Origin of the sequence: Nocardioides sp. LS1 (assembly GCF_003865225.1) — a bacterium.
Classification (GTDB): domain Bacteria; phylum Actinomycetota; class Actinomycetes; order Propionibacteriales; family Nocardioidaceae; genus Nocardioides; species Nocardioides ginsengisegetis.
In genome coordinates this window covers 618,040-675,710 of sequence record NZ_BIFF01000001.1, presented here as the reverse complement: position 1 = coordinate 675,710, position 57,671 = coordinate 618,040, and the positions used below count along the sequence as shown (strand labels likewise).

Below are 57,671 nucleotides of genomic sequence, written 5' to 3'. Positions count from 1 at the left end.
GACCGCGAGCTCGTCGAAGTACTCGGCGCCGATGCTGCGCTCGTAGGCGCCTGGCTGCGGACCGTGCGGATGGCCGCCGGGGTGCAGGCTGATCGAGCCCTGGCCGATGCCTGATCCCTTGCGGGCCTCGTAGTCGCCGCCGCAGTAGAACATGACCTCGTCGGAGTCGACGTTCGAGTGGTAGTAGGGCACCGGGATCGCCAGCGGGTGGTAGTCGACCTTGCGCGGTACGAAGTTGCAGATGACGAAGTTGTGGCCCTCGAAGACCTGGTGGGCCGGCGGGGGCTGGTGCACCTTGCCGGTGATCGGCATGTAGTCGGCGATGTTGAACGCGTACGGATAGAGGCACCCGTCCCAGCCGACGACGTCGAAGGGGTGGTCGGGCAGCACGTGGACGGTTCCGGCTATGCCCCCGGGGCCGGGACCGCGGTGCTTGACGTAGACCTCGACGTCGCTGCCCTCGACCATGCTCGGCTCCGAGGGGCCGCGGAGGTCGCGCTCGCAGTACGGCGCGTGCTCCAGCAACTGCCCGAAGCGGGACAGGAACCGCTTGGGTGGCGTGATGTGCGAGTTGGCTTCGACCGCGTAGATCCGCACACCGCCCTTGGGCACGATCCGGTGCGTGGTCGCCCTCGGGATGATCGCGTAGTCACCCAGAGACAGCTCCAGGTCACCGAAGACGGTCTCGACGGTCGCCTCGCCGGACTCGATGTAGAGGCACTCGTCACCGATCGCGTTGCGGTAGTACGGCGACGTCGTGTCGGCAACGACGTAGGACAGGCGCACGTCGTGATTGCCCAGGAGCAGCCGCCGGCCGGTGACGGCGTCCACATCGGTGTTGTCCTCGTCGAAGAGCTGGTGGGTCGAGAAGTGGAGGGGCACCAGCGGGTGGTTTGGGATGGTGGACAGGTCGGGCAGCTCCCAGACCCGGTACTCACTGATCGCCGACGGGATGCTCCGGTGGTAGAGCAGCGAGGAGTCGGAGGAGAAGCCCTCCTCCCCCATCAGCTCCTCGAAGTAGAGCGTGCCGTCGCCGGCGCGGTGTTGGGTGTGGCGCTTCTGCGGGACGTGGCCCATCGAGCGGTAGTACGGCATGTCGGTTCCTGTTCTCTCTTGCCTTCAGGAGGCAACGCCGATGGTGCGGCGCGCGGCCGCGTCCAGCTCGGCGGTGGTGGCGGCGGTCAACACTGCGGCGATGTGTCCGTCCGGACGGAGGAGCCAGGTCTCCCCCGGCTGCGCGGCGAGGGCGTCGCCGAGGGTGCCGTCGGGGTCGATGTCGGCCAGGCGGAACACCTGGGTCGGCGCATCCGTGGCCTGCTTGAGCACGACGGCAGTCTCGGCGGCGTCGACGCCCTGGGCGGTGAGCGCGAGCAGCCCGTCGCGGACCAGCTGACGCAACCGCACCACCTCCGGCCGGTCGGCGACGTTCACCGGGGCGTCGGGCACGAGCACACCCGGTACGACGGCGGGCATCTCCCCGCGCGGCGGCCGGCCGGCGAACGGGCGGCCCGCGGCGGGCGTCGTGAGCCGCGAGTCGACGTACCAGAACGGCTCGGCGAAGCGGCCACTGTCGACACGGGTCTGCGCCTGCGGGTTACCGACGGCTTCCTCGAGCAGATCCCGGCGGGCCGTCCACTCCGACTCGTCCTGAGGGACGAGGAACCTCATCGTGTTGCTGGTGACCTCGAGGTTCTCGTGGGCCGCGGCCAGCCGCTCCGTGTCATAGCTGTCGAGCAGCGACTCGGGTGCCCAGCCGTGCAGCACGAAAGCGAGCTTCCAGGCGGCGTTCTCGGCGTCGGCGACGCCGGAGTTGAGGCCGCGGGCACCGAACGGTGCGACGAGGTGGGCGCAGTCGCCGGCGATCAGCACCCGGCCGACGCGCATGCGGTCGACGCTGCGGGCATGGAACCGGTAGACCGACTTCCACACGATCTCGTAGGGTCGCTCGCCGATGACCTGCCGGATCCGGGCGTCGAGTCGTCCGTCCTCGGTTTCTGCGTCCAGGTCGAACTCGGCGGGCACCTGCCAGTCGATCCTGAAGGTCGAGCCCGGACACGGGTGGATCAGCACCTGCCGGCCGGGGTTCCACTCGGGGTCGAAGTAGAAGCGTCGTTCGGTCTCCCAACCGGACAGCTCGGCGCGGAGGTCGCAGATCAGGAACCGATCGTCGAACGTCCGTCCCTCGAAGCTCACGCCGAGTATTCGGCGGACGTGGTCGCCGCGCGCACCGGCTGCGGCGACGGCGTATGCCGCCTTGACGTCCTTGTGGCCGTCCGCCGTGAGGCAGGTGATCGTCACTTCGGTGGCGGTCTCGTCGATCTCCAGCACCTCGTGGTCCCATCGGACGTCGATCTGCGGGTGCGCGGAGATCTGCTCGTCGAGGACCTCCTCGGTGTGGCACTGGGAGACGTTGACGAACGCCGGCAGCGGCGAGTGGCCGCGGTCGACGAAGGACCAGTTGAAGAGCTCCTGGTCCCGGTAGAAGGTGCGCGCCGTGGTCCAGGTCATGCCGTCGTCCGCGATCCGGCCGGCACCGACCGTCGACCAGATGTCGAGGACGTCTCGCTGCTGGCAGATCGCCTTCGAGCCGACGGCGTCGCGCTCGGCGCGTGCGTCGAGCAGGACGACCGGGATGCCCCAGCGGGCTAGCAGCAGCGCGGTCGTCTGACCGACCGGGCCGTTGCCGATCACCGCGACCGGCGGTCCGGCGTAGCTGGGGACGCTGATCGAGCTCATCCCTGCAGCTCGTCCCAGACCTCGCGGTCCCGCTCGGCGGTCCAGATTCGCGGCCAGTCGATGCCGTTGAGCTCGTCCCACAGCCGGGAGACATCGAATGGCAGGCAGTGCTCGAAGATCGGCCACGCGCCGAACTTCGGCTCCAGGCTCGTGTGCGTGGCTTCGAATGCATCCGTCAGGCTGCCACCGCGGGCGTGGACCTCACCGACCTTCTCGCGCATGACGAGGAGGAAGTCGCGGGTCTGCTCGATGGCGGCGTCGACCGTCTCGCGGCCGCGCGGCACTGCGCCGCGACCACCGACGAGTGTCTCGGCGCCGAACGCCTTGACCCGGTCGAGGGTGCCGGTGGACCAGTCGGTGTGGAACGCATCGCCGGTGTAGAGGGCAGCCTCGGCCTCGACCAGGTCGCCGGCGAAGAGGACCTTCTGTCGGGGCAGCCACGCCACGATGTCGCCCGCGGTGTGTCCGCGGCCGCAGTACTGCAGCACCAAGTCCCCGCGGTCACCACCGAGGCCGATGGTCATGGAGTCGTTGAACGTCATGTCGGGCCAGGTGAGGCCGGGGATCGAGTCGGGCTCGCGGAAGAGCCGCGGCATACGGCCGAACTCGCTGTCCCAGTCCTGCTTGCCGCGTTCCTCGATCAGTCTTCGGGTGTTGTCGTGGGCCACGATCACCTCGGCGTCGTACGCGGACGCGCCGAGCACCCGTACGGCGTGGTAGTGCGAGAGCACGAGGTACTTGACCGGCTTGTCGGTGTGCTTACGCAGCTGGGCGAGCCAGTCGCGCGCGGCGACCGGCGTGGCCCGGGCCTCGAAGGCCACGAGGAAGTCCTCGCCCTCGATGGCTCCGACGTTGGGGTCGCCCTCGGCAGTCAGGGCGTAGACGCCGTCGGCAAGGACCTCGAGAGTCTCGGTCTTCTCGCCGAGGTCGGCGGAGGAGGCGAAGGGCTTGGCAGCCATGGAAGCGGTCCTTTCGGGACTGGGTCGGTTCACCCCACTGTGGCAGCGGTCACGTATTGTGGAAAAGGACAAGTAATCTCTGATCTTCATAAGGTGTTGCAATGAATGCGGTCCGCTACTCCTTGCGCCAGCTGGAGTACTTCGTCGCCGTCGCCGACGCCGGCACGCTCAGCGGGGCGGCGGCTCGCCTGCACGTCTCGCAACCCGGGCTCTCTCAGTCACTGACGGACCTCGAGCGGGCGCTCGACGTGCAGTTGGCCGTCCGGCGGAAGGCGCACGGAGTCACGCTCACCCCCACGGGCGTCCAGGTCCTCCGGCATGCCAGGGAACTACTGCGGCACGCCGACGACCTGACGAGCGTTGCGTCGGGAGGGGATGCCCTGAGCGGCGTACTCTCCCTCGGCTGCTACGTGACGCTCGCTCCGACGGCACTGCCCTCATTGCTGCAGGACTTCACCGCGCTTCATCCAAGGCTCACGATCGACTTCGTCGAGGGCACCCAGGATGTCCTTCAGCGTCAACTGCTCCTCGGTGAGCTCGACCTGGCCATTCTCTACGACATGGAGATTCAGCCCGACATGGAACGGGCCGTCATCGACAGCGCGCGCCCGCACATCCTGTTGCCGGCCGACCACCGCCTCGCTCGGAGGCGGAAGGTGTCACTCGCGGAGCTGGCCGCCGAACCGATGGTGCTGTTGGACGCCCCTCCCAGCTCCCACAACACGCTCGCCATCTTCGAGCGCTTCGGGGTTCGGCCCGACGTGCGCTACCGGCCGAAGACGTTCGAGCTCACCAGGGCGCTGGTCGGCCGCGGGATGGGCTACGCGCTGCTCGTGCAGCGCCCCGCCAACGACCGGACCTACGAAGGACACCCAGTCGTCGTCAAGGAGATCGCCGAGCCCGTCGGCGACTCTCGGGTCCTCATCGCTTGGCCGAAGGCGACGCGGCTCAACCGCAGGGCACAGGCGTTCGTCGAGTTCTGCCAACAGCGCGGAAGGTCACCGGCATCACGAGAACCTGGCCAGATCCGGACGAGAACGCAGCGCGGCGCTAGGACTACTTCCGGAGCCGCACGGTGATGCGCCCAGACCCCTACAAACGACCTAGAGAGTGACCGATTTCTAGACCACTCTAGGCGGACTGCGTAGCTCCCAGGACCCGCAAGGAGAGGTAGCCTGGTACAAGCCAGGTACTCGAACACGAGCGGCATCGAACCTGAGGTGCTTCACTTCGCCGCCTGGCGGACGATCACCAACTCGGTCTTGAGCTCGCGGATACGTCGGCGAGCCGCGCGGAGTTCAGCGGACTCGGTGTTGCTGACTCCGGGCGCCTCGCCGCGGTCGATGCGGTCTTGCTTGACCCACTTGGAGAGCGTGACGGGATGGATGTCGAGTTCGTGGGCGGTTTGCTTCTGTGGTTTGCCCGCGCGGACGAGCGCGATGGCTCGAGCGCGGAACTCGGGCGGGTAGGCACGGGGCACGGTGTTCAGCCTTCCGGTTGAAGGCAGTTACTTAGCCACCGATACTGGAACCTTTCTAGTGGGGCAGGTCAAGATGTAACCTATCCGTGAAGCAGACCCTTGTGACGGCCCCCCGACACGATCGTGGGTCACAAGCACGGACGGCCAGAACTTCAGTCGCACGCATGCTGACTCATTCGTGCACAGACGTCCTTGAGGCTACGGTGGCGCACGACCCACGTCTCGCCCCAGCATCGGCCGCCCAAGACCCGCGGGGCCCGAGCACGCATCCGATCCAAGTCAGGTCAGGTTCAGGAACGTCGACTGGGTCTCGGTAAACCCGTCGATGGAGTACTCACCCAGCTCGCGACCCCAACCGCTCATGCCGAAGCCACCCCATGGGGCGCCGGGGTCAATCAGCGGCAGCTGGTTGACGAAGACGGTGCCGAACCGCAGACGCGGCGGGAGCGTGTGGGCCGTGACGAGGTCCTTGGTCCACAGCACGGCGACGAGACCGAAGTCGGTGTCGTTGGCACGCGCGACGACCTCGTCGATGTCGTCGTAGGCCATGACCGACAACACAGGGCCGAAGATCTCCTCGCGGGCGATCGTCATGTCGTCGGTGACGCCACCGAAGACCGTCGGACGGTAGAAGAATCCGTCGGCCAGGTCGCCCTCGACCCGCGACCCGCCCGTGACCAGCTCGGCCCCCTGGTCGCGCCCGGTCTGCACGTACGAGTGGACCCGGTCGAGGTGCTCCTGCGAGACCAGCGGCCCCACGATGGTGTCGGCCCGGTGCCCGGGCCCGATGGCCAGCGAGTCCGCGGCGGCGGCCAGCTTGGTCGTGTACTCGTCGACGCGCGAGGAGTGCACGAAGAACCGCGTGTAGGCGCCGCAGGCCTGGCCGGTGTTGAAGATCGCGCCCTGCACGTTGCCCATGACCGCGGCGTCGATGTCGGCGTCGGCACACAGGATGCTGGGCGCCTTGCCGCCGAGCTCGAGGGTCGTGCGCTTGAAGTCGTCGGCCGACGCGCGCGCGATGTACTGGCCGACCTCGGTCGAGCCCGTGAAGGAGATCTTGTCGACGCCGCTGTGGTTGACCAGTGCCTTGCCGACCTCGGGGCCGCCCGTCAGCAGGTTGACGACGCCCGCCGGCACACCGGCCTCGCGGCAGATCTCCACCAGGCGGACAGTCGACAGCGGGGTCTGCTCGGCAGGCTTGAGGATGACGGCGTTGCCCGTCGCCAGCGCCGGGGCCAGCTTCCACGCGGCGATCGCGAGCGGGAAGTTCCACGGCGTGATGAGCGCGCAGACGCCGAGCGGCACGCGACGCTGGTACGTCAGGTTGCCCGCGATCGAGATCGGCGACACCTTGCCCTCGATCTTGGTCGCGAACCCGGCGTAGTACCGGAAGACCTGGGCGGCGAGCGGCAGGTTGATGCCGGCGCTCACGAACGACGGCATGCCCTGGTCGAGCGTCTCGAGGGCGGCGATCTGGTCGGCGTCCCGCTCCAGCAGCTCGGCGATACGCCACAGCACCTTGCCGCGCTGGTCCGGCGTCATGCCCTGCCAGGCGTCGGACTCGAAGCCGGCGCGAGCCGATGCCACGGCCGCGTCGACATCGGCACCCGTCGCCTCGGCGAACGTCCCGATGACGGTGTTGGTGGCCGGATCGATCGTCTCGCTGGTGGCTCCGTCCGAAGCCGAGACCCACTCGTCCCCGATCAACAGCTGTGCGCTCTGCATGGTGTCTCCTCTGTGCGTCGTCCGACCCCGGCGGTCGCGGTCAATGTCCCACGCGCTACGAGCACCGATCGCCTGTCGGTTTCGGTGACCGAACTGCGGCGCAACGCACCTCGTACGTAAACGATGTGTTGCGTCATCGGGAAGACACACATGACCCTGGACGTCAGTGCGTACCTTTGACGTCGACTGCACTCGGGAGGCCGAACGAGCCCGTGACCTGCGGCGATGCTGTCTTGGACGCGCGCTGGCGTCGGCGTCCAACGGCCGGTGATTGCGAATGAAAGCGAGCCCAATCCGAGCCCTCCCACCGACGGTCGCAAAGGTTCGCAGCGAGCGCACGAGGCTGCCCACCCTCAGAACCCGACATCAGCAGGGGGCGTCAGGGGCGAAATAGTGTCGGGAGACCCGCTAAGGAAGTTAGCCAGTTGGTCAGCCACTGCCTCTGGGCAGTCGTCGACCACGAAGTGACCGCCCGGAAGCTGACTCCCCCTGACGTCCTTCGCGTGTCGACGCCATACCGCTAGCGGGTCCTCTCGTTGAGCCAGAAGCCCACGCTCTCCCCACAGCACGAGCAGTGGGCACGCCACGAGGTTACCGCGATCCGCTCGATCGTGATCCAGGTCGATCGTCGCCGCCGCTCGGTAGTCCTCGCAAGTCGCGTGCACCGTCGCAGGGTCTCGAAAAATGCTCCGATAGTGTTCAACGTCCTTCAGGACTATGGATCCAGCTCCGCCCGTGAGGCCTAGAACGTGATCTATCCACGCGTCGGGATTCGAGTCGATCAATCGCTCGGCGAGATCGTTGGCCTGCTCGAGGAAGAACCAGTGGAAGTACGCCGTAGCGAGCTCACGATCGACGGACTCGTAGACCTCGGTCGTCGGCAGGATGTCCAGAACGACCGCCATGGTGACCGTGTCCGAGTGATCGAGGCACATCCGGTGGACCACGCGTCCACCGCGGTCGTGCCCGGCGACCGCGAAGTGCTCAAATCCGAGCAGCCGCATCAGCTCTACCTGGTCCTGCGCCATCGCGCGCTTCGAGTAGGTCGAGTGATCCGGGAGCCCGGCCGGCTTCGAACTCTCCCCATAACCTCGCAGGTCGGCTGTGACCACGGTGAAACCCTCGGCGAGGCGCGCAGCGACCTTGTCCCAGACCCGCTTCGTCTGAGGGTAACCGTGCAGCAGCAGCAGCGGCGGACCGCTCCCTTGCAGTCCGTAGGAGATCTCCACGCGACGCCCAGGCAGGTGCGTCACCGCGTCCGCCTTCACACCTGGCACCAGATTCAACGGGCCTGCGCCATCGAACGGTTCAGGTCCTCCTGGGCGAAACGGGCGGCCAGATCCAGGGCGATGTCGGTGATCGCGTCTTCCTGGCCGCCGACGAGGCTGGCTGTCCAGACACGGCCGCCGCAAGGAGTCGAGCCGCGGCCAGTGTCGATGGTGTGGGCCGGGACGGCGGGGGCGATCTCACTCATGCCCCTAGCCTGCGTTGAGGGTCCGGGCCACGCCAGCCTTCCGTTCCGTTGACCGGTACGGCGATCCGAGCAAGTTGCTCGACGCGCTGATCCCGGCTGAATCGGGGACGCGCTCACGGTCCACGTCGACCACGGTGACGAACGAGGGCTCGCGAACCATGAGCGCGAGGTGCTCCACTCCCCCATCCCATGGCACATCCACCTCGAGCACGTAGCGGAAGCCGGCGTGCTGAGCTGCTCCGACGACCGCGGCGTTGTCGACTGGCGCGGCGAACACGATTTTGCGACAATGCGGGTCGTCGGTGAACACCTGGTCTGATTCAGCTCGAAGCACGTCTGTCAGGTTGGGTCTCGCGACATCTCCGACCTGGATCTCGATGTCGTTCCTGGCGACAGGATAGGCATGGCTCAGCCGACCTCCCAGGCATCGCTCACGGCGAATCATGCTTACCCACCACACCGCGCAACGCGAGCTTGTCCAGCTTACCCGACGCGTTGCGCGGGACGCTCTCGACGACCACGAGCTGTCGCGGGATCTTGTACCGGGCGATGCGTGCAGCTGCGTGTGCTCGCACGTCGTTGATCGTGACTTCTGCCCCGGCTGCCAAGGAGACCACGGCGACCACGGTCTCGCCCCATTCGTCGTCGGGCGCACCGATGATCGCGACGTCGGTGACGCCGTCCATGTCCGAGAGCGCGCGCTCAACCTCCGCTGGGTACACGTTCTCGCCGCCACTGATGATCATGTCCTTCAGGCGATCCACGACGTACAGAAAGCCGTCTTTGTCCAGGTAGCCGATATCACCGGAGTGGAACCAGCCCTCAGCGTCAAACGCCGCCGATGTCGCTTCGGGATCCTCCCAGTACCCAGGAGTGACGTTCGGGCCTCTGACGATCACCTCACCGGCCGTTCCGGCTGGAACCGACTCCAGGGTGAGCGGATCGACGACATCGATCTCGGTGTGCGGCATGGGAATTCCTGCCGAGCCCAGCTTCTGAAAGGTCAGCTCTGCCGGCAGGTGGGTAGCGAACGGCGCCGTCTCGGTAAGGCCCCATGCCTGCTGCAGGAGAACGCCGTGGTCAGCGAAGTGGCTGATCAGCGACGGGGGCACTGGAGCCCCGGCGACCACTAGTGCATTGAGGCTCGAGTAGTCGCGCTCGAACGCCCCCGCGGTCCTGGCCAGGGCGCCAAGCATGGCAGGGACGAGGAACGTGCTGTTGACCTTCAGGTTGGCGACGTCGTCGGCGAAGCCTGCCGGGTCGAAACCTCTACGGACCACGACAGTCCCGCCGCGCATCAGCGTGCGCAGCACGAAGCTGTTGAGCGCACCGATGTGGAACATCGGTGCGGAGGCATGGGTGACATCGCGACGGTGGGTATCCAAACGAGTTTCGACGTTGATCGCGTTCCACCACACGTTGCCGTACGTAAGGATGACACCCTTCGGCAGGCCGGTCGTGCCACTCGTGAACATCAAGATGGCGGGGTCGTCGTAGGATCCTGGAGCGATAGTCGGAAGGGCCTTCGCCCGCTCGAGCAAGGTCGCCCAGCGCTCCCAACCGGACGTCTCCGCAGCCGCGGGGCAAGCCAGATCGTCGTCGACGAGCAGGAGCCTCTTGATGCTGAGCTTGTCCTTGATTGCCTCGACTGCGGCCCGATGGCCCTCCTCCGCGACGAGCGTGGTCGCGCCCGACCTCTGCAGCACCTGCTGCAGTTCCGGACCGGCCAGCCGAAAGTTCACCGGAACGAAAATCGCGGCGACGCGGAATGCAGCCAGCATGGTGATGAGGAACGAGGACGAGTTGAGCCCGAGGTAGGCGACACGGTCGCCGACGCCCGTGCCGCCGTCGACGAGCACCGAGCTGAGTCGTCCTGCACGATCATCCAGCTCCTCGTAGGTCAGGTCGCCGCCGGCGTAGGTGAGCGCAACGCTTTCAGCGAAGTACCGTGCGTTTCTGGCGACAGCGCTAGCGGGGTTGATGTCCACCGTCATGAGTCTGCCTCCGTCCCCCTGTGCCCTACGAGAGCGAGCAAGTGGTCGCCGCCTGCTGGTGACGCGAAGCCCCGGACGCCGATGCCGCCGTCTGCCGAGATCGTCTCGCCTGTGATCGTGCCGCTCTGTTCACGCGATGCCAGGAGAACATAGGGACCTGTGAAGTCGACAGGATCTGTCGAGCTGTGGTGCAGCGGGATGGGCATCCCCTCGGTGTCGTTTCGCTTGGCGAACGACGTCGCGATGGACCGTCCGGCCAGGCCGATTGCCTCTGGTCCTCGGAGGTCTGTGTTCATTCCTCCGGGCGCGACGGCATTGACGCGCACATGTGGCGCGAGTTCGTATGCCATCTCCCGCATCAGACCGAGGCAGGCGTGCTTGGCGGCCGTGTAGATCGGGCCGCCGCCGTTGACGTAGAAGGACGCGTTGGACAGCGTCATCACGATGCTGCCGCGCGCCTTCACCAGTTCGCGCCAGGCTGCCTCGACCGCCAGCACGTAACCCTTGACGTTGATGGCGAACAGCTCGTCGAAAGCCCCCGCGAGCTCGTGTCCGGACAGCCTCGTCAGATGGCGGTGGAAGTCCCACACGCCTGCATTCGGAACGAGGATGTCGAGCCTGCCGAACCTGCCCACGGTCTGGCCGACCGCGTCGTGCATGGCATCGGTGTCACGGACGTCTGCTTCGACGGCAAGCCAGGCCTGGGGGTCGGCCTGGTCAGCAATCACCCCCTCGAGGACCTCCCGCTTGCGTCCGACGATCGTCACACTGGCACCCTCGGCGACGAACCGTTCGGCGACGGCGCGTCCAATTCCGGTCCCACCTCCGGTGACCAGAGCAACGTCACCCTGGAGCCAACCCGCGCTCACGAGAGGAAGTCCTGCACGAGCCGCTCGAACTCGGCTTGCCGTTCGAGCTGAACCCAGTGTCCGCAGTTGCCGAACACATGGAGCTGGACGTCACTGATGTACTTGAGCATCATGTGCGCACCCTCGAGCGTGATAGTGCGGTCGTCGCGGCCCCAGAGCAGCAACGTGGGCGACTTGATCTTGTTCAGGTCGTGCCAGAGCGGATCCATTCCGTGACGCGACGTGAAGTGGCGGTTGAGTCGGTGGTAGAACTCCACGTGGCTAGGCTCGAGGGACGCCTCGTACCGTGCCTGGGCAGTGTCCTCCCAGCGCTTGGGTTCAGCCGTCATGACACTGATGAATGTCCGCATCTTCTTCAAGGTCGGGCCTTCGCCGTTGAAGTACCGAAACATCTCCTTCTGGCCTTCGGTGGGGGTGGGGCCGAACGGGAGCCAGCCACCCCCTGGGGCCATGAGGACCAGCCGGGCAACGCGATCGGGGTACTGCTGGGCCAGCGCGATGGCTGCAGCGCCGCCCAGGCTATTACCAAGCAGGTTGAAGGTTTCGAGGCCGAGTTTGTCCAGCACCTCGATCAGGGCGTCGACAGTGATCTGGGTGATTGACTTCTCAGCGAGGTCGATCTCGGTCGGTCGGTACGAGCGGCCGAACCCGGGCTGGTCAGGGAGGAGCACTCGGAACCGCGAGCCGAGGGCATCCAGGTTCTGGTGGTAGTTGGAGACACCGCTGGCTCCCGGGCCGCCACCGTGGAGCATGACGAGGACCGGTCCACTGCCGGCATCGATGAGGCGTACGTCGCCACCACGGGTACTGATGGTGTGCTCGACGGGCTCGGTCTTGGCGGGGGTCACTGTTCTCACTTCCAGGTACGTGGTGTCGATCAGGATCAGAAGAAGGTCGAGAGGTTCTTGGCAAGCAAGACGTTCTGGTCGAGGAGGATCGCGCGACGTGCTACTTGGAGGTCGCCCGCAGGCGTGCGCCGGAGCACGTCGGTTCGTCTCCCTGCGTACACGCCCTCCTCACGCTCCAGACGATTTCGATAGAGAAGGAAGTTGCTGGTCGCGATCAGGTCGTCGACGGTGAAGAGCTCGTCCGCGTGCTCTGCAGGGTCGACGTGCCGGACACGGACGTTCGTGATGAGGTGGCGAGTTCGCGACGGCGGGTCCTCTGCCCACGCCATCCCCGAGTCGAATCGCCGAACCCGCCATGCCAGGGAGCCTTTGGTCTCGTCGTAGAAGGCCGCCTCGCCGCGGCTCGCTACTGAGAGAGCCTGCTGTCGTCGCAGTCGGTTGGTCCGCGTGGGCATCCAGTAGTCGAGGTCGTCGGCAAGCATCTCGAGCCAGTCGACGTAGCGACCGTCATCGAGCAGGTCGGCCTCGTCGTAGTAGAACTGCTCTACCTCGAAGTGGATTGTGTGGTCAGCGCGTCGGCCGGCCTCGTCACCGGGCCGGTCGCTCGTGCTGGGGGCAGGACTGATGGGCGTTCGCGGAGAGTGCATTTCATCTCCTGAGCAGTTTTCGAAGGTCCGAGCCGGTGTCGGCCAGGCAGTCGGGGTCGACCGCAATCTGGCGGTCGATGAGTCGGCGGGCAGCGCGGACCGCCTGCGAGTCGTCAGCTGCGACCGCTCCGATGATCCGACCGTTTCTCATGGTGAAGACCGAGAAGCTGTCGGCCCCAATCGCTCCCCGCACGACGATTGAGGTGCTGGCGGAGGAGTCGGACATGTTGCCGACTCCCTCGATGTGACGACCGTGCCGGTCACTCCACCACCAGGACGCGGTTGCAGAAGGCAGCTCGATCCCGAGAATCGTGGCGGCGGCGCGTTCTCCGTCGTGCTTGGCGGCCTCCCAATGCTCGGTTCGGTGCTGGTCTCGCACTCGCGCGACGTCACCGATCGCCAGCACCCGCGGGTGGCTCGCGACCTGGCGCGCGTCCACGAGGACGCCGCGATCGACCTCGAGACCGGCATCCTCCGCGAGATCCGAGCGCGGCGTGATGCCGATGCCGATCAAGATGGCGTCGAACTCCCTGGAGGCGTCCGTGCTGTCCAACTGAGCGGCGATCCCAGCTGATGTCGGCTGGAGCGAAAGGAGCGAACCGACGACAGATTCGACGCCGTGCGCACGATGCTCGTCGTGCAGCCATTTCGCGACGTCTCTGCCGGTCGCTCCGGCCAGCGGCGGGTCCAGCGGGTCGACCAGCACCACCTTGCATCCCAGAAGGGCCGCGGTTGACGCGACTTCGGCGCCGATGAGTCCCGCTCCCACGATCAGGAGTCGCGTCCCGGGCTTCAAGACCTGGCGGAGTCGCTCGGCATCCTGGTGGTCACGCAGGGTATGCACCCGTCCGGCCCTCATCGCGCCGACGAGGCCGGGCAACGCCGGCACGGTGGCTCGGCCTCCGGTTGCGAGGACGAGGTATTCCCCGGCCAGCTCGGCGCCGGATGACACCCGGACCTCGACCCGGTCCTCGGATGCCGCGAATGCCTGAACGCTGGACTTCGCAACCAGTTCGACGTGATTCTCCGCGTACCACTCAAGAGGCCGTAGGGCGATCTCCTCCAGATCGCGCGGCCCCGACAAGAAGTCCTTGGACAGCGGTGGCCGGTCGTATGGGAGTTCCGCCTCATCGATCAGCACGATCTCGCCGAGATAGCCGCCGGAGCGCAGGGCGGTGACGACGGAGACTCCGGCGATGCCTCCGCCCGCGACGATCACCCGGTTAGACGGCCACATAATCAAGGCCGCTCGTTCGGATAGAGGTAGATCTCGCCGTCACGTACCTCGAGACGGTGAGCCACCGTGTCTCTCGTGGCGGGAAGTCCGTCGACGGTCCCGCTCCTTAAGCAGAACTTAGACGAGTGCAGTGGACACTCGACGTGGCCGTTCTCGACCCAGCCCTCGGCGAGCGACGCTGTTTGGTGGGTGCACGTGTCGTTCAGCGCCCAGACGCTTCCATCCTCGTCGCGGAGAATTGCGATGTCATCGTCCGTCCCAGTCAGTTCTCGCGATACGGCGATACCTTCCCCTTCGGGGATCTCCTCGACGGTCGCGACCCGGATGCCGTTGATCATGCGGGATCCTCGTTCCCTGTGTCAGGGGGCGGGCTCTCGTGCCAGGCGGGGGTGCTCATCATGGTCTGCCACCGTCGGTAGAAGGACCGCCCAGCGGCATCGGAGTACAGCTCCGAGGTGGTCCCGGGATGCGAGCCGTCATCGCGCTCCGAGCCGAGCCCCATTTGGTAGTTCAGGGGAACGCCGTTGGTGATGAACCCGCGGGAGATCGCCTGTACCTCGCTCCAGTTCTCTCCGTCATCCTGCTCGAAGATGCCGCTGGGGCCGAAGGTACGGAGGTTGTACAGCCGTTGCGCTTCCTTGACCTCGTCCGGCCACGACTTGTCGACGATCGTCCAGGCCCAGACCTCCATCTTGTCTGGGCCTTTCGGATGCCAGACGCGGATCGAGCCGTTGACCGGGAGATACGAGAAGTTCGGGAAAACAGTGGCATGGCCGTTGGTGAGCGGGCCCTGCACTCGGGCCTCACCGAGGCGCTCCCGCAATGCTTTGTAATCGACGTGGTCGTGAACGGTTCGCGCATCGAAACGGTTGTTCGGATGCACCGGGAAGCCAGCCCCATGGCCCATCGGGTCCACATACTGTCGACCAGTTCTGTGGACGATCTCGTCCTTCGGCTTCTTGCCCGACGGGGTCATCACCATCAGGGCCGAAGCGTGGCTCACGTTGACGTGGTACCAGTCGGTAGCGAACTGCTCAGCGGCGAGCTTCCAGTTGCCCTCGAGCACCCACTTATGGACGCCGCCGACGACCTCCGTGCCTTGGTCGTCGTGGTCCAGCATGGCGTCCATGTACCAAGCCATTCCGCCGAGAGCTTCCCGCAGACGCACGGGCTCGGGGTTCCAGGTGGCGAAAATGAGGCCCCTGTAGGTCTCGATGTGAGGCACCTCGACCAGTCCCCAGTCCGCGACGGTGAAGGAGCCGGGGTACCCGGCCCGGTTGGGAACGCTGACCAGCTTCCCTTCAAGGTCGTAGGACCATCCGTGATACGTGCAGGTGAAGTTCCTCGTCTGCCCCATGTCCGCTCGACAGACGCGGGCCCCGCGGTGGCGGCAGGAGTTCAGGTATGCCCGAAGCTCGCGGTTCTTGTCGAGGGTCACGATGACAGGGTCTTCGCCCATGTAGGTCGTGAAGAAGTCGCCGGGCTTGTGAAACTGGTCAGCATGCGCGAGGAAGAGCCAGCTCGGCGCGAGGACGCGCTGCAACTCCTGCTGGTAGAGCTGCTGATCGGTGAAGATCGCGCGGTCGATGTAACCGCCGGTCGAGTCCACGAGCCCGGACACGTCGATGCTCTGCGTCAGTGTCGCCGGGCGTCGCAGCTGACCGCTGGGCGCTCCCGTCGCGAGGGTGCGAGGAGTGCACTCCTGATCCTGGGCAGCGACTTCTGCGGCAGCATCGCCGGACGAGGCCTCCAGTGTCCGCCCAGACGGTCGGCGAGTCATCGACATACCTGCAGTCTCAGCAGCGGCCGCTAGCGCCACAACCACACGTGCCACCGAACGGAACACCGGGTCTCGCCGCCGACCTAGCGACCCGAGTCTCTCCGAAACGTCGGGCGTCCGAAGTGTGACACGCGGCGTTGCTCTCACCACCGACGTTCCGCTCGGCGGCACGTGGGATGGCGTGTGGCCGGCCAGCGGGCAAACGTCGCAACATGCTCGCTGCCCGCGCCGTCGCCCAGAGCGCGACCGATCCTCTGTCCTGTCTCGAGCTTGCTGACGTCCCGCTACCCGAGGTCGCTCCCGGCTGGTCAATGGTCCGTGTGGCGGCCTCCTCGTTGAACATGCACGATCTGTGGACGCTGCGCGGAGTTGGCCACCCCGCCGAACAACTCCCCCGGATTCTTGGCTGTGACGCGGCCGGTTACGACAAGGATGGTCGACGCGTCGTCGTGTATCCCATCATCGCCTCACCCGACCGTGGGCATGGCGACGAGACGCTCGATCCGCAACGGGCGCTGCTGTCGGAACGCCACGACGGCGCCTTCGCGGAGTACCTCACCGTCCCCACCAGGAACCTGCTGCCCATTCCTGAGAATCTGAGCTTCGACGAAGCGGCGTGTCTTCCGGTCGCGTGGGGAACCGCCTACCGGATGCTGTTCACTCAGGCTGCTCTGCGTGCTGGCGACCGGGTCCTGGTCCAGGGAGCCGGTGGCGGTGTGGCTTCGGCTGCGATCAAGCTTGCGCTGGCCGCCGGGGCAATCGTCTACGCGACATCACGTTCTGTAGGGAAGCTGGAGCTCGCGGAGTCCTGGGGTGCCCGTGGCCTGGAGACAGGTGGCCGGGTGCCGGAGAAGGTCGACGTTGTCGTGGAGACCGTCGGCGAAGCAACCTGGGCACACTCGCTCAGGTGCTTGCGTCCGGGTGGGACGGTTGTGGTCGCCGGCGCCACATCGGGGATGAACCCGCCCGCGGACCTGGGCCGAGTGTTCTACCTCCAGCAGCGCATCCTGGGCTCGACAGGGTGCACGCTCGTCGAGATGACTCGTCTGCTCAGGATGCTCCTCGTTACTGGCGTACGCCCTCTAGTCGATCGCACCATGCCGCTGCAGGAGATCCACAAGGCTTTCCAGCTGATGATCGACGGGGACATATCCGGAAAGGTCGTCATCAACCCGGCTCTTGAAGGAGCGACCGCATGAGCACTGTCGCCGTCGGCCTGTCGCACTCTCCCCTGATCGGGAAGAACGACCCCCCGGGCGACGTCCTGAGTCGCGTGGCGGAGGCAGTCGGCGATGCGCGAGGGTTCGTGCGGGAATTTGATCCGGAGCTCGTGGTGCTCTATGCCCCGGATCACTACAACGGCTTCTTCTACAAGGAGATGCCCCCCTTCTGCCTCGGCACCGAGGCACTTTCTGTCGGCGACTTCGGCTCCCAGGTCGGTCCCCTCTCGGTCGACACACAAGCCGCGACGTACCTTGCCCAGGGTGTGCTCGACCGGGGCATCGACCTGACGGTGTCGGCCAGGATGGTCGTCGACCACGGATTCGTACAGCCCCTCGAGGTGCTGTTCGGTGGTATCGACCAGGTCCCGGTGGTTCCCATCTTCGTCAACGGGGTGGCAACGCCACTCGGGCCTGTGTCACGGATCCGAGCTCTCGGCACCGCGATCGGCGAAGTCGCGGCCACTCTCGACAGGAGAGTGCTGTTCCTCGGCTCGGGCGGTCTGTCGCACGACCCGCCTGTTCCCGTCCTTGAGGGCGCTTCCCCACGGGTGGCAAACGCCCTCATTGAGGGACACTCACCGACGCCTGAGCAGCGCGCTCGGGGTGAGGAGAGAGTCGTGCAGGCGGGACGTGACTATGCCGCTGGTTCCACCGCGATGATCCCGATCAACCCCGCATGGGACAACGCACTGCTCGACATTCTTGAGGCCGGTGCTCTCAGGGAGCTCGACGAGTGGACAGTCGAGGCGATGGGCCGTGAAGGTGGCGGCTCGGGGCACGAGGTCCGGACCTGGATAGCCGCGTTCGCCTCGCTGGCATCGAGTGGGGACTATCGGATGCGGTCGCGCTTCTACGAGGCAATCCCGGAATGGATCGCGGGGTTCGCCGTCGCGACCGCGACACACGGGTGACTCGACGGCGCACTGGGTTGCTCAAGACCGCACCCGAGGCCCGAACTGCCTCACCTGGGGCAACGTCGTGACCATGTGTGCGACGACCCGCTCACTCAAGCATGTGTGCACGTGCGACACGTCTCCAGGGAAGCGGACGAAGTCACCGGCCGCAACCTCGACCTGGTCGACAACCGGCCCCGTACGCATCCGGCCGGTGATCACATAAAGGTGATGAAGCGTTCCCGGCTGGTGGGCCTCCATGACCTCAGCCCGGCCTCCTTTCTCTAGTCGAAGCAGCAGCGTCCGGACGTATCCACTCCCGTAGATCTCGTCGAGCATGCGTTCCGACCACCCCTTGCCGGCTGTCCACGTGCCTTCGTCGCTGCGTTGGACGAAGACTGGTGTCCCCCACTCAGTCAGGAGTCGTCGAGTCGACTGGTCCAGCGCTGAAGCCAGTGCTGCAAGCGTCTCCACGGTGGGGTTGCCCACACCTTGCTCGATCTTCGACAACGTCTGCTTCGAGAGTCCAGACCTCCTAGCGAGCTCCCCCATGGACATGGCCCGCTCGAGTCGGAATCGCCGAACGTTCCGTGCCACAAGCAGGTTCTCGTCCATGCAGGCATCGTCATCTATAAGTGACGGACTGTCAACGTTGACTGACGCAGGCTCTTGGCGCACACTCGGAGAAGAAGTGACAATCGCTCCTTGAAAGTGACACACCGTGACGGCAGCCATCGAAGAGGACGACACCGACTCGCGCGGAGTCCGCGACGACCGTGCCGCAGTCGACAAGGCCGTCAGCTTGCTGCTCGCGTTCGGCGAGCATGCCAGTTCGGGAGTCGGCGTGAGCGAGCTCGCACGGCGGTCGGGGCTGAGCAAGTCGACCGCGTTCCGGGTCCTGGGCCTTCTGGAACGCAATGGTGTGGTCGAACGAGTGGGTCGTCAGTACCGCCTCGGGGAGCGCCTCCACGAGCTGGGTCGCCACGTGTATTCTCCCGAGCACGACCGCGTCCGGGACTCCCTCACTCCGTTCGTGACGGAGCTTTACGGACGTACCCACGACACCGTGCACCTGGCGACTCTGCACGGCACCGACGTGGTTTACCTCGCCAAGCTCTACGGGCACCGCCAGGTTCCTTCGCCGTCCCGCATCGGAGGACGGGTCGCGGCGCACGGGACTGCTGTCGGCAAGGCATTGCTGGCCCACGATGCTTCAGCGCTCAAGGTGCTCTTGGGGGCACCACTTCCCTCGCTGACGCCCGCTACTCTCACTGACCCGGATGCCTTATGCGAACAGCTCGCGACAGTACGACAACTGGGAGTGGCTTACGATCTCGAAGAGGTCCAGCCCGGGCTGTTCTGCGTGGCCACGCCGATCCTGAGTTCGGCAGGGCGCCCGATCGCGGCGCTCTCGGTCTCTGTGGCGTCATTCGCCGCTCTTGGTCCCGCCGAGGCAATGCTTCGGCAGGTGGCGGGCGACGCAAGCCGGTTCGTGCGCCACGGACCGTTGGCTCGGCGGCGGCTCCGCTACATCTGACCCCCGACCCCGCCTCGCACGCCCACGGTCGACGACCGAGCTCCTGGTGGACGCGAGCGAAGCGCATCGCATGATCGCGGGCAGCCGGCGCTTGCGTTGGGACCGAGGATGTATGCAGTCGTCCCGGCGAGGCAGTGCCTTGCCGGGACGACGTGTTCAGCCTCGTTCCACCGGGTTACGGCGGAGGAGGTGGGTGTCACTGGGACGCGATGGCTGCCACGTCCTGGGCCCAGGTGGTGTAGGAGTCGATGTTGAAGGCGGTGTAGGCCTGCCCCGCGAGCGCGATCGTCTCGGGGAGCGGTACTCCGGTCAGCGCCCCGTAGGCACCGATCATGGCCTGCTGGCCGACCTGGGCGACCTGGAGCTTCACGGTCATGGTCAGGCGGCCCTTCCTGATGGCCTCGATCGCGTCGGTCGCGCCGTTCGAGCCGACTAGGGTCAGGTCGGTCAGGCCTGCCGAACGACCTGCCGAGTAGGCACCGAATGCGGAGGCATCGTTGTAGGACACGATCCCGTCCAAGTCCGGGTTCTGGGCGATCAGCGCACTGGCCGCCTTCTCACCACCAGTCGGGTCGTCGGTCGCGTTGTCCTGGGTACCGACCACGTCCAGCCCGAGTTCCTTGCCCCAGAACTCCTGGCGAGCAGCGGCGTACTTCAACGCCGGCACCGGAACCCCGATCCCGATGATCCCGACCTTGCTGCCCGCCTTGATCTGCGCGACCGCGTTCATCTGCACGTACGCGGTCTTGTCGATCGCCTGCTGGATCTGCGACACGATGCCCTCGGTGCTGCCTGCCGGGTTGCCCTCGTTGACCTCCAGACCGATGCTCTTGATGCCAGCAGCCTCAGCCTCCTTCAGCACTGGAACGAGCGCCTGCCCGTCGAGGGGGTAGAACACGATTGCGTCGACATGCTCAGCGACCAACTGCTTGATGTCGCTGACCTGCTTGTCGACACTCAAATTCGCGTCAACGACCTTGACCTCACAGCCCAACCGCTCACCCTCAGCAGCCATCGCCTCGCCAATCGTCTTCAACGACTCCTGCGCCTCGGTCGGGCTCGACCAACCAACCGTGCAGGACACACCATCCTGCTTGGTGACATCCGGATAGTGGTCAGGCAGGCCGGCATCCGTGCCGGTGTAGCCCTCGACGAGCTTGGCCGGGTCCAGTCCAGCCGACACCGACGCCGCGCCCGTGTCCGCCCCCGAGACATCACCCGAGGAATCGGCCGCAGAGTCGCAGGCCGAAAGAGCAAGGACCACCGTGCTGAAGACGGCCAACCCCGCCCAACCACGCGCCCCGCGAGTGATCGTAAGTCGGTTCATGTTCTACTCCTGATAGATGTACGGCGGTCAACGCGACCCGCTCCGGTGGAATCGACCAACTCACCATGAGCTGTCGACAACGTGGATCCCCACCCGAGCAGGCCACGAGACTCTTGGTTCCCCGCGCACGCGGAGTCGTCAGACGAGGGGGGCCTCAGTAGTGCGGCCGGTCACCTCGACGCAACATGCACCGTTGGTCGACGGTTTCGCCACGGCATGGTCTGCTCGAGAACCGCAGCGGCCTGGAGCAAGCGATCCTCACGTCCGTAGCCAGCAACGAGCTGGACGCCGATCGGGAGCTCATCGCCGGAGTGAGCTATCGGCAGACTCACGGCTGGCTGACCGGCGATGTTGAACGCCGCAGTGAAGGGTGCGACCTCGAAGATCGACGCCAGCCACGTCTCAACCGAGTGATCAGGCGAGTCATAGGTCAGTGTGCCGTGCGGAATCGCCGTCCTCGCGGTGGTCGGTGTGACCAGTAAGTCATATTCTTCGAAGAACGTACCCGCAGCCCTGCACACGTCGTCGAATGCCGCGATCCCCAGACCGATCTCCACGGCGTTCAATTCGTGAGCCTCCCGCCATAGGCTCATGGACACTGCCTCCAGGAGATCATCACTAGGCTCTCGGGGATAGGACGCCAGGGTGGCGGCCAGCGCGACCGTCGTCAGTGATCTGTAGGCGCGCAGCAGCTTGGCGGGGTCGACGGACGGAGCGACTTCCTCGACCTGATGGCCCATCCGCTCTAGCTCCTGGGCAACGGCGACGGCGGCTGCGGCACACTCGGGATCTACCTCGACGCCGGACCAAGCCTGCGTCATGAGCCCCACACGAAGGGTCGGCATCGCCTTGTCGACGGCTTCGGCGTAGGAGACCGCAGGACGCGCAATCTGGTACTTGGCCGTCGGCTGTGGGCCTTCGACACAATCGAGCAAGTACGCCGCGTCTCGCACCGTCCGCGTCAGTGCGAACTCGTAGCCGATTCCGAACATGGTCTCGACATCGGTCGGTGTCCGCCCCCGCGTCGGCTTGAGGCCGACCAGGCCGCAGAACGCGGCTGGGACGCGGATCGAACCCGCCCCGTCGTTGGCGTGCGCTACCGGCACAGCGCCGGCGGCAACCAGTGCTGCTGCACCGCCACTCGATCCGCCGACACCACGTCGAAGGTCCCATGGGTTCCTCGTGGGCCCCAGACGGCGAGACTCGGTGGCGAAGCTGATTGCCATCTCCGGCACCGCGCTCGTGCCTATCGCTACGAGGCCCGCGTCCCGGAACCGCCTCATGAGCTCGTGATCTTGCGCAGCGACAGCACCCTCGAAGAACATGCTCCCGACGCTGAACGGCACGCCCGCTGCGTAAGGCCCGACGTCCTTGATCAGGAACGGGACGCCTAGGAACGGGCCGCTCCCTCGATGCTCAAGCGGTGTTTCGAACAGCGGGTGAGCCAAGGCGTTGAGATCCGAGTTGACGGACTCGATGGCTGCGCGAGCAACGTCCACGACCTCGGCCTCCGAGGTCTGGCCGGATGCGATGACCTCGGCGAGTCCACGGCCGTCATACTCGCTGTACTCCGCCATCGAGAGCCGGTCGCTGCCCATCGCTCCTCCTGTTTGTCAGAGTTCTGATCGTGTCTGATCGCACGTCGACGCGGTTGACGAGCAGTGCTCCTGTGACTCAGATCATGCTGCGGCCCTAGGGATCTGAGCATTCGTCGTTCCGTTCCCCGGCACAGAATGTGCGTCGACCTCGCTGACCTCCTCGAGGGTCGTCCACCCGTGCTAGACGCCCGCCCCAGCTACTCGGGACGGGCGCCACATCTGGATGACTGGGTGACGACTGGTGGTCAGTCGAACTGTCGAGCGACCGCTCGCAGCATCGCGATCGTCTCGTCGTGACGGTTGACGGCCTCGTCCTCCGCCGTGCCGAAGGTCCGGTTCGCAGACAGCTTCACGGTCGTCACCTCACTCGTCGGGTCGACATACACGTACTGGTTGTAGACGCCAACGGCGCTGAACTCACCGCGATCGCCGGCCGGGATCCACCACTGGTACCCGTAGCCCTCGGACACGACCATTCCGCCGACCACCACGTTCCCCGGGACTACATGCGGAGCCGATGGAGTCACCGAGGCATCGACCCACTCCCGGGGCACCACCTGTTGCGAGCCCACGGCGCCCTTGTTTAGGTACAGCTCCCCAAGCGTCGCGAAGTCGCGTGCCGTCAGGTTCAGACCCGCGTATCCCATCTCGACCCCAGCGGGGTCGACGACCCAAGCCCCGGAGTGGTTGAAGCCAAGCGGCTCCGCGAGCCGCGTCTGCATGTAGTCAGCCAGGTGCTCACCTGTCGCGTGCCGCAACAGCGAGGCCAACGCCTGCGTGTCGCAGGAGTTGTACCGACAGACGGTGTCCGGCGCGTTCTCCCTCACCATCGTCGCGACGATGCCCTCATGCCCGCCGTACGCGCCAGAGGTAGCAGCAGCGAGTCGCAGCGCGTCAGCTTCCGGGTCGGAGTAGTCCTCGTTCCACCGCGCCCCGGAAGACATCTGCAACACGCTTCTGATGGCAACCCCGTCGTACGCCGATCCTGGCTCCACCGGGACGTAGGCGCTGATGGGATCGTCAATGCTACGGATATGCCCCTCTTGAACAGCGATGCCGATAAGGGCGGAGATGAAGCTCTTTGCCACGGACATCGACAGCCAGCGAACGTCGGTGCCGCCGGTCAGCCGATAGGACTCGTGAACAATTCGGCCTTGGTGTATGACCAGGAGCGCAGCGGTGTCCGTCTCCTCGAGGAACCGCTCGAGCGACTTCTCCTGGCCTGCGAACTCGTACCGGTCCTCCATCACGAAGCCCGGATTCGTGACCCAAGCCCGAGGGGTGCTCGACGCTCTCATCGGCCTGGTGTTAAGCAGTTCAGAGATCCTGCAGAAGTTCTGGTGCTGCGGAACCCCGGTGAAGAGGGCGAGATCACTCAGTTGCATGGTGCCGGCGTCGATCATTGGATGCCTCAGCTCTCTGTCGCAGGTCAAGTAAGCGCAGGAGCGAAGAAGTCACCCTCACGCAACGGTCCGGTAGTGCAGGTGGAGGCAGCAGAAGCACACTGCCGGGACCACACTCTCCTCCCGGGCCAGCCGGCGCTCCAGGTCGCGTTCCGTGGGCTGGCACGGCACCGGTGCACCGCTCAGGGCAACGGATCCGCAGCCGTTAGTCGACCCGATCGGAGAGTCTGGTGCGAAGCTCCCCCTTGAGGGTCTTCCCGGTTGCGTTCCTCGGAAAGTCCTGGACGACCACGACGCGACCCGGGACTTTGAACCGAGCCAAACGCTCGAGACAGAAAGCGCGCACCTCGGCCTCCTCAAGAACAGCGTCGGCGGCTGCCATCACGAACGCGACACCGGTCTCGCCCCACTTCGGGTCAGGCACCCCGACGACGGCTGCCTGAGCTACGCCCGGATGATCGGTGAGGACGTTCTCGACCTCTGCGGGGTACACGTTCTCACCGCCGGAGATATACATGTCCTTCCACCGGTCGACGAGCACGACTTGACCGTCCTCGCGGATCGCCGCCGCATCGCCGGTACGCAGCCAGCCATCGCGGGTGAACGCTGATTCGGTAGCCTCCTGGTTGCGCCAGTACCCGACCGAGACGACATCTCCGGAGATCTGGAGCTCACCGATCTGTCCCAGGTCAAGGTCGCTGCCGTTGACGTCTTGCACACGGCAACGTGCATGCAGGACCGGAAGTCCAACGGCACCAGAGACGCCCGGGTCCGCCGCCGGTGGAACGGCCGTCACACAGGCGCCTGCCTCGGTGATGCCGAACACGGCCGACAGCGGCACACCCCGCTCGCGCCAAGAGGCAAGAAGGCTTGGTGGGACCGGCGAGCCACCGACGACAGCTACGAATGGACGTAGCGGGCGACTTTCGAACTCTGTCAACCGCTCGATGAACTGGTAGTTCGCCGGCACGCCGCAGAAGTGGGTGACCGCAGGCTCAGCCTCACGCAGCAAATGCAGGGCCTGCACTGAATCGAAAGCGCGCGCGAGAAGGACAGAGCCCCCTGCGAACAGGATCGGGTTGGTGAAGAGGTTCAGCCCGGCTACGTGGAAGGTTGGGAGAACGGTGAGGCCCCGGCTGTCAGCGCTGATGCCGTGGGCGACCAGGATCCCGAGCATGCTCGCCAGCGCTGCCCGGTGGGTCGTCTGGACCCCCTTCGGCCTGCCGGTGGTGCCGGAGGTGTAGATGATCGTCCACACCGCCTCCTCGTCGACGTCGGTCGGAGCCCAGCCATCGGGCACGCCAGCGTCTGCCATAAGATCATAGCCGTCCCTCGCGACCCGGTTACTGCTCCACGACACCACGGGTGGCAGGTGCGGGTCCAGTGCCCTGACCTGCGCACAGACCGAGGCCTGCGCATCCTCGGCCAGGATCACCCGCGGTTCTGCATCACGACACACTTGGGCCAGTTCGGTTGGTGCTAAGCGCCAGTTCAGCGGCACCGCGATCGCGCCTAAAAGGGCACAGGCGTACATTGCCTCGATCACGCGACTGTCGTTTCGCGACAGGATCGCGACCCGATCCCCAACCGCCACCTGACAATCGCGCTGAAGCGCGTGCGCCACGGACCGGATCCGATTCCAGAGGACGCCGTAGCTCACGCGCGTGCCGCTGCCTAGGTCGACGAGTGCCTCGGCATCGGGGCGGCGCAACGCGTGCTGCTCGACCCAGTGAGTGATGGGCCGCATCCAGCTAATCCTTCCGTCTCGACGAGAACGAAACTTCAGGCGGTGGCTGCACGTCTCGCGCGCAGCGTGTCTCGAAGCGCTGGAATGCGGTCGGCAGCGATCGCGCCGACGAGGACCGTGCCGCTCACGATCTCGCTCCAGTAGCTCTGGACGCCCGCCAGCGCTAGTCCATTTTGGAGGACCGCCAAGAAGAGGACGCCGACGACCGTACCCGTGACGGAGCCGACGCCTCCCTTGAAGCTGGTGCCGCCCAGGAGAACCGCAGTAGCCGCGTCCAACGGGAGCGTGGCACCTACGATGGGGCTGGCGGCCTGGATACGACCTACTTGGACGACAGCGGCGATCGCTACCGCGATCCCCGCGATCGCATAGACCCAGGCAATGGTTCTCGCGACGTTGATACCGGACAACCGTGCAGCGTCCGGGTTGCCGCCGACGGCGTAGACGTCTCTCCCGAGGTAGGTCTTGCGCAGCACGAAGAGGGAGACGAAGTACGTGGCGATCATCAGCAAGATCGGGATCGGGACGATGATCGACTCGAAGCCGATCCGGCTAATGAGGGGCGAGTCAATCGAGGTCGTGGCACCTCCGGACGCGACGTTCACGGCCCCTCTCAGAATGGACATGGTACCCAGAGTGACCACGAGGAATGAGAGGCCGAGCCGGCCGATCAGCAGTCCGTTGAGCACCCCTCCGATCAGCGCTGCGAACACGATCGTCGCCAGGATCGCCACCATGGAGTCCATGCCGACGTCGTTGTAGAGCCACACCAGGAAGACACCCGAGAGCGCGAACAGCGAGCCCAACGACAGGTCGAAGCCACCACACAGCATCACAAAGGTCATGCCCATGGCCGCGATCCACGTGATCGACGCGCCGGTCAGCAGGTTCTGCACGTTGTTGGAGGTTCCGAACGTCGGCTCGCTGAGGTAGAAGTATCCGGTCAACGGGATGAGGAGTAGCAGTACGGTTGCGAACCGCCAGCGGCCCAGCATCGCGACAAGTGAAGCCGTCGTACTGCGCGAGTTCGCGACCGTGGTGGTGGTGTGCGCGCTCGGCTGCGTGGTCGGTTCGGTGTTCTGTTCGGTGCTCATTGGTCCCTTGTTCCGTAGTCGGCGAGTTCAGCTGCTGTTGTCGTCGGGCCGTCAAGCAGTGCAACCAGGCCGCGTCGTCCGACAACGGCGATCGTGTCGCAGCAGGCAATCAGCTCCTCGTCCTCGGAGGAGGAGACGAGGATGGCCATCCCGTCCTTCGCCGAGTGCCGCAAGGTCTCGTAGATCTCGAGCTTCGAACTGATGTCGACCCCGCGCGTCGGCTCGTCGAGCAGCAGCAGTCTCGGCCCGACCTCCAGCCACTTGCCGAGGACAACCTTCTGCTGGTTTCCACCGCTCAACGTGGCCACGGCTGCGTCGACCGAGCCGGAACGGATGCTCATCCACTCCCGTGCCCTCTCAGCGGCCTGCTTCTCCTTGCGAGTGTTCCGCATCCTGAGTCGGCCCGAGGACCACGTGCTCAGGAGGGCGAAGTTGTCTCGGATCGACATGTCCCCAACGAAGCCATCGGCTCTCCGATCGGCCGAGACGAAACCCACGGAGGATGTCAGCGCATCTTTGCCCGATCTTGGTTCATATGGCTGATCATGCAGACGTGCGGTACCTCCGTTGCGAGGCTGCATGCCGGCGAGACTGAGTAGAACTTCGCTGCGGATCACCTGTTCCTGACTGCACAGACCGACGATCCGGCCGGACGGCACGTCCAGGTCGATTCCCTTCCGCATGGAGGCGGTTCGAAACCCGCGCAACGAGAGCCCCTCGTGCGGGTCCCCCACGCGCTCGGTCCGCTCAATGACATGTTCTCGATCTCGCGCTGACCGCATCTTCTCGTCGATACCGGTCATCGCGGTCACGAGCGTGGCCTCGTCGTAGTCTTCGACGTTCCCTCGGGAGACCGTCCGGCCGTCACGCAGCACTGTGAGGGAGTCGCAGAAGGCCAGCACCTCGGTCATCCTGTGGGAGACGAACAGGACGCTGAGCCCAGCGTTGCGGAGGCGATCAACGAGCTCGCCAAGATTGCCGACCTCGTCGGACGTCAGCGAGCTCGTCGACTCGTCGAGGATCAGGAAGCGAGTCTTGAAGGAGAGGGCCCGAGCTATCTCGACCAGCTGCCGCGCATCGGGTCTCAGGGTTCCCGCCAGCGCCGTTGCAGATCCGCGGTAGCCCACCAGGTCGAGAAATTCCTGAGCTCGCTCGATGCTGCGGGCCATCGAGATCGTTCCGCGAGACTTGACCAAGCGACGACCCATCAACACGTTCTCGGTCACACTCAATCCCAGGGCGAGCGTCGACTCCTGGCTCACCGCGGCAACACCATGTGCCAGGCCGTCGCGCGGTCCACGTAGCGTCACGGGATGACCGTCCAACTTCAGCTGACCGACGTCGGGAGCCAGCTGGCCCGAGACCACCTTCAGCATGGTCGACTTCCCCGACCCATTGGCGCCAACGAGGCCGTGCACCTCACCAGGGCGCACCCGGAGGTCGGCTCCGTCCAAGGCCAGGACCGACCCGAAGCGTTTCACGATGCCAGTGGCGTCCAGCGCCAGGTCTGTGCCAACCAAGGGCTTCACGTCACTCGTCTCCGCCCGCAGTCACATGCGCAGCGGAGGGTTCTGTGCAGTGATGTGCCGTACCAACGGCCGTACCTGAGTCCATGTCCTGCTCCTGAGGTGCCAACGGTCACGTGATGACGCCGTTCGGCGTGATCGCTGACCCGGACCGTCGAGATGCCGAGAGTGTGGGCTGAAATCGGGTTACCCATGAGCGAGGGGTTCGCTCAGCGAAACACGGTGGCAGCCTCACCGCAATCAGCAGTGATCCTGGCTGCGAGACCTCGGGCGCGTCTGCCACATCAGACACGCCACCACCCATCGAGGTCGAAGCCCATGCCCACGCAGCCCACGGTCAGAGTGCAGGAGCGGTCCCCACACCGGATGGATCCGATGTATCGAGTCGAGGTCTCGGCCTCTTGATTTCGTTTGTCGTGACCGCCCTGCACCAAACTTCCCGGGGTACGCCGCCGGTTGTCACCGACGCTCCCGTACCTGAGCCAGCTGAGGGCGAGACGCTCGTCAGGACCGAATCCGCCGTGCTGTCCCACTTCGACCTGACGGTCTCGTCCCGTGACTTCGACATACGGCCTGACCCGCCCTACGTGGGAGGTGCGGCGCCGGACTAGGGGTGACGCGCAACGGCACATGGGCCGAGTTCGTAGCTGTCCCCGACACCGCACTTGAGTTAGTGCGAGCCAGCCTGTCGTCCCAGCTCGCCGCATCAGCGTACGAACCCATGTCTACCGCGTACGTCGCACTGCACCACGTCGCTTGCCTTCGGTCGCTGGCGCCTGGTGCAGGGTATCGCCGACGAAACCGTCATCGTGACTGGCGCAGCCGGCGCGGTCGGGTCAATGGTGGTCCGGCTCGGGCTCCTCTCCGGATCGAAGGTGGTCGCGCTCACCTCGCATCCGGATCGGGCGGCCTCGTGCCACCTGGCGCGGAAGAGGCCAAGGCCGCGACATGGAGCGCCTGGCCGAGCTGGTCGAAACTAGACCGGGGCACGCTCCTCGTTGAATCGGTCGGCAGCGACCAGCTTGTCGCCCGATCTCGGTGGATCCGACCGGGCGGGCGCGTTGCAGTAATCGGCTACGCAGGCGGGACGAGGGCGATGCTGGATCTTCCCAACTGGCTACTCGACGACGTCGCTCTCCTGCCTGTCAACATGCTCCATCGGGACGAGCAAGGGCTCGTCGCCATGGCAAACTTGGAGCGACTCCTTCCCGACGGGGAACTGCGAGTCCCGGTCTAGGAGTTCACGTTCGCCGATGTGGCGCCACTGCCGTAGCTGACCTCCAGACCCCAGGCGGCCGAACCACAAGGAAGTCTCGACAACGGCAGCCAGATCCGACCGGTCGCGGCTGGCCGGTCGATGTCCGACCAGGCGACCAAGACACCGGAGGACGGTAGAGAGTTCATGCCCGAGGAGCGGGCCAGTCCGTCGTTGCCTCGGGCAGTTGGCGTAGCGACCGACTCGCTGACGGGCATGCCTAAGGCTGCTGCCGTAGAGGTCGCCCCGGACTCCCCCATGACACGGCATTGGTTCTCGGGGTCCCGGTGGTGGGAACCTCGACCTGGCTGCCCTGCATCGGCACTGCCGCTGTGCGGGGCAGTGCCTTGCCGGGACGACGTGTTCAGCCTCGTTCCACCGGGTTACGGCGGAGGAGGTGGGTGTCACTGGGACGCGATGGCTGCCACGTCCTGGGCCCAGGTGGTGTAGGAGTCGATGTTGAAGGCGGTGTAGGCCTGCCCCGCGAGCGCGATCGTCTCGGGGAGCGGTACTCCGGTCAGCGCCCCGTAGGCACCGATCATGGCCTGCTGGCCGACCTGGGCGACCTGGAGCTTCACGGTCATGGTCAGGCGGCCCTTCCTGATGGCCTCGATCGCGTCGGTCGCGCCGTTCGAGCCGACTAGGGTCAGGTCGGTCAGGCCTGCCGAACGACCTGCCGAGTAGGCACCGAATGCGGAGGCATCGTTGTAGGACACGATCCCGTCCAAGTCCGGGTTCTGGGCGATCAGCGCACTGGCCGCCTTCTCACCACCAGTCGGGTCGTCGGTCGCGTTGTCCTGGGTACCGACCACGTCCAGCCCGAGTTCCTTGCCCCAGAACTCCTGGCGAGCAGCGGCGTACTTCAACGCCGGCACCGGAACCCCGATCCCGATGATCCCGACCTTGCTGCCCGCCTTGATCTGCGCGACCGCGTTCATCTGCACGTACGCGGTCTTGTCGATCGCCTGCTGGATCTGCGACACGATGCCCTCGGTGCTGCCTGCCGGGTTGCCCTCGTTGACCTCCAGACCGATGCTCTTGATGCCAGCAGCCTCAGCCTCCTTCAGCACTGGAACGAGCGCCTGCCCGTCGAGGGGGTAGAACACGATTGCGTCGACATGCTCAGCGACCAACTGCTTGATGTCGCTGACCTGCTTGTCGACACTCAAATTCGCGTCAACGACCTTGACCTCACAGCCCAACCGCTCACCCTCAGCAGCCATCGCCTCGCCAATCGTCTTCAACGACTCCTGCGCCTCGGTCGGGCTCGACCAACCAACCGTGCAGGACACACCATCCTGCTTGGTGACATCCGGATAGTGGTCAGGCAGGCCGGCATCCGTGCCGGTGTAGCCCTCGACGAGCTTGGCCGGGTCCAGTCCAGCCGACACCGACGCCGCGCCCGTGTCCGCCCCCGAGACATCACCCGAGGAATCGGCCGCAGAGTCGCAGGCCGAAAGAGCAAGGACCACCGTGCTGAAGACGGCCAACCCCGCCCAACCACGCGCCCCGCGAGTGATCGTAAGTCGGTTCATGTTCTACTCCTGATAGATGTACGGCGGTCAACGCGACCCGCTCCGGTGGAATCGACCAACTCACCATGAGTTGTCGACAGTGTGGATCCCACGCGAGCAGCCCCGGAGTGCTGGTTTCGCTCAACGAACCGGCTGGACGTGGCCGGGACGGACACCAGGTCAGCCGACCGGCCGTTCGTAGACAGTCCGTCCCTCAAAGACAGTGCGAAGCACAGTAGTGGCCCCGATCTGGTCGAGAGGTACCTCGAAAAGGTTGCGATCGAGCACTATGAAGTCGGCCGACTTTCCTACCTCGACAGAGCCTCGCCGATCGGCACGCCGGACCGCCTCGGCGCCCTTGATCGTGAGGAGTTGCAAGGCGTCGCTCAGAGCGAGCGACTCCTGACCGCGCAGCAGCATTCCCTCCAGCGCCGGGAAGAGATTGGGAGTGGCGGTCACCGCCCAATCCGTTCCTACGGTCATCTGGACGGCGTGGTCCTGCATTGTGGCAAAGCGGTAACCCGTTGCGAGGATCTTCTCGAACTGGGGATCGCTCCACACCGCGGGCGACATGTCTGCACCGATGTTGAGCGCGGCAAAGCGGGGCAGGTCGACGTCAGAGACCCACGTGGTGTGTGCCACCTCGTGCCGAGGACCACTCGGGCCGTTGGCGAGGCGCATCTTCTCGAACTCGTCCAGCGCCACCCGAACCGCACCCGCGGCAGCACAGTGGATCTTCACCTTGAGGCCGGCAGCGTCGAATCGCCGCAGCGCGTCCCCCAGCTCGTCGCGAGGGATCAAGATCTTCCCGTTCTCCGGCTCGTTGTCGACAAGCTCGCAAGCCGTGAAGTGCGGCGGCAGCGGCACCCCGTCCATGAAGAACTTCACGAAGGCGGTGTCCACGTGATCCGTTCGAAAATGATCGCGTTCCGCGATGATCGTCTCGAGTTCGGCCATGGACGCGGTGCCGATCCCCTCGTCGCGCCACACCAGGTGGGCGGCGACATGTAGGGTGAGCTCATCGTCGCCGTCGAGCTCGGCCAGGCCCCGAAGCTCCGGTGCGGTCGCCGACGCCTCCTGCACCGACGTGATGCCGTACCGGTTGCACGTCTGAACAGCCCAGGTGAGTGCGCGTCGATAGACCTCGGGTGCGTATTGAGGGAGCGCTCGTTGCACGGGCCACGTCGCGTGCTCAACCAGCTCGCCCGACAGACTCCGCCCGTCGTCTCGGCGTACCAGCTGACCGCCGGGCGGCCCGACAGATTCCTCGTCGATCCCGGAGAGCTCCAACGCTCTGGCGTTCACCAGAAGGTGATGCATCGACCAGTCGTAGATCATCACAGGACGGTCGGGAAATGCCTCGTCAAGGAAGGCGCGATCGGGTCGCATCTCGGGGAATGGTGTGGGGTCAAGAACCCCCGCCACGAGCCAGCCCTGATCGTCGACCTCCTGCCCCTGATGTCCGGCGCATCCGAAACGTGCTGACGCCATCAGATCTCGAACTACCTGCGCGCCGTCAGCCATCGGACTGATCTGCGCCTCGACGGTGTGCCTCAAGCCCGCGAAGAGCAGATGCGTATGTCCGTCATGGATGCCGGGCATCGCCATCCGACCGTCGAGGTCGACGACCTCGTGGCCGATCTCAGCCGCATCTCGCACGTCCTCGGCCGAGCCGAGCGCGGCGAAGGCGCCGTCGCGCACCAGCACGGCATCGCACCAGCTGCGTTGCGAGTCCGCCGTGTAGAACCGCCCGTTGAGATACACGGTGTCGCGTGTCGATTTCTGACTCACTGGGATCTTTCCTTCTCTGAGCATCGAGGGACAAAGTGCGCATGAGCCATGTGCCCGCGGGCAATTACGCCGCTGGGGCATCACCGGTGACCCAGCCGAGGTGGCACACCGCACGGCCCTGAGGGTGGATGCGCTTCTTCGGGAGCAACCACCTAGAACACGCCAGTGTCGTATCTCCGCATGGGTCTTGATCCTGGCTGGTTCGGTGAGCGGACCCACGCGGGGGCAGTCGACCTGAGTGAGGCAGCGGATTCTTTCCGCTCCTGCGTGGGTCCCACTCGGGCTCTTGAGAGGGCGCTGCCCCTCGACGACGCCAAGTCCGTCACCTAGGTCCAGTCACGTGGACGCAACTGCTGTTGCCGTTTGAAATGGCGGTCGCGCGACGCACCTCGGCGTGGATCCGGTCGAACACCGCTGCGGCTCAGTGAATTGCGAGTTCCGACGGTCAGGCATACCGTGCCTTGTCAAGGTCGCGCCGCGGGGGTCGTCCGACACGACTCGCGAAACCATGGGCACCCGATTCACATCCTGGGTTGCCGCTTCTGACCACCGCCGTTGGACAGCCGGGCCACAACACTGGCATGTTCACAGGGATCGAAGTGCCCGGAGACCGAGAGCGGACTCGACACTCATCGCGCTCTTCGCTCGGATCGACCTGGTTCAAGCCGAGCTGGATCTGCTGCGTCGTAGACCAGTTCGCCCTCGAAGTAGGTACGCAGCACCTTCGTGTCCCCCACCTCGCTGACGGGCACCTCCAACAGGTTTCGGTCCAGGACGATGAAGTCTGCGGACTTTCCCACTTCCAGCGAACCGCGCGTGGCGTGCTTACCCACGGCCTTCGCTCCGTTGATCGTCAGGGCGGCGAGGCCGGTCTTGAGGTCGATGGAGTGTGCGCCGTGCTCGACCGTCCCTTGCAGCGCCGGAAACAGGTTCGGCGACGCGGACACGCTCCAGTCGGTGCCGAGCGTCATCTCGGCACCCGATGCCACCACTACGTCGAAGAAGTACATGTCGCTGACGTTGTGCTCTGGAAGGTGCCACACAGCCGGAGACATCTCGGCGCCGACGTTCAGCTGGGCGAACCGGGGGAAGTCCTGGTCAGCGACCAGACAACAGTGCGCCAGCTCGTGGCGCGGCCCGTCAGGGCCGTTGACAGAGCGTGCATGTTGAATCGCGTCCAATGCTCTCCGAATCGCTCCCTCCCCCCCGCAATGAATCTTCACGGAGAGTTCGAGGGCGTCGAACCGAGCGACCGCCGCCTTCATCTCCTCCTGGGGGATGAGCAGATGGTCTTCGTCAACGGTGCCGTCCTCGTGGATGCACGAGTGCGTCCAGTAGGGAGGAATCGGTGATCCATCCAGCCAGAACTTCACGAACCTGGTGTCGACGTGCTCCGATGCATAGTCGGAGTGGTGCTCGATCATTCGATCTAGCTCGCCGAGGTCAGCCATTCCGAATGATTCCTCTCGCCAGACCAGGTGGCCGGCGACTTGGAGTTTGAGCGAGTTAGACGCATCGAGTACGCCCAGGACCCGAAGGAGCTGAGCGGTCGAAGACGCGTCCTGAACAGATGTGACGCCGTAGTGGTGATTGAGGGCCATTGCATACCGGATCGCCTGCTCCACAACGTCGTCGTCGTGTCGCCCCATCACGCGGAACAGCGGCCACCGTGCATGTTCATATAGCTCGCCGGTGGGCCGGCCGTCGCGATCGCGAATAACCTGACCGTTCTTCGTGTCCGGCGTCGAGGCATCAATGCCAGCGAGCTCCAGACCGCGACTGTTGGTCAGCACGTTGTGACCCGATCGATCGTGGAGCATGACAGGGTGATGGGGGTACGCCTCGTCGAGGAAGTCCCTGTGCGGCCCCCTGGGTCCGAGGGCGGTCGGCCAGTAGCGTCCGCCGACAAGCCACTGATTGCCATGCACGTCGGTGGGGCGAGGGCCCTGCCATGCCTGGAGTGCGACAAGGATGCCGTTCTCGTCTGCTGCTGCGGGAAAGGAGACCTCCCAGTTGTTGAGGCCGCTCACCAGGTGCGTGTGGGCATCATGGATGCCTGGCATCGCCATCCGACCTTGGAGGTCGACCACCTGATCGTCCTGGTCGATTTGCCCGCGAACCTCGTCGTCAGTACCGATGTGGGTGATCACACCGTCGGTGACGATGAAGGCCGACGCCCACTCCTGGTCTGGCGCGACCGTATACGCGCGAACGTTTACGTAGGCAACTCTCACGGCTTTCCTCCTCGACTCAGCGTTTGGGATCGCCAGCCTCAACGTCCCGGTAGGGCACTGCAATGACGCGGACCGCTCACCGAACCTTCTCGCTGAGCGTCGCCCTACCGGCAGGACCGCTTCGTTGGAGTGGTCTCCAGTCGACCGACACTTGAGGCTGCGGCACCGATCAGAGCTGCGGACGCAACCCGTTTGGCGAGCCCGCATAGGAGTTCTTGGCGCAGCGTCCGCAGCCCGGCCACCGGACTGCCGGTCCGCAAGCTCAAGCCGCTTCGATCCGAGGCGAGCACACCTGGCGAGCTCATGCACGTCGACATGAAGAAGCTCGGCCGCATCCCTGACGGCGGTGGCTGGCGGATGCACGGCCGTGGCTCGGCACAGGACAACCGGGCACACGTCGCACGCACGCGCGCACATCGCGCGGGGGCGCCAGGATCGCACGGCTATGTCTTCTTGCACCACGCCCTCGACGACCACTCCCGACTCGCCTACTCGGAGCCACTGCTCGACGAGGGCAAGGAGACGGCGGCGGCCTCTGGGAACGCGCCCGAGCGTTCTTCGCCGACGCCGGGATCACGACTGACAACGGCGCCTGCTACCGCTCGCACGACTTCGCCGCAGCGCTCGGCCCGGCTGTCCAGCGTCGTCGGATTCGCCCCTACCGACCCCAGACCAACGGCAAGGTGTGTGAAGACTTGTCCCCGGCGCTGCGCTGGACCGGTCTGACCCCGGCCAAGGTGTGACCACGGTGTCCTGCGTTCGATTTGTCGGCTGGCTCCGGTGCAGCGTCGTGGTGCGCACCGGCCAGGCGGAACTGACCTGATAGGAGCTTGGACTAGAAGCCCCGTCACAGACTTGTCGCCCGCCCGGCCGGTTCGCTCCATCCGTCAGATCAGCCCTCACGGAGGAGCAATCCCAGCATGACAACCCACAAGGTCATCGAGCCAGCACCCATCAACGAGTCGATCGCCGTGATCGGCGGCGTGGACACTCACAAGAACACCCACTACGCCGCCGCGGTCGACGACCACGGCCGCCTCCTGGGCCACCGAGAGTTCCCCGCGAAGGACCGCGGCTATGCCGACCTGCTCAGCTGGATCCAGGGCCATGGTGACGTCGCGGCGATCGGGGTCGAGAGCACCGGATCCTTCGGCGCAACCCTGACCCGGTACCTGACCGCGCACGCCGTCCGAGTGGTCGAGGTCAACCGGCCCAACCGGCTGGCCCGACACATGGACGGCAAGTCCGATCGACTTGATGCCGAGCAGATCGCTCGAGCCGTCCTCGGCCAGACATCGACCGCAACCCCGAAGGCCAAGTCCGGCATGGTCGAGGTGATCCGCACCCTGCGCGTAACTCGCTCCAGCGCAGTCAAGGCACGCACCAACGCCTTCAACACGCTGTGGGGCGTCATGATCGGCGCACCCTCACCGCTGCGCGACGAGCTCGTGGTGTTGAGCAAGAAGACCCTGGTCAATCGGTGCCTGCGACTGCGACCCGAATCCGAGAACCTCCTCGAACTGGCGACCGACCCGGACCGGTTGCTGATGGCCGGAGTGAAGACCGCCCTACGCGACCTGGCACGACGCTGGAAGCAGCTCGACGACGAGGTCAAGACCCTCAACAAGCAGATCGAAGCCCTCGTCCGCGCTGCCGCGCCCGAGTTGATCGAACTTCACGGGGTCGGCATCGAGATCGCCGGACAGTTCCTCGTCACCGCCGGCGACAACGCCGACCGCATCCGCAACGAAGCCGCCTTCGCCAAGCTCTGTGGCGTCGCACCCCAACCCGCCAGCAGCGGCCGTACCAGCGGCCGTCACCGACTCAGCCGCGGCGGCGACCGCGCCGCCAACAGCGCGTTGTACATCGTCACCATCGTCCGGATGCGCCATCACCAGCCGACCCGCGACTACGTCGAACGTCGCACCGCCGAGGGACTGAGCAAACGCGAGATCATCCGCTGCCTCAAGCGCTACATCGCCCGCGAGGTCTACGCCAATCTGCCCCGACCAGCGCAGACCGCCACCACAACGTCCGCACCGCTTCCATCAGCGGCTTGACGAACATAGGAGCATCGAGCGCTTCAACCGCCCCATCGTCACCGAGTGGGCCTCCGCCACGACCTACCTCTCAGACGCCGCTCGCGCAGCGACCTACGACGACTGGCTTCACTCCCTACAATCACCACCGACCCCACACCGGCATCGGAGGCCTCGTCACCGCGGACCGCGTTCACAACGTGACGTGGAACTAAACTTAAGGCCCATTTTCGTGGCCCGGCCGTGTGAACCCGAACCGCATCACCGCAGGTCAGGGCCGGTTTTCGAAAGCAGCGCCACGCACTCGACGTGATGGGTTCACGTGATTCGCTGGACTTTGGTGTTATCCACTTGGATAATGATGTGACGGGGAGCACATCGGGCTGACGAGCAGGAGATATGCATGAGCGTCATGGCACACGACCTCGACACGGTCGAGGACAGTCCTGGCTCCATCCCCAACTCGGTGCTCGGCAAGGCGTTCTCGATCCTGTCGGCCTTCGACGACGAAAACGACAACCTGCGCCTGGTCGACCTGAGCCAGCGCAGCGGCGTGCCGAAGCCCTCGGTCTACCGGCTCGCGCAGGAACTGGTGTCGCTCGGCCTGCTCGAGCGGGTCGACAACGGCTACCGCATCGGGTTCAGTGTGTTCGCCCTCAGCCAGCGGGTCGGCAGCGCGTCCCTGCTGTGCAGCGTCGGCCGCCCCGTGCTGGTCGACCTGGTCGCGATGACCCGTGGCACGGCGCACCTCGCCGTTCTCGAGGGCACCAGCACGTACTACCTCGAGAAGCTTGGCGGCACGCGCAGCGTCCACGCGCTGTCGAAGGTGGGCGGGCGCCTGCCCCTGACGTGCACCGCTTCGGGCAAACTGCTGCTGGCCATGTCACCGCACCACGACGACCTGCTCGACGCCGTCGTGGCCGAGCGGATGCAGCGCCTCACGACCCACAGCACCCTCGACCACGCGACCCTGCGCCGCGAGCTCGACACGATCCGCGAGCACGAGCTGGCGACCGAGCACGAGGAGGCCCTGCTGGGCTTCAAGAGCTTCGCCGTGCCGATCTACGACAGCGGGCAGAGCGTCATCGCGGCACTGTCCCTCACGGTCCCGGTCGCCCACTCCGGCGACGAGGCGCTCGTCAGGACGCTGCGCCTGGCGTCCGCCGGCATCACCCGCCAGCACACGAAGCTCGCCATGGGAACCGAGCGTCGCAGCCCCGCACTGACGCTGTATCGCTGACCGGACCCGGTGCGTGTACTCGCCGCGTCGTGTCTGTGACAGTGACGACGGTCGAGCCGCGCGGCAGACGTAGGCCCGCGCGCACCATCGAGCGTCGGGACATCCCGGGGCGCAGCGAGCGAGGTCAGCATGAGCACAGCCACCAGGGTCGCCATCATCGGCTCGGGCAACATCGGGACCGATCTCATGATCAAGGTCAACCGGTCCGAGCACCTCGAGATGGGGGCGATGGTCGGCATCGACCCCGACTCGGACGGGCTCGCACGGGCCCGCTCGCTGGGCGTCCCCGTGACCCACGAGGGCGTCGAGGGACTCATCGCGCTGCCCGGCTTCGACGACATCGAGCTGATCTTCGACGCCACGTCGGCCAAGGCCCACGAGGCCAATGCCGCCCGCCTCGAGGCCTACGGCAAGACCATGATCGACCTGACCCCCGCCGCGATCGGCCCCTACGTCATCCCCGCGGTCAACCTCCAGCAGCACCTCGACGCCCGCAACGTCAACATGGTCACGTGCGGAGGCCAGGCCACGATCCCCGTCGTCGCCGCGATCAACAGGGTCGTCCCGGTCGCCTACGCCGAGATCGTCGCCTCGATTGCGTCGCGCTCGGCGGGTCCCGGGACGCGCGCCAACATCGACGAGTTCACCGAGACGACGTCCGCGGCCATCACGGCGGTGGGCGGCGCGGCGCGCGGCAAGGCGATCATCATCCTCAACCCGGCCGAGCCCCCGCTGATCATGCGCGACACGGTGCTCGCCCTCGTGGTGGCCGACGGGCAGCCCCACGTCGAGAGCCGCATCCGCGCCTCGGTCGAGGCGATGGTCGCCGACGTCGCCGCCTACGTCCCGGGCTACCGCCTCAAGCAGGAGGTGCAGGTGAACGCCGTGCCCGCCGACCAACCGGTCGAGACGCTGCTCGACGACCCCGCGTCACCACGGCCCACGCACCAGGTCTCGGTGTTCCTCGAGGTCGAGGGCGCCGCCGACTACCTGCCCGCCTTCGCCGGCAACCTCGACATCATGACCTCGGCCGGCATCCAGGTCGCTGAGCGATTCGCAGCCCGGAAGGAGGTCGCCCGATGAGCACACCCGTCTACGTCCAGGACGTCACCCTGCGCGACGGCATGCACGCCGTGCGCCACCGCATCTCGCCCGCGGACGTCAAGCGCATCGTCGTCGCGCTCGACGGCGCTGGGGTGGGCGCCATCGAGGTCGCCCACGGCGACGGGCTCGCCGGCGGCTCGCTCAACTACGGCCCGGGGTCGAACTCCGACTGGGAGTGGCTCGAGGCGGCGGCCTCGGTCATCCAGGACGCGACGCTCACGACCCTGCTGCTGCCCGGCGTCGGCACGATCGACGACCTCGAGCACGCCTACGACCTCGGTGTACGGTCGGTGCGCATCGCGACCCACTGCACCGAGGCCGACGTGTCGGCGCAGCACATCGCCGCGGCCCGCGAGCTCGGCATGGACGTGTCGGGCTTCCTGATGCTCTCGCACATGGCCGAGCCCGAGAAGCTCGCCCAGCAGGCCAAGCTGATGGAGTCGTACGGCGCGCACTGCGTCTACGTGACCGACTCGGGCGGACGCCTGACGATGGACGGCGTCGCCGCCCGCGTCAAGGCCTACCGCGACGCGCTCAACGCCGACACGCAGATCGGCATTCACGCCCACGAGAACCTCTCGCTGTCGGTCGCCAACTCGCTCGTCGCGGTCGAGCACGGCGCGTACCGCGTCGACGCGTCCCTGGCGGGACATGGCGCCGGCGCCGGCAACTGCCCTATCGAGGCATTCGTCGCCGCGGCCAACCTGTCGGACATCGAGCACGGCAGCGACCTGTTCAAGCTGCAGGACGCCGCCGACGACATCGTCCGACCGCTGCAGGACCGCCCGGTGCGAGTCGACCGCGAGACGCTGACGCTCGGCTACGCCGGTGTGTACTCGAGCTTCCTGCGCCACGCCGAGAACGCCGCGGCCCACTACGACGTGGACGTGCGCGACCTGCTCATGGAGTGCGGACGCCGGCGGTTGGTCGGCGGCCAGGAGGACATGATCGTCGACATCGCGCTGACGATCGCCGCGCAGAAGCAGATGCAGTCGGCATGACCCGTCCGCGGTCGTTCGCCGAGGCTGTCGAGCTCCGCGCGCACACCGCCCCCGACGGCGAGCTTATCCGCCTCGTCGGGGGTAGCGCGCTCGGCGCGGGGGAGCTGCTCGACCGCGCGATCGGCCTGGCGGGATCGCTCGCGTCGGTCGCCGCGGCGGGCGACGTCGTAGCGACCGCCGTGCCTTCCGGTCCGGAGGCCGCTGCCCTGACGACCGCCATCTCGTGGCTGGGCGCCGTCGAGCTGCCGCTCCCGAACGGTCTGGACCCCGCGGTGGCTCGCACGCTGGCGTCGTCCACGCGCTGCGTCACGGCCGTGGTCGCGCCCGAACGCCTCAGCGCCGAGCAGCACCTCGCCATGCTCGGTGCCCACCCCGGTCGGCCCGTGCTGACCATCGGCGGTCGGCTCGCCGGCATCCCTCACGTCGACGACCTGCCCGCCCGGCCGACTCCGGCCCACCGTGCCGAACTCGACGCACCGGCGGCCGTGATGGTGACGTCGGGGACGGGCGGCCGTCCCAAGGGGGCTCTCCTGCCGAACGGCGCCGGGCTCGGCCAGGCCGAACGGGTGCGCCGCGCGATGGACTACGACGCCCACGACGTGCTGCTCAACGTCTTCGCCTGGCAGCACATCAACGCACGGCACGCCGCCTTCCTGCCGGCCGTGCTGTCGGGGGCCCGCCTCGTCGTCGACACCTTTTCGGTCTCGCGCTTCTGGGGCACTGTCGCGCGCGAGGACGTCACGGCCTTCAACTTCATGGGCGCGGTGTGCGCGATGCTGCTGCGCCAGCCCGCAGCGCCGGCCGATCGGCTCCACTCGGTGCGTCAGGCCTACGGCGGACCGGCGCCCGCCTGGCTGCACGGGCAGGTGCTCGGGCGGTTCGGCGTCGAGCTGCGGCAGGCCTACGCGTGCACCGAGCTCGGCGACGTCGCCACAACCGGTCGCGACGTGCGGCCGGGAGCGGCTGGACGCGTCGTGCCCGAGTACGACCTGCGGGTCGTCGACGAGCACGGCGCACCCCTGAAGGACGGCAGCACCGGCACCGTCCAGGTGCGGCCGACGCGACCCGGTCTGACGTTCACTGAGTACGTCGGCGACGCCGGCGCGACCCGCGCGGCCTGGTCGGACGGCTGGTTCGTCACCGGCGACCGCGGCCGGCTCGACGACGGCTGGTTCCACCACGAGGGACGCGCTGCCGACGTGATCCGCCGCCGGGGGCTGACGATCGACGCCGAGCGCCTCGAGCAGGTGGCCATGGGGCATCCCGACGTCGAGCAGGCCGCAGCCGTCGGCGTCCCGTCCGAGCTGACCGACGACGACGTGCTGCTGGTGGTCGTACCTCGCACGGGCTCCCAGCCCGACCCGGCCGACGTGCGGCGACACTGCGCGGCCCACCTCCCCCGCCACGCCGTGCCCAGGTTCGTGAGCGTCGAGACCTCGCTCCCTCGCACCGGCAGCCTCAAGATCGTCCACCGGGCACTGCGCGACCGCCCCCTGCCCCCGGCCGCTTGGGACGCCGAGGCGTCCGCGACCTCCCAGGAGAACCCGTGACCACCACCCCCCTGCGCGTGCTCGACCTCACCGACGCGCTCGGCCACCAGGGCGCCCGCCTGTTCGTCGGCCTCGGTGCGGACGTCGTGCGCATCGCCTTCGACAGCGAGCCCACCACCGGTGCGGAGGCGCTGCACTGGCACGCAGGCAAGCGGCTGCTGTCGGTGCCAGACCTCGACCAGCTCGACGCCGCGGTCGAGGCCCTGGTCGAGCGCGCCGACGTCGTGCTCGAGTCGGGGCCGAACGCCGGGCTGCGCACGCTCGCCCTGCGCGAGACCCGCCCAGAGGCCTGGGCCCACGCGGCGCACGTCGTGGTGACACCGTTCGGCCTGACAGGTCCCCGCCGCGACTGGTTGGGCGACGATACCGTGCTGACGGCAGCCGGAGGGATGGCCTGGCTGGGGGGCGATCCCGGGCACGCCCCGGAACCGCCCCCGCGCGAACAGGGCGTCCAGCTCGCCGGCACGCACGGAGCGATCGGCGCGCTGCTGGCCCTGAACGCCCGCCACCGCACCGGCGCAGGGCAGCTCGTCGAGGTCTCGGCGCAGGAGGCCGTGGCCGCGACCCTCGAGACCGGCGCGATCGCCTGGATCCACGGCCGCACCGTGCCCGGCCGCTCGTCGGGCGTGTACGGGCACGTGGCCCACCGCGTCTTCCGCGCCGCCGACGGCTACCTCGCCGGCGGCTACTCGGGCAGCCCCCGCATGTGGGACGACCTGCTCGCCTGGATGGTCGAGGAGGGTGAGGCCGGCGACCTCGCCGACGAGCGGTGGCAGGACGTCGAGGTCCGCTGGGCCGGCCGGCCACACGTCGACGAGGTCGTCTCGCGCTTCGTGGCGCACCGCCCCGCGGGACCGTTCGCCGAGGAGGCCCGCCGGCGTGGGCTGCCGTGGGCCGAGGTCGCGTCGGGGGCGGCGCTGCTCGAGAACCCTCAGCTGCTTGCGCGTCAGTTCTTCGTCGGCATCGAGGGTCCCGAGGGGCTGCGCGACGTCGGACTGGGCTGGGAACCCGCGGCGGCTCCGCGCCCTGTCACCATCGCTCCCCCGCAGCCGGTCGAGCTGTCGCAGGTCTGGCCCGAACCTCGGTCGCACGACCGCCCGCCGACCCGGCGACGTCCGCGCGTCGAGCGTGGAGCGGCCCTCGACGGCGTCCGCGTGCTCGACCTGACGTGGGTGCTCGCCGGCCCTTACGTGACCAGGACCCTCGCCGACCACGGGGCCGAGATCGTTAAGGTCGAGTCGTTCCACCGCAAGGACCCGACCCGCTTCGCCCCCGGCATGCGGCTGCGACCCGAGGCGGGCATCGACGACGGCGGCTACTTCGTCAACTTCAACCGCAACAAGCGCAGCCTCGCGCTCAACCTGCGCACCGACGAGGGCCAGGACCTGCTGCGGCGTCTCGTGCCGCACGTCGACGTCGTCGTCGAGAACTTCAGCCCCGGCGTGCTCTCGAAGTGGGGGCTGGACTACCCGAGGCTGCGCGAGCTGAACCCCGGCGTCGTGCTGGTCTCGATGGCCGGCACCGGGCAGGACGGGCCGTGGCGGGACGCCGTGACGTTCGCCGACACGCTGGCCGCGATGTCGGGGCTGACCGCCGAGACCGGGCGAGCCGACCGGGCGCCGCAGGGGCTGACGTTCGGGCTGGGCGACATGGTGGCGGCCAACTCCGCCGTCGTCGCGACCCTCGACCTGCTGGGCCGCGGAGCCAGTGGGCACGTGGACCTCTCCCAGCTCGAGGCAATGGCCTCGCACCTCGGGTCCGCGCTTCTGCAGAGCCAACTGCCGCCCGAGCCCCCGTCGCGTGCGGTGGCGAGGATCGTGCGCGCGACCGGCGACGACCGGTGGCTGGCCGTCGGTGCCGTGGCGCCGGACGTCCTGCGCGCGGCACTGGGCGAGCTCGGCGTCGCGGCTCACGCCGCCGAACCGCTCGACGACCTCGAGCGGCACGCGGAAGGGGCCAATGCCGAGACGCTCGCCGAGAGGCTCCAGGCGCTCGGCGTCCCCGCGTACCCCGTCCGCGACGGCCGCGCCCTCGTCGAGCACGACGCCCAGCTCGCCGCCCGCGGGTTCTACCCCGTGCTCGAGCACCCGCTGGCCGGAGCGGTCCCGGTCGAGGGGATCGTCCCGCGGCTGTCCGAGACGCCCGGTGGCCTGTGGGAAGCCGCGCCGCTGCTGGGGCAGCACACCGACGTCCTTCTCACCGAGCTGCTCGGGCTGACGCCCGACGAGCTCGCCGACCTTCACGAGAAAGGAGCTCTCTCATAACCACCTCCCCGTCCACCACCCCCACGCCCACCGGCTTCAGGATCGACCGCGACGGAGCCGTCGCCACGGTGGTCATCGACCACGGCCGCGTCAACATCGTCGACCCCGGCCTCATCGAGTCGCTGCTGGTGCACCTGCCGACCGTGCTCGACGACCCGGCCGTGCGCTGCGTGGTGGTGCGCGGCAAGGAACGCATCTTCGTCGGCGGCGCCAACCTCACGGTGATGCGCAGGCTCGACCCCGACACGTACCGCGCCATGCGCCGGTGGGTCGACGTGCAGCGGCTGATCGAGTTGGCGCCCAAGCCCGTCGTGGCGGCACTCAACGGGCACGCCCTCGGCGGCGGGGCCGAGCTCGCGCTCGCCTGCGACCTGCGCATCCTGCACGCCCGGGCGACGTTCGGCTTCCCCGAGACCGACCTCGGCATCTTCCCGGGCGCCGGTGGCTCGCAGCGGCTGCCGCGGCTGATCGGCCCGCACCGCGCGAAGCGGCTCATCATGGACGCCACTCGGCTGACCGCGGTCGAGGCGCTGGCCGAGGGCCTCGTCGACCTGGTCGCGGGCGACGACTTCGACGAGGTCGTCGCCCGCGAGGCGCAGCGTCTCGCGGCTCGTCCCACCGCCACGATCGGGCTGGTCAAGGCCGTGATCGACCGCGGGTGGGGCCTGCCGATCGACGAGGCGATGGCCGTCGAGGAGGAGCACGTCATGCTCAACCTCGAGCTGGCCGACGCGGCCGAGGGCATCCAGGCCTTCCTCGACAAGCGCGAGGCGCGCTTCGAGGGATGCTGAGGCGGCACTCCCCCGCGCACCCCACCCCGCGGCGATGACCTGTCCGGGGGTAGGGTCAGTTGATGGCGTGGCCCGCGGCGACCTTCTGGCTCACCGAGCGCAGGAGGGCGGCGTGGCGCGCGACGTCGGACCGGACCACCGGGGTGGTCAGCGACAGCGAGGCCAGCAGCATGCCGCTCGCACCGAAGATCGGCACCGCGACCGAGCCGTAGCCGGCCGTCGTCTCCTCGATCTCGGTGGCGTAACCGTCGGCACGCACCCGCCGCAGCTGGTCGAGCAGCAGCCCGGGCAGCACGATCGTCGTCGGCGTCACCCGCTGCAGCGGGCCGCCGCCCATGACCTCCTCGACGAGCCCGGGCTGGCCGAACGCCAGCAGCACCTTGCCCGTCGCAGTGGAGTGCAGCGGCAGGCGGCCGGCGATGCGCGAGGGCCGGGCCGACTGCGGGGCACCCGCGACCTTCTCGAGGTACAGCACCTCCAGCCCGTCGCGCACCGCCAGGTGGACGGCCTCACGGGTCTGGTGGTGCAGGCTCTCCATGTACGGACGCACCGCGTCGCGCAGCACACGGAACCGGGGCACCCGGGTGCCCAGCTCGAACGCGCGCATGCCGAGGCGGTACTCCAGGCCGATCCGCTCGAGCATCCCCCACTCCAGCAGCTCCTGGTTCAGGCGGTGAACCGTAGCCTTCGAGATGCCCGTGCGCGCGACGATCTCGGTGAGCGTGAGGCTGTCGTCGTCGAGCTCGAAGGCTTCCAGGATCAGCCGGGCCTTGCCGAGGACGCTGTTGGCACCCCCGTCGCGGGCGTCGTCGACGGTCATCGCTGTCCGCCCGACCCGTCGTGGGCGCCCGGGAGCAGCATCACGGTGCGCACCAGCACCTCGGCGAGCTGCCGCATCGCCACCAGGTCGACGAGGTTCATGCCGCGCGAGAAGTCGATCTCGCCCCCATCGGGGGTGGCGGCGACCTTGGGCATGCCGACCCGGGCGGTGGGTACGCCGCGCATGCGCAGGATGTTGGCATCGGTCGCTCCGCTGTTGCCCGTCGTGACCTGGTGGGGGCGTCCGTCCACGGCCTCGAACGCCTCGACGGCGGCCCGCACGACCGGCGAGTCAGTCGGCGTGTGCGTCGCCGGGATCGCGGCGACCTGCCGCACCCGCAGCTCGACGCCCAACTGCTCGGAGAGCCGCCGCAGCTCGTCGCGCACCTCGCGCACGACGCCCGGGGGCGTCTGCTGCGTCGTGAGGCGCAGGTCGAGCCGCAGCCGCACCTCGGCGGGGGTCGAGGCGGCGAGCCGGTCGAAGCCTCCGTGCACCGACGACACGATGCCCTGCGGCAGCATCGTCGCGTGCTCGTGGCGCGCGGCGTAGCCGTCGAGCCACTCCTCGAGGGCGATCGCGACGCGACCAGCCGTGGCGACGGCGTTGCTGTAGGGCAGCCGGTGACGGCTGCCTGCATAGGTGTGCCGGCCCGGCACCAGCACGTCGAGCCAGACCAGCCCGACCTCCTCGTGCAGCACGTGCCAGCCGGGCTTGGCGATGACCGCGTAGTCGGTCGTGAACCCGCGCTCGAGCAGCAGCGCCGCACCGACGCCGTGCCCGGTGTTGACGCGCTCGGGGTCGCCGACGCCCGGCACGGCGAACGACGGCATACCGCCGGCGCCGAAGCCTCCCACCACGTCGCCCGGCGGCACGACGCCCGAGGCGCGGAATGCCTGCAGCACCGCCATGACGACGGCCGCGTGTCCCTTGGGGTTGCCGGCGCCGAGCCCCTCGACGACGTCGCCGTCGACGACGGCGACAGGCCGCAGGTCGTCGCGCCAGGTCGCCGAGGCGCCGGGGACGTCGAGGCTCTCGTTGCCTGCCGTGAACGTGTCGATCGGCGCGTAGAGCATCAGCGAGGGTCCGTCGCCGCCAGGCACGGTCGCGGCGGCGCTGGCCTGGTGCGCGTCGACGGGCTGGACGGCCGCATCCACGCGGTTGGCGGCGAGCGTGCCGGCGATCCACGTGGCGAGGGGACGTTCGCCGCCCGTCGGGCTGGCGATGTCGACCATGCCGCGCACCGCGTCGAGCAGCAGGTCGCGCGTCACGTGCTCGAGCACCGCGGCGACGGAGGCCTCGACCGACGTGCGTCCGCTCACGGCATCTCCCCCGGACGTGTCGGGCGCGATGCGCCGAACCGCATCGAGGCGACGACCCGTCCGTCGACCTCCGCAGCGTACGTGCCGTCGCCCGTCAGGGGGACCGCCGAGCCGAAGGAGTCGAGCAGCACGACCTCCCCGGCTCGCAGCGGCTGGCCGTGCTCGCCGACGACGCCGGCGAGCTCGACCAGACGGTGGACGGTGTCGGCCCACGTGGCGTCGACCGTGGGCCCCGAGACCTCGTCGTCGAGCAGCAAGCGCGCCGACCACGGGCCCGGCGACTCGCGCGGTGACCGCTCCGGGCCGAGGACGACCAGGGCCGCGCCGGCGTTGTCGGCGACGACGTCGGCCGCCGTGGCCTGCTCGGCCGAGACCCTCAGGTCGGCGATCTCCAAAGCGGCACCCACGGCGCCCACGCCCTCGCGAGCCTGCCGGGCGCTCGCACCGCCCGGCAGATCCCGCACCAGGCGCACCGAGACGCGCACCGCGACCCGCGGCTGCACGAGGTCACGGCGCGTGACCTGCTCCTCGTCGCGCACGACCATCGAGTCGACGAGCGTCCCGGCGGCGATGGACGGCCCGCCGTGGGTCAGCGCGAGCCCGAGCGCCTTGCGCCCCCACGGGACCGCTCCCCCGATGACCTGGAGCTCCGTCACAAGCCGTTGCACCGCGTAGGCGGCCGAGAGGTCTTCGCCGATCAGGTCGCCGACGGAGTCGCACGGACGGTGCACCGAGTCGGCGTGCCGCAGCCGCTCAGCCGCGTGTTGCACGGCGTGATCCCGGGCGGTGTCCTGAACGGCGTCCACGATGCTGCCTACGCCGGCCGGACCACTGCGCGACCCCGCACCCGACCGTCGCGCAGTAGCTCAAGCGCGCGCCCGAGGTCGTCCATGCCGAATGTCTCGAAGTCGAGGGTGAGATCGCCCGCGACGAGCATCACTGCCAGCTCGGGCAGCAGCGCCCGGGCCTCGCGCTCGCGCCGGATCATGTTGACCGGCAGCAGCGCGACGTCGTCGAGCAGCCAGTTAGACAGGCCGAGACGCACGTCGTCGCCGGCGACGTAGCCGATCGACACCGCGCGGCCCCCGGGCCGGACCCAGCGGGCGCGAGCCGGCAGGTCGGCGCCTCCCAAGGTGTCGACCAGCAGTGTCGCCGGGCGGTCGGCGGCCAGCGCCACGACGGCTTGGTCGTCGCCGGCCACCACGACCGTCGCACCGACCGCGACGCGCTCGACCTGGGACTCGTCTGCCACCAGGGCCGTCACGGTCGCCCCGCTGCGGAGAGCCAGCTGGGCGACCATCGAGCCGACCGCACCCGCCGCACCGGCCACGACGACGTGCTCGTCGGCGGCGGACGGGACGTCGGCGAGCCAGGCACCGAGGCGACCGACGGCGTGCAGGGCCGTGTGGGCCGTCGTCGTCGGCTGGAAAAAGGTCGCGCCGACCTCCGGCGCCAGCCCCTCGGGCAGCTCCGTGAGGGTCTTGTCCTTCGTGACCACGAGCTCGGCCCACGTCCCGTCACGCATGAGCCCGATGCCGCCACCCCGCAGGATGACCCGGGTGCCCGGCGCGAACCGCTCGGACGTCACGACGACGCCGCAGCCCTCGACGCCGCCGACGTAGGGCAGGTTCGGCTTGATGCCGAAGTCGCCGCGCGCGACTGTCACGTCGAGGTGCGACAGCGCCGCCACCTCGACCCGCACGAGCGCCTCGCCCTCACCCGCGACGGGGGCGGGCATGTCCTCGACGACGGGCGCGTCGCCCCACCGGTGGATGCGGGCGGCGCGCATCGTGTCGCTCACGCCGGGTGCTTCTCGAGGAAGGCCAGGCTGAGCTCGTTGTACTTGTCGGCCTGCTCGTGCTGGGGCCAGTGGCCGCAGTCGTCGAACAGCACCAGCTCGGAGCCGGGGATGTTCTGGTGCATGGCATTGGCCTCCGGCACGTCGCCGAAGGGGTTGTTGCGTCCCCAGACGACGAGCGTCGGCACCGTGATCTGCGCCAGCTGGTCGGGCGTCAGGATGTTGCGCAGCCGCGTGTCCATGTCCTGCAGCGACAGCAGGTTGTCGATGTTGGCCACGAAGTCGGGCTGCTGGTAGATGGCGTGTCGCACCGCCACGAGCTCCTCCGTCGCGTTGGCTGGGTCGTGCATCAGCAGGTGCATGCGCTTGCGCGTCAGCTCGACGTCGTTCGACTCGACAGCCCGGCGTGTGCTGGTGCGGATGCGCTCCATGATCTCGGGGTTGGCCACGGTGCCCCCGGCCGCGAGCAGCTGCAGCGAGATGACCCGATCGGAGTTGTCGATCGCGGTGCGTCCGCCGACCCAGCCGCCGAGCGACTCGCCGCCGATGTGGGCCTTCTCGATGCCGACGGCGTCGAAGTAGTCGAGCAGGTGGTCGCGGTAGCGCGGGATCTCGTACGGGTAGTCGGGCTTGCCCGTGTAGCCGTGGCCCAGCATGTCGATCGCATGCACGGTGTAGCGCTCGGCGTGCGGCTTGATGTTGCGCATGAACGCCTCGAGGTGGCCGCTCGTGCCGTGCAGGAAGACGATCGTCTCGTCACCGTGCCCGGCCTGCAGCGAGCGCGTCGGCACGCCACCGGCGTCGACGGTCGAGATCGAGAAGTCGAGACCGGCGAGCTCGGTCCAGATCGTGCGTGTCAGTTCCTGGGTCATGTCGGGTCTCTCCTCGTCCGCGGCGCGATGCCGCGGGTGGTCACTGGTTGATGCGGTGGACCTGCGTGTTGATGCGGGCCAGCGGGTTGGGGACAACGCGCTGGTGCGTCGCGAGCCGGTGGCTGACGAACCGTCCGCCGCCGAGGACGGCGACCGCGGCCAGCGCGATGATGATGAGCTTCATGGATGCCTCTTCCTGGATGGGCGGGTCTCAGCGGTGGTCGATGGCGCGCAGGAAGCCGTCGACGACGGCGTGAAAGGCGCCGGGACGCTCCTCCTGCAGGTGGTGCGAGACGTGGTCCATGACGTGCAGGTTGCCCCGCGGCACCATGCGTGCCAGCATCATCGGGTAATCGGGCGTCAGGAAGGCGTCCTCGCGGCCCCACATGAACAACGTGGGTGCCTCGATCTGGCCGAGCCGGTCGGTGAGGTCCTGCCAGTCGCCGCGCGGCGAGTCCGACATCGCGGCCAGACCGCGCTCGCCCTCGTCGAGGCTCTGCTCGTACCGCATGTCGAGGGTCTCCTCGGGCAGGCGGTCAGCGTCGAACCACTCGAGCGACGTGATGAGCTTGCGCATCTTGTCGCGGGTCGGCCCCTCGCCGCCGTAGTAGACGTCGCGGGCCGTGCGGCCCCGGTGGCCGCGCTCGGGCAGCGGTGCGAGGGGGCCGTAGAACACCGGCATACTGCCCGTCACCACCAGCGACCGCACCCGGTCCGGGTAGAGCGCCGCGAGGTTGAGCGCGATCGTGCCGCCCCACGAGTTGCAGACGAAGTCGGCCTTCTCGATGCCGAGCTCGTCCATCAGCGCGATGGTCTTGGCGGCTTGAAAGTCCCACATCGGCCCGATGATGAGGCACTTCTCGGACTGCCCGTACTGCAGGATGTCGACGAGCACGCAGTGCCGGTCGGCAGTGAAGTACGGCGCCACGGGTCCGAAGTCGCTCCACGCCGTGCAGCCGGGGCCACCGCCGTGCAGGAAGATCGTGTCGGGCCCCGAGCCCAGCTCGTAGTAGTGGTAGGTCACGCCGGCGACGGCCGCGAACCTGCTCTCGGGCGCCGGACCTGCCGCCGGCGAAGTCAGCGCGGGCGCTGCGCTGTCGGTCGTCATCGGGTTCCGTCCTGGGTCGTGGTCTCGGTGGGCTCGATCACGGCGACGCCCATGCCGGTGAGCCACTCGGGCATCTCGGCGTAGGCCAGCGCCTTGCCCGGCGCGAAGCCGAGGGCGGCAATCATCAGCATCCACGTGCGCAGCTCCTGGCCACCGTTGCCGGCCCGCTCGGCGATCTGTGCGGACGTCAGCTCGGCGTACTGGCGCATCTCGCCCTTCTCGAGGTCGGCGAGGAACGTCTCGTCGAAGTCGGGAAAGATCGTGGGCTGCGCCGAGACGATGATCTCGCGGCGACGCGTGTCGAAGCGCTCCCACTCGCCCCGTCCGTTGAGCCAGGCGTCGACCAGGAACTCCTCGTCGTCGCCGTCCGGGGCGGTCCAGTCGCTGGGCCACGGGAGCTGGTGCGACAGGCCACCCGACGCGATGACGACGACCCGCTTGTCGCCGCCGATCTCGGCGACCGCACGGGTGATGTTGACACCCAGCTCGGCCACGCGGGGCATCGTCGGCAGCGGCGCCGCGAACACGTTGACGACCAGCGGCACCACCGGCACGTCGATGCCGTCGAGCAGGTACTGGATCGCGTGCGCCTGGCCGTGGTCGATCTGCAGGCGAGCCGAGATCGCGACCTCGGTGCCGCGGTCGACCAGCTGCTGGGCCAGCGCCTGGGCGAACTCGGGATCGGTCTTCTGCGACCCCTTGGGGGTGCCGCCGTCACCGGCGGCGATCACCTCACCCACGCCCATCGTGAACGACGGGATGAGGTCGAGCCAAAACCCACGGAAGTGGTTCGAGCCCACGAGCACCACGACGTCCGGAGCCGCGGCGGCGATCCGGTCGCGCGCGGCGGCCAACCCGTCGCGGAAGGCCTCGGCCCGCTCGGTGTGCACCACCTTGTCCCAGTGGGTGTTCATAAGGGTGGAGTGCGATGCCGCCACTCCCAGCACGATCGATGCCATGGTGCTCCTTGCCCTTCGGTCAATGCTCGGTGTCGTGGGTGGGGGTCAGGCGGGCTCGGGCACGTCGATGCCCTGCTCGGCCAGCGCGTCGACTCGGTCCTCGGTGGTGTCCTCGGCGAGCCTGCGCCACTGCAGCAGAGAGTCGTCGGGACGGTAGAGCTTCTCCGGCGGGGCGTCGGTGACCTCGACCATCCACTTGTCCTGGCCCGAGAACTGCCCGTGGAAGAGCCAGCGGACGGCGCCGAGGTACTTGAAGTAGAACGGGATCGTCTTGAGCCCCTTCTTGAAGTCGGCCATGACGCCCACGTACAGGTGGTTGTCGGCGTCGACCGGCACGTAGAACTCGTAGTGGATGAAGGTCGGGTACGCGATGCGCAGCACGCCCGGCATCGACACCGAGGCGAAGCCCGGGAAGTCCTGCTCGGCGATGACGGGGTTGACCTCACGGTGCGAGCGCGTGTTGCCAATGTTGGTCGTCGTCGTGGGCGGCTTCGACTTGTACCAGGCCTGACCGGTCCACTTGCCCAGCCCTGGGAAGTCGGCGTCCCAGTACTGCTCCTGCTGCACGCGGTAGATCCAGCGGCCGCGCTTGACGATCTTGGTCGTGTTCCACACCGGCATGGCCTTGAACAGGCGCCACAGTGCGGTGCGGTGCAGGTACTTGGCGTGACCCTCGTCGTAGCCGTTCTCGCACGCGAAGCGCCAGTTGCCCTCGCGCGGCATGATGCGCGAGCCGATGACGGCAGCGTTGCTCACGAGCTCCTCGGGCAGCTGCTCGTCGATGGGGTGCGGCTCTTCGCCGTCGCCGACGAAGATCCAGACCATTCCGAGGCGCTCCTCGACGTGGTACGTCGGCTGGGTGACCTTGCCGCAGATGGGCGACTCGGGGCCGTCGGTGATGGCGGCCTTGAGGTCGCCGGTCGCGAGGTCGAAGGTCCAGCCGTGGTAGACGCACGAGATCGTACCGGGGAACTGCTTGTTGCCGTAGCTCAGCGGGACGCCGCGGTGCGGGCACCGGTTGGCCATGCCCCGCACGACACCCTTGTCGCGGATGACGAAGATGTCCTCGTCCAGCAGCTTGATGCGCACGGGCCGCTCGCCGACCTGCGAGGAGTAGACGACGGGGTACCAGTAGCCGCGGAAGCCGGCAGCCGCCGCTTGGTAGTGGGGCCAGCTCGACCAGTCCTGGCGTCCCGGGAGGTGGCCCTCGCGCTTGCGCTGGGCGGGCGTCTTGGTGCGCTCCGAGGTTGGTGCGGCCTTCTTGGGGGCGCGCTCGGCCGCAGGTGCGGCTTGCGAATCCAGCGTCTCGCTCATCGTCTCTGCTCCAGGTCCTCGGGGTCGCGGGTGCCTCAGCAGACCACCGGAGCACCGGCACGACAACCGACGTGGTTCGCCCAGCGGACTTCGCCGCCGGACGAGCAGGAACCGGCCGGGGATTCCGCTCAGCGATCCCGAACCGGTGTCGTGGCCGGTCGCCCGACCTACAGTCCGTCGGACCGGATCACCCACCGCTGATCGCCTATCGAGGAGTTGTCGTGAGCGCACCGTCCACCGTCATCGAGACCGACGTGGTCATCGTCGGCGCCGGCCCGACCGGCCTCTACGGCGCCTACTACGCGGGCTTCCGTGGCCTGTCGACCGTCGTGGTGGACGTGCTGCCGCAGGCCGGCGGCCAGGTCATGGCCCTCTACCCCGAGAAGCAGATCCGCGACGTCGCGGCGCTGCCGTCGATCCGCGGCCGCGACTTCGTGGCCAACCTCGTCGAGCAGGCCGACACGTATGAGCCCACCTACCTGCTCGGACGCCAGGCGGTGACGCTCGAGCACGTCGACGGCTCACCCGTGCTGACCCTCGACGACGGGACGGTGCTGCGGGCCGGAGCGGTGGTTATCACCGCCGGCATCGGCACACCCACGCCGCGCGCGCTCGGCACGGGTGACGAGTGGGTCGGCAACGGCCTGTCGTACTTCGTCGTCGACCCGTCCAAGCACGCCGACCAGGACGTCGTCATCGTCGGCGGCGGCGACTCGGCCCTCGACTGGGCCGATGCGCTCGCGACGATCGCCCGCTCGGTGACGCTCGTGCACCGCCGCGCCGCCTTCCGCGGCCACGCCGCGACCTTCGACCGCGTGCGCACCGGCTCCACGGCGATCCACACCGACACCGAGGTCGTGGCCCTCCACGGCGATCCTGCGGCCGAGATGCTGCAGAAGGTGACGCTGCGGGCGAAGGACGGCACCGAGACCGTCGTCGCGTGCGACCACGTCATCGCGGCGCTGGGGTTCATCAGCGACCTCGGTCCGCTGCGCGAGTGGGGCGTCGAGCTGCTCGGCCGGTCCATCGCGGTCGACCGGTCGGGGCGCACCAACCTGCCGCGCGTCTACGCCGCCGGCGACGTCACCGATTACGACGGCAAGGTCAAGCTCATGTCGGTCGGCTTCGGCGAGGTCGCGACCGCGATGAACCACGTCGCGGTCGACCTCGACCCCGATCTCGTGCTCTTCCCCGGCCACTCGACCGACGGCGCCTGAGCCGACCACCACCGACGCATCCCGCCGACACCCCGAACGAAGGAGGCATCTGATGACCTACGTGATCGGATCCGACTGCATCGACGTGCTCGACCGCTCGTGCATCGAGGTCTGCCCGGTCGACTGCATCTACATCGGCGACCGCCGCAGCTACATCAACGCCAACGAGTGCATCGACTGCGGCGCCTGCGAGGTCGAGTGTCCCGTCAGCGCGGTGTTCGTCGACCGCAAGGCGCGCAAGGATCCCGAGCTCGGCGAGTTCCTGGCCGACTCGGTCGCCTTCTTCGAGCTGCCGCTGCCGGGTCGCGACGAGGCGCTCGGCGACCCGGGTGGATCGCAGAAGCTCGGCCCTGTCGGCGTCGACACGCCGTTCACCGCCGACTACAGCGCATGACCGTGCCGCGTCCGGTCGTCGTCACGGGCGGCACCAGCGGGATCGGTCTCGCCGTGGCCCGGCGGCTCGTCGCCGACGGACGCCCAGTCGTGCTGCTGGGACGTGACCGCGGACGGGCGGACGACGCGCTGGAGCAGCTGGTCGACTCGGGGGCCGACCCGGCGACGATCGTCGCCGTGGCCGGCGACACGACCGACCCGGACCACCTGGCACGCGCCGTCGACGTCTGCGCCGAGCGATGGGGCCCGGTCGCTGGGCTCGTGACGGCTGCCGGCCGCCTTGCGCGGGGCAGCGTCACCGACCTCGGCGTGGACGAGCTGCGGGCCGCCCTCGAGATCAACGTGGTGGGCACCTGGCTCGCCGTCCGTGCGGTTTTGCCGACGATGGTCGAGCAGCAGCACGGCCGCATCGTGACGATCGGCTCAGTGCTCGGGTCGGTGGGAGCGGCCGACCGCGCGGGCTACGCGGCGACCAAGGGCGCCGTGGCCGCGATGACCCGGTCGATCGCGCTCGAGGTGGCGGTCGACGGCGTCACGATCAACTGCGTCGCCCCAGGCCCGGTGCGCACCCCGATGAACGCAGAGCAGCACGGCACGGAGGCCGATCGCGCAGCCGAGGTCGCGTTCACGTCCTCGATCCCGGCCGGTCGATGGGGCAGCCCCGACGACGTCGGGCACGCCGTCGCCGGCCTGCTCGCTCCCGAGGCCGGGTGGACGACTGGTTCGACGGTATTCGTCGACGGCGGCTACACCGCCCGCTGACCGTCAGTCGGCGAGGCGGGTCAGGATGTCGCGCAGGACGTCGAGCACGCGCTCGGTGCGCAGGTCCTCGCGAAAGATCAGGTGCTGCAGAGCGAGGCCGTCGAGCGCCGCGAACACCAGGGCCGCCACCCGACCGTCGGGGTCATCGATGCCCACGGCGGCGAACGTCTGGCCGACCTTGTCGATGTAGCCCTCGTACTGCTGACGGATGTTATCCATCGGCAACGCACCGCGGATGGCCTGCGTCGTCTCGTCGAACTGCAGCACCGAGCGCTCCCACGACTCGTTGAACGCCTCGACGAACGTCGAGGCGAACTCCTCGATGGTGTCGACCCTCAGTCGGACGCCGTCGGAGTCCTGCTCGGCGGCACGGCGGAAGGCTTCGTTGAGCAGCTGCTCGCGGGTGCCGAAGTGGTGCCGCACCAGACCGTGGGTGACCCCTGCCCGCGCAGCCACCGCACGGTAGGTCACCGCCGACAGACCCTCCCGGCCCGCGATCTGGATCGCGGCGTCGAGCAGTCGGTCCTTGCTCGACAGTGCCTCGCCGTCGGTGGCGCGATCAGAGAGGTTCACAGGACCAGACAATCACGCCTGGCCCGACAACCCCCACAGAGGCGGACGCGCGGTGCTCAGGTCGATGTTGACCGACTTGACCGCGGTGTACTCGCGCAGCGTCTCGAACGACAGCTCGCGGCCGAACCCGCTGTCGCCGCGGCCGCCCATCGGCATCCCCGGGGGCAGGTCGAACCAACGGTTGACCCACACGATCCCAGCGTCCAGCTCGTCGGCCATGCGGTGCGCGCGGCGCAGGTCGTTGGTCCAGATGCCTGCCGCGAGGCCGTAGCGGTTCGCGTTGGCTCGCGCGATCGCCTCGTCATCAGTGCTGAACCGCTCGGCGACCGTGACGGGTCCGAACACCTCGCTGCGCGTGATGGTGGCTCTGCCGTCGGGATCCGCGAGCAGGACGGGCCGCTGGTAGAAGCCGCCCGACAGCGAGGCGTCGAGGTCGAGCGGCTCGTCGCCGACCAGCACCGTCACCCCCTCGGCGCGGGCACCGTCGAGGTGACCGCGGACGAGGTCGAACTGCTGCCGCGACACCAGCGGCCCCATCTCGCTGGCCGGGTCGGTCGCGTCGCCGACAGTGATGCTGCGCGCGATCTCGCTGAAGCGGGCGACGAACTCGTCGTGGATGTCGTCGTGCAGCAGCAGCCTCGACGAGGCGATGCACGCCTCTCCGTTGGCCAGGTAGATGCCCATCACCGCGTCCTGGACGGCGATATCGAGATCGGCGTCGGCCGCGACGATCATGGGCCCCTTGCCGCCGAGCTCCATCAGGCTGGGCGTGAGGGTGCGGGCGGCCGATCCGAGGATGGCGGTGGCCGTCGCCGGACCGCCCGTGAAGGTGATCTTGGCGATGTCGGGGTGGGAGACGAGCGCAGCGCCGGTCTCGGGTCCGACGCCCGTCACGATGTTCAGCACACCTGCCGGCAGGGCGTCGCCGATAACGGCTGCGAGCTCGAGGATGCTCGCCGAGGCGTACTCCGACGGCTTGACCACGATCGTGTTGCCAGCTGCTATCGCAGGCGCGACCTTGTTGGCGAACGTGATGATCGGCGAGTTCCACGACAGTACTGCCGCCACGACGCCCAGCGGCTCGCGCTTGGTGTACAACAGCGTGTCGGGGTTAGCCAGCGGGATCTGCTCGCCGTTGAACGCCCGGATCGCGCCGGCGTAGAACCGGAAGATCGCCTGCACTGTCGGGATGTCGGCGATGAACGCCTCGCGGATCGGGCGACCGTTCTCGGTCGCCAGCAGCGACGCGAACCGCTCGCTGTCGGCCTCGAAGCGGTCGGCGATCTCGAGCAGGATGGCCTGACGGCGATCGAGCGTTGTCAGCCGCCAGCCGCCGAACGCGGCCTTCGCAGCGGCGACCGCTCGCTCAACGTCGTCTGCCGACCCCTGGGCGAGCAGCGCCCACGGGGCACCGACGCTCGGGTCGATCGCCTCGAACGTCCCGGAGCCGGCAACCCAGTCGCCGCCGATCAGCTGGCGGTAGTCGGCCTTCGGCGCGTACGCGTTGCGGCCCGGCGCGCTCATGCGGTGCTCCGTTGTTGACGCGGACGCAGTGCTGCTCCGACGGCCAGCACGACCTGCACCGCCGCGAGGGCCACCCCCGCGTGCATCAGGGCGTAGACGGCGCCGGACGACAGCAGCCCCTCCGACGAGGAG

Annotated in this window: 50 protein-coding genes and 3 pseudogenes (2 of these 53 only partly in view); 16 read left to right on the top strand and 37 right to left on the bottom strand. The window is 67.8% G+C overall.

Annotated elements, in window-relative coordinates; all coding sequences use genetic code 11:
• The 3 genes in view from EJF31_RS03215 to EJF31_RS03205 are tightly spaced (at most 24 nt apart) and all read right to left on the bottom strand, a layout consistent with a single transcriptional unit that may run on beyond the window.
• Positions 1-1,095 carry the 5' portion of a homogentisate 1,2-dioxygenase gene (locus EJF31_RS03215; protein WP_125035632.1) on the bottom strand. It extends 120 nt beyond the left edge of the window, so 1,095 of the gene's 1,215 nt are visible here — the first part of the coding sequence; the start codon lies at positions 1,093-1,095; its stop codon lies beyond the left edge, outside the window.
• A 24-nt stretch (positions 1,096-1,119) separates the two neighbouring features.
• Positions 1,120-2,736 carry an FAD-dependent monooxygenase gene (locus EJF31_RS03210; RefSeq protein ID WP_125035631.1) on the bottom strand — a complete coding sequence of 539 codons (1,617 nt, stop codon included), beginning with the start codon at positions 2,734-2,736 and terminating at the stop codon, positions 1,120-1,122.
• On the bottom strand, positions 2,733-3,695 hold the full coding sequence (locus tag EJF31_RS03205; protein ID WP_125035630.1) for an MBL fold metallo-hydrolase: 963 nt from the start codon (positions 3,693-3,695) through the stop codon (positions 2,733-2,735). The genes EJF31_RS03210 and EJF31_RS03205 overlap by 4 nt, the downstream gene beginning before the upstream one ends.
• Positions 3,696-3,796: 101 nt before the next feature.
• Here EJF31_RS03205 and EJF31_RS03200 point away from each other — a divergent pair, with 101 nt between their 5' ends.
• On the top strand, positions 3,797-4,774 hold the full coding sequence (locus EJF31_RS03200) for a LysR substrate-binding domain-containing protein (RefSeq protein WP_125035629.1): 978 nt from the start codon (positions 3,797-3,799) through the stop codon (positions 4,772-4,774).
• 152 nt (positions 4,775-4,926) lie between these two features.
• Here the strand turns inward: EJF31_RS03200 and EJF31_RS03195 are convergent.
• From EJF31_RS03195 to EJF31_RS03140, 12 genes and pseudogenes are all read right to left on the bottom strand, one after another.
• Positions 4,927-5,175 (bottom strand): annotated as a pseudogene (locus EJF31_RS03195) (transposase); the annotation flags it as partial.
• A gap of 279 nt (positions 5,176-5,454) precedes the next feature.
• Positions 5,455-6,900, bottom strand: a complete 1,446-nt coding sequence (locus EJF31_RS03190) for an aldehyde dehydrogenase (RefSeq protein ID WP_125035627.1) — start codon at positions 6,898-6,900, stop codon at positions 5,455-5,457.
• A 353-nt stretch (positions 6,901-7,253) separates the two neighbouring features.
• On the bottom strand, positions 7,254-8,129 hold the full coding sequence (locus tag EJF31_RS03185) for an alpha/beta fold hydrolase (RefSeq protein WP_221767441.1): 876 nt from the start codon (positions 8,127-8,129) through the stop codon (positions 7,254-7,256).
• 53 nt (positions 8,130-8,182) lie between these two features.
• Complete coding sequence (locus tag EJF31_RS03180) at positions 8,183-8,374, bottom strand: hypothetical protein (RefSeq protein WP_125035626.1); 192 nt, start codon at positions 8,372-8,374, stop codon at positions 8,183-8,185.
• A 4-nt stretch (positions 8,375-8,378) separates the two neighbouring features.
• Positions 8,379-8,819, bottom strand: coding sequence for a hypothetical protein (locus EJF31_RS03175; protein ID WP_125035625.1), 441 nt, complete (start codon positions 8,817-8,819; stop codon positions 8,379-8,381).
• Positions 8,806-10,362 carry an AMP-binding protein gene (locus tag EJF31_RS03170; protein ID WP_221767440.1) on the bottom strand — a complete coding sequence of 519 codons (1,557 nt, stop codon included), beginning with the start codon at positions 10,360-10,362 and terminating at the stop codon, positions 8,806-8,808. The genes EJF31_RS03175 and EJF31_RS03170 overlap by 14 nt, the downstream gene beginning before the upstream one ends.
• A 2-nt stretch (positions 10,363-10,364) precedes the next feature.
• A complete protein-coding gene (locus EJF31_RS03165; protein ID WP_125035623.1) occupies positions 10,365-11,237 on the bottom strand; it encodes an SDR family NAD(P)-dependent oxidoreductase in 873 nt (290 codons plus the stop codon).
• Complete coding sequence (locus EJF31_RS03160) at positions 11,234-12,085, bottom strand: alpha/beta fold hydrolase (RefSeq protein ID WP_221767439.1); 852 nt, start codon at positions 12,083-12,085, stop codon at positions 11,234-11,236. Before EJF31_RS03160 ends, EJF31_RS03165 begins: the two co-directional genes overlap by 4 nt.
• A 35-nt stretch (positions 12,086-12,120) precedes the next feature.
• The gene (locus EJF31_RS03155) at positions 12,121-12,732 is read right to left on the bottom strand and encodes a 3-phenylpropionate/cinnamic acid dioxygenase subunit beta (protein WP_125035622.1); all 612 of its coding nucleotides are present in this window, start codon (positions 12,730-12,732) and stop codon (positions 12,121-12,123) included.
• 1 nt (position 12,733) lies between these two features.
• Positions 12,734-13,951, bottom strand: coding sequence for an NAD(P)/FAD-dependent oxidoreductase (locus EJF31_RS03150; RefSeq protein WP_260430589.1), 1,218 nt, complete (start codon positions 13,949-13,951; stop codon positions 12,734-12,736).
• 20 nt (positions 13,952-13,971) lie between these two features.
• Positions 13,972-14,307, bottom strand: coding sequence for a non-heme iron oxygenase ferredoxin subunit (locus EJF31_RS03145; RefSeq protein ID WP_125035621.1), 336 nt, complete (start codon positions 14,305-14,307; stop codon positions 13,972-13,974).
• Positions 14,304-15,590, bottom strand: coding sequence for an aromatic ring-hydroxylating dioxygenase subunit alpha (locus EJF31_RS03140; RefSeq protein WP_185736117.1), 1,287 nt, complete (start codon positions 15,588-15,590; stop codon positions 14,304-14,306). The genes EJF31_RS03145 and EJF31_RS03140 overlap by 4 nt, the downstream gene beginning before the upstream one ends.
• Positions 15,591-15,961: 371 nt before the next feature.
• Between EJF31_RS03140 and EJF31_RS03135 the strand changes: the two genes are divergently transcribed.
• Positions 15,962-16,948 carry a zinc-binding dehydrogenase gene (locus EJF31_RS03135; protein ID WP_125035620.1) on the top strand — a complete coding sequence of 329 codons (987 nt, stop codon included), beginning with the start codon at positions 15,962-15,964 and terminating at the stop codon, positions 16,946-16,948.
• Entirely contained in the window at positions 16,945-17,883 is a 939-nt protein-coding gene (locus EJF31_RS03130; RefSeq protein WP_125035619.1) for a 3-carboxyethylcatechol 2,3-dioxygenase, read from the top strand. The genes EJF31_RS03135 and EJF31_RS03130 overlap by 4 nt, the downstream gene beginning before the upstream one ends.
• Positions 17,884-17,904: 21 nt before the next feature.
• Here EJF31_RS03130 and EJF31_RS03125 read toward each other — a convergent pair whose 3' ends face one another.
• Positions 17,905-18,480 carry a helix-turn-helix domain-containing protein gene (locus EJF31_RS03125; protein ID WP_125035618.1) on the bottom strand — a complete coding sequence of 192 codons (576 nt, stop codon included), beginning with the start codon at positions 18,478-18,480 and terminating at the stop codon, positions 17,905-17,907.
• A 106-nt stretch (positions 18,481-18,586) separates the two neighbouring features.
• Between EJF31_RS03125 and EJF31_RS03120 the strand changes: the two genes are divergently transcribed.
• Complete coding sequence (locus EJF31_RS03120) at positions 18,587-19,402, top strand: IclR family transcriptional regulator (protein ID WP_221767438.1); 816 nt, start codon at positions 18,587-18,589, stop codon at positions 19,400-19,402.
• A 196-nt stretch (positions 19,403-19,598) separates the two neighbouring features.
• Here the strand turns inward: EJF31_RS03120 and EJF31_RS03115 are convergent, their stop codons facing one another.
• The 9 genes from EJF31_RS03115 to EJF31_RS03075 form a co-directional block, all read right to left on the bottom strand.
• Positions 19,599-20,729 (bottom strand): sugar ABC transporter substrate-binding protein, encoded by a 1,131-nt coding sequence (locus tag EJF31_RS03115; protein WP_125035612.1) that lies wholly within the window; start codon positions 20,727-20,729, stop codon positions 19,599-19,601.
• 170 nt (positions 20,730-20,899) lie between these two features.
• A complete protein-coding gene (locus tag EJF31_RS03110; RefSeq protein WP_125035617.1) occupies positions 20,900-22,327 on the bottom strand; it encodes an amidase in 1,428 nt (475 codons plus the stop codon).
• A gap of 245 nt (positions 22,328-22,572) precedes the next feature.
• Complete coding sequence (locus tag EJF31_RS03105) at positions 22,573-23,730, bottom strand: serine hydrolase (RefSeq protein ID WP_125035616.1); 1,158 nt, start codon at positions 23,728-23,730, stop codon at positions 22,573-22,575.
• A gap of 205 nt (positions 23,731-23,935) precedes the next feature.
• Positions 23,936-25,477: a class I adenylate-forming enzyme family protein gene (locus EJF31_RS03100; RefSeq protein ID WP_125035615.1), complete on the bottom strand. Its 1,542-nt coding sequence runs from the start codon at positions 25,475-25,477 to the stop codon at positions 23,936-23,938.
• 35 nt (positions 25,478-25,512) lie between these two features.
• A complete protein-coding gene (locus tag EJF31_RS03095) occupies positions 25,513-26,571 on the bottom strand; it encodes an ABC transporter permease (protein ID WP_125035614.1) in 1,059 nt (352 codons plus the stop codon).
• Positions 26,568-28,100 (bottom strand): sugar ABC transporter ATP-binding protein, encoded by a 1,533-nt coding sequence (locus EJF31_RS03090; RefSeq protein WP_125035613.1) that lies wholly within the window; start codon positions 28,098-28,100, stop codon positions 26,568-26,570. The genes EJF31_RS03095 and EJF31_RS03090 overlap by 4 nt, the downstream gene beginning before the upstream one ends.
• A 1,656-nt stretch (positions 28,101-29,756) precedes the next feature.
• Positions 29,757-30,887, bottom strand: a complete 1,131-nt coding sequence (locus EJF31_RS03085) for a sugar ABC transporter substrate-binding protein (protein WP_125035612.1) — start codon at positions 30,885-30,887, stop codon at positions 29,757-29,759.
• Positions 30,888-31,046: 159 nt separating this feature from the next.
• Positions 31,047-32,657, bottom strand: coding sequence for an amidohydrolase (locus EJF31_RS03080; protein WP_221767437.1), 1,611 nt, complete (start codon positions 32,655-32,657; stop codon positions 31,047-31,049).
• A gap of 629 nt (positions 32,658-33,286) precedes the next feature.
• A complete protein-coding gene (locus EJF31_RS03075; RefSeq protein ID WP_185736116.1) occupies positions 33,287-34,891 on the bottom strand; it encodes an amidohydrolase in 1,605 nt (534 codons plus the stop codon).
• A gap of 240 nt (positions 34,892-35,131) precedes the next feature.
• Between EJF31_RS03075 and EJF31_RS22275 the strand changes: the two are divergent.
• The 9 genes and pseudogenes from EJF31_RS22275 to EJF31_RS03035 all read left to right on the top strand — a co-directional run.
• Positions 35,132-35,577, top strand: a pseudogene (locus tag EJF31_RS22275) (DDE-type integrase/transposase/recombinase); the annotation flags it as partial.
• Between the two features lie 285 nt (positions 35,578-35,862).
• Positions 35,863-36,951: an IS110 family transposase gene (locus EJF31_RS03065; RefSeq protein ID WP_221767436.1), complete on the top strand. Its 1,089-nt coding sequence runs from the start codon at positions 35,863-35,865 to the stop codon at positions 36,949-36,951.
• 13 nt (positions 36,952-36,964) lie between these two features.
• Positions 36,965-37,145, top strand: a pseudogene (locus EJF31_RS22270) (integrase core domain-containing protein); the annotation flags it as partial.
• A gap of 188 nt (positions 37,146-37,333) precedes the next feature.
• Positions 37,334-38,170, top strand: a complete 837-nt coding sequence (locus tag EJF31_RS03060) for an IclR family transcriptional regulator (protein WP_125035608.1) — start codon at positions 37,334-37,336, stop codon at positions 38,168-38,170.
• A gap of 129 nt (positions 38,171-38,299) precedes the next feature.
• Positions 38,300-39,253, top strand: coding sequence for an acetaldehyde dehydrogenase (acetylating) (locus EJF31_RS03055; protein ID WP_125035607.1), 954 nt, complete (start codon positions 38,300-38,302; stop codon positions 39,251-39,253).
• Positions 39,250-40,275 (top strand): 4-hydroxy-2-oxovalerate aldolase, encoded by a 1,026-nt coding sequence (dmpG, locus tag EJF31_RS03050; protein ID WP_125035606.1) that lies wholly within the window; start codon positions 39,250-39,252, stop codon positions 40,273-40,275. Before EJF31_RS03055 ends, dmpG begins: the two co-directional genes overlap by 4 nt.
• Complete coding sequence (locus EJF31_RS03045; RefSeq protein WP_125035605.1) at positions 40,272-41,825, top strand: AMP-binding protein; 1,554 nt, start codon at positions 40,272-40,274, stop codon at positions 41,823-41,825. The genes dmpG and EJF31_RS03045 overlap by 4 nt, the downstream gene beginning before the upstream one ends.
• On the top strand, positions 41,822-44,089 hold the full coding sequence (locus tag EJF31_RS03040) for a CoA transferase (protein WP_125035604.1): 2,268 nt from the start codon (positions 41,822-41,824) through the stop codon (positions 44,087-44,089). Before EJF31_RS03045 ends, EJF31_RS03040 begins: the two co-directional genes overlap by 4 nt.
• Entirely contained in the window at positions 43,978-44,880 is a 903-nt protein-coding gene (locus EJF31_RS03035; RefSeq protein WP_260430588.1) for an enoyl-CoA hydratase/isomerase family protein, read from the top strand. Before EJF31_RS03040 ends, EJF31_RS03035 begins: the two co-directional genes overlap by 112 nt.
• A gap of 55 nt (positions 44,881-44,935) precedes the next feature.
• Here the strand turns inward: EJF31_RS03035 and EJF31_RS03030 are convergent, their stop codons facing one another.
• The 9 genes from EJF31_RS03030 to EJF31_RS02995 are packed head-to-tail and all read right to left on the bottom strand — an operon-like array spanning position 44,936 to position 53,070.
• Positions 44,936-45,700: an IclR family transcriptional regulator gene (locus EJF31_RS03030; RefSeq protein ID WP_125035603.1), complete on the bottom strand. Its 765-nt coding sequence runs from the start codon at positions 45,698-45,700 to the stop codon at positions 44,936-44,938.
• Positions 45,697-47,019: a M20 family metallopeptidase gene (locus EJF31_RS03025; protein WP_221767434.1), complete on the bottom strand. Its 1,323-nt coding sequence runs from the start codon at positions 47,017-47,019 to the stop codon at positions 45,697-45,699. The genes EJF31_RS03030 and EJF31_RS03025 overlap by 4 nt, the downstream gene beginning before the upstream one ends.
• Positions 47,016-47,789: a hypothetical protein gene (locus EJF31_RS03020; protein WP_125035602.1), complete on the bottom strand. Its 774-nt coding sequence runs from the start codon at positions 47,787-47,789 to the stop codon at positions 47,016-47,018. The genes EJF31_RS03025 and EJF31_RS03020 overlap by 4 nt, the downstream gene beginning before the upstream one ends.
• 44 nt (positions 47,790-47,833) lie before the next feature.
• Positions 47,834-48,820 carry a zinc-binding dehydrogenase gene (locus EJF31_RS03015; RefSeq protein ID WP_221767433.1) on the bottom strand — a complete coding sequence of 329 codons (987 nt, stop codon included), beginning with the start codon at positions 48,818-48,820 and terminating at the stop codon, positions 47,834-47,836.
• Positions 48,817-49,689 carry an alpha/beta fold hydrolase gene (locus tag EJF31_RS03010; RefSeq protein WP_125035601.1) on the bottom strand — a complete coding sequence of 291 codons (873 nt, stop codon included), beginning with the start codon at positions 49,687-49,689 and terminating at the stop codon, positions 48,817-48,819. Before EJF31_RS03010 ends, EJF31_RS03015 begins: the two co-directional genes overlap by 4 nt.
• Positions 49,690-49,729: 40 nt before the next feature.
• The gene (locus EJF31_RS21745) at positions 49,730-49,873 is read right to left on the bottom strand and encodes a hypothetical protein (RefSeq protein ID WP_185736115.1); all 144 of its coding nucleotides are present in this window, start codon (positions 49,871-49,873) and stop codon (positions 49,730-49,732) included.
• Positions 49,874-49,900: 27 nt separating this feature from the next.
• A complete protein-coding gene (locus EJF31_RS03005) occupies positions 49,901-50,797 on the bottom strand; it encodes an alpha/beta fold hydrolase (RefSeq protein WP_125035600.1) in 897 nt (298 codons plus the stop codon).
• On the bottom strand, positions 50,794-51,756 hold the full coding sequence (locus tag EJF31_RS03000; protein WP_125035599.1) for a catechol 1,2-dioxygenase: 963 nt from the start codon (positions 51,754-51,756) through the stop codon (positions 50,794-50,796). Before EJF31_RS03000 ends, EJF31_RS03005 begins: the two co-directional genes overlap by 4 nt.
• Before the next feature lie 45 nt (positions 51,757-51,801).
• Entirely contained in the window at positions 51,802-53,070 is a 1,269-nt protein-coding gene (locus EJF31_RS02995; RefSeq protein WP_125035598.1) for a Rieske 2Fe-2S domain-containing protein, read from the bottom strand.
• A 221-nt stretch (positions 53,071-53,291) separates the two neighbouring features.
• Here EJF31_RS02995 and EJF31_RS02990 point away from each other — a divergent pair, with 221 nt between their 5' ends.
• The 3 genes from EJF31_RS02990 to EJF31_RS02980 are packed head-to-tail and all read left to right on the top strand — an operon-like array spanning position 53,292 to position 55,442.
• Positions 53,292-54,287: an NAD(P)/FAD-dependent oxidoreductase gene (locus tag EJF31_RS02990; protein WP_125035597.1), complete on the top strand. Its 996-nt coding sequence runs from the start codon at positions 53,292-53,294 to the stop codon at positions 54,285-54,287.
• Positions 54,288-54,339: 52 nt separating this feature from the next.
• Positions 54,340-54,681 carry a ferredoxin family protein gene (locus EJF31_RS02985; protein ID WP_125035596.1) on the top strand — a complete coding sequence of 114 codons (342 nt, stop codon included), beginning with the start codon at positions 54,340-54,342 and terminating at the stop codon, positions 54,679-54,681.
• Positions 54,678-55,442, top strand: a complete 765-nt coding sequence (locus tag EJF31_RS02980) for an SDR family NAD(P)-dependent oxidoreductase (RefSeq protein WP_125035595.1) — start codon at positions 54,678-54,680, stop codon at positions 55,440-55,442. Before EJF31_RS02985 ends, EJF31_RS02980 begins: the two co-directional genes overlap by 4 nt.
• A 3-nt stretch (positions 55,443-55,445) precedes the next feature.
• On the opposite strand, the gene EJF31_RS02975 is transcribed toward EJF31_RS02980, so the two are convergent.
• The 3 genes in view from EJF31_RS02975 to EJF31_RS02965 are tightly spaced (at most 12 nt apart) and all read right to left on the bottom strand, a layout consistent with a single transcriptional unit that may run on beyond the window.
• Positions 55,446-56,015: a TetR/AcrR family transcriptional regulator gene (locus tag EJF31_RS02975; RefSeq protein ID WP_185736114.1), complete on the bottom strand. Its 570-nt coding sequence runs from the start codon at positions 56,013-56,015 to the stop codon at positions 55,446-55,448.
• 12 nt (positions 56,016-56,027) lie between these two features.
• Positions 56,028-57,539 carry an aldehyde dehydrogenase gene (locus EJF31_RS02970; protein ID WP_125035593.1) on the bottom strand — a complete coding sequence of 504 codons (1,512 nt, stop codon included), beginning with the start codon at positions 57,537-57,539 and terminating at the stop codon, positions 56,028-56,030.
• A protein-coding gene (locus tag EJF31_RS02965; RefSeq protein WP_125035592.1) for a hypothetical protein crosses the window boundary here: on the bottom strand, positions 57,536-57,671 show its 3' portion. It continues 338 nt past the right edge of the window; the window shows 136 of its 474 coding nt (coding positions 339-474); its start codon lies beyond the right edge, outside the window; the stop codon is at positions 57,536-57,538. The genes EJF31_RS02970 and EJF31_RS02965 overlap by 4 nt, the downstream gene beginning before the upstream one ends.

Bases quoted from the DNA above. Each gene is read 5' to 3' on its own strand.
- EJF31_RS03005 (WP_125035600.1), bottom strand. From the start codon at position 50,797: ATGACGACCGACAGCGCAGCGCCCGCGCTGACTTCGCCGGCGGCAGGT.
- dmpG (WP_125035606.1), top strand. From the start codon at position 39,250: ATGAGCACACCCGTCTACGTCCAGGACGTCACCCTGCGCGACGGCATG.
- EJF31_RS03130 (WP_125035619.1), top strand. From the start codon at position 16,945: ATGAGCACTGTCGCCGTCGGCCTGTCGCACTCTCCCCTGATCGGGAAG.
- EJF31_RS03030 (WP_125035603.1), bottom strand. From the start codon at position 45,700: ATGACCGTCGACGACGCCCGCGACGGGGGTGCCAACAGCGTCCTCGGC.
- EJF31_RS03115 (WP_125035612.1), bottom strand. From the start codon at position 20,729: ATGAACCGACTTACGATCACTCGCGGGGCGCGTGGTTGGGCGGGGTTG.
- EJF31_RS03175 (WP_125035625.1), bottom strand. From the start codon at position 8,819: ATGATTCGCCGTGAGCGATGCCTGGGAGGTCGGCTGAGCCATGCCTAT.
- EJF31_RS03205 (WP_125035630.1), bottom strand. From the start codon at position 3,695: ATGGCTGCCAAGCCCTTCGCCTCCTCCGCCGACCTCGGCGAGAAGACC.
- EJF31_RS03110 (WP_125035617.1), bottom strand. From the start codon at position 22,327: ATGGGCAGCGACCGGCTCTCGATGGCGGAGTACAGCGAGTATGACGGC.
- EJF31_RS03125 (WP_125035618.1), bottom strand. From the start codon at position 18,480: ATGGACGAGAACCTGCTTGTGGCACGGAACGTTCGGCGATTCCGACTC.
- EJF31_RS03085 (WP_125035612.1), bottom strand. From the start codon at position 30,887: ATGAACCGACTTACGATCACTCGCGGGGCGCGTGGTTGGGCGGGGTTG.
- EJF31_RS03210 (WP_125035631.1), bottom strand. From the start codon at position 2,736: ATGAGCTCGATCAGCGTCCCCAGCTACGCCGGACCGCCGGTCGCGGTG.
- EJF31_RS03100 (WP_125035615.1), bottom strand. From the start codon at position 25,477: ATGCGGCCCATCACTCACTGGGTCGAGCAGCACGCGTTGCGCCGCCCC.
- EJF31_RS03010 (WP_125035601.1), bottom strand. From the start codon at position 49,689: ATGACCCAGGAACTGACACGCACGATCTGGACCGAGCTCGCCGGTCTC.
- EJF31_RS03145 (WP_125035621.1), bottom strand. From the start codon at position 14,307: ATGATCAACGGCATCCGGGTCGCGACCGTCGAGGAGATCCCCGAAGGG.
- EJF31_RS02980 (WP_125035595.1), top strand. From the start codon at position 54,678: ATGACCGTGCCGCGTCCGGTCGTCGTCACGGGCGGCACCAGCGGGATC.
- EJF31_RS03105 (WP_125035616.1), bottom strand. From the start codon at position 23,730: ATGATCGACGCCGGCACCATGCAACTGAGTGATCTCGCCCTCTTCACC.
- EJF31_RS03155 (WP_125035622.1), bottom strand. From the start codon at position 12,732: ATGCACTCTCCGCGAACGCCCATCAGTCCTGCCCCCAGCACGAGCGAC.
- EJF31_RS03190 (WP_125035627.1), bottom strand. From the start codon at position 6,900: ATGCAGAGCGCACAGCTGTTGATCGGGGACGAGTGGGTCTCGGCTTCG.
- EJF31_RS03055 (WP_125035607.1), top strand. From the start codon at position 38,300: ATGAGCACAGCCACCAGGGTCGCCATCATCGGCTCGGGCAACATCGGG.
- EJF31_RS03000 (WP_125035599.1), bottom strand. From the start codon at position 51,756: ATGGCATCGATCGTGCTGGGAGTGGCGGCATCGCACTCCACCCTTATG.
- EJF31_RS02970 (WP_125035593.1), bottom strand. From the start codon at position 57,539: ATGAGCGCGCCGGGCCGCAACGCGTACGCGCCGAAGGCCGACTACCGC.
- EJF31_RS02985 (WP_125035596.1), top strand. From the start codon at position 54,340: ATGACCTACGTGATCGGATCCGACTGCATCGACGTGCTCGACCGCTCG.
- EJF31_RS03095 (WP_125035614.1), bottom strand. From the start codon at position 26,571: ATGAGCACCGAACAGAACACCGAACCGACCACGCAGCCGAGCGCGCAC.
- EJF31_RS02995 (WP_125035598.1), bottom strand. From the start codon at position 53,070: ATGAGCGAGACGCTGGATTCGCAAGCCGCACCTGCGGCCGAGCGCGCC.
- EJF31_RS03135 (WP_125035620.1), top strand. From the start codon at position 15,962: ATGCTCGCTGCCCGCGCCGTCGCCCAGAGCGCGACCGATCCTCTGTCC.
- EJF31_RS03060 (WP_125035608.1), top strand. From the start codon at position 37,334: ATGAGCGTCATGGCACACGACCTCGACACGGTCGAGGACAGTCCTGGC.
- EJF31_RS21745 (WP_185736115.1), bottom strand. From the start codon at position 49,873: ATGAAGCTCATCATCATCGCGCTGGCCGCGGTCGCCGTCCTCGGCGGC.
- EJF31_RS03200 (WP_125035629.1), top strand. From the start codon at position 3,797: ATGAATGCGGTCCGCTACTCCTTGCGCCAGCTGGAGTACTTCGTCGCC.
- EJF31_RS03180 (WP_125035626.1), bottom strand. From the start codon at position 8,374: ATGAGTGAGATCGCCCCCGCCGTCCCGGCCCACACCATCGACACTGGC.
- EJF31_RS03045 (WP_125035605.1), top strand. From the start codon at position 40,272: ATGACCCGTCCGCGGTCGTTCGCCGAGGCTGTCGAGCTCCGCGCGCAC.